The sequence below is a fragment of the Paraburkholderia fungorum genome (assembly GCF_046027215.1).
GTDB lineage: Bacteria > Pseudomonadota > Gammaproteobacteria > Burkholderiales > Burkholderiaceae > Paraburkholderia > Paraburkholderia fungorum_D.
In genome coordinates, this window is record NZ_JAQQEN010000002.1 from 3,279,133 (window position 1) to 3,336,803 (window position 57,671).

A 57,671-nucleotide genomic window follows, 5' to 3' on the forward strand; every position below is an offset into this window, starting at 1 on the left:
TTCCGGCGCAAAGCCGAGTTCGGCGTAGATCACGGCAGTCGCGCCGTCGATATTCATCGGCACCGGTTTGTTCTTGCGCTGCATGAGCAGCGCTTCAATGCCGCGTGCGATCGCGGCGTAGCGTCCGCTAATGTTCTCTTGCCGGACGCTGTCGTCTACAAGCGCAAGCAACCGGACGGCGCGCGGGTCGACCGGATGAAAGCGATGCCCGAAGCCGGGCAGATACTTGCCGTGTGCCGCGGTAAACGCATCCACGCCTTGCTCGACGGCATCATCCAGCGCAGCACCCGCCTGCATGCGTTCGGCGATCGAATCGTACAGTTCGACGGCCTGCTGACCAGCGCCGCCATGCACGTCATCCAGCGCGTTGATCGCGGACGCCATCGCGCCATTCAGCGGCAGGCCGCAGCTGGTCGCCATCCGCGAAATCGCAATCGATGGCGCATGCGGCCCATGATCCACCGACGCCACGAGCGCCGCCTCGAATAGGCGTGCTTGTGCGGCATCAGGCAGTTCGCCGCGCAGCATCAGCCAGATCATCTGCGGAAAACTCACGTTGCCGATCAGTTCCTGAATCGGGAAACCGCGCACCTTGATCGACCCCGGATGGATGTCGATGATCGAGGTGCTCCAGTAGTCGGCGGCGAGCCTGGCGGCATCGAATGCTTGCGTCATGTTCAAATCACTCCTTCGGCGCGTAGTTGGCCGATTTGCGCATCGTCGTAACCGAGCGACGCCAGTTGTTCGTGTGTATGTGCCGACAATTCAGGCGCGGGCGTCGCGGGTGCGGTGTCGCCATCGGACAGACGAAATCCCGCACGCGTCACGCGTTGCCGCTCCGCGCCGCTATTGCCGGCAAATTCGCGGATGAATTCGCGCGATGCCAGATGCGGATGCGCGAGAATCTCCGGCACCGACATCACGCGCCCGGCTGGTACACCCGCTTCGAAGAACTTCGCTTCCCAGTTCGCGGCGCTATCGCTGGCCAGCGCGGCTTCGATTTCCGCTTTCAGCGCCGCGCGATTCACTTTGCGCGCGTTGCGCTCGGCAAAACGCGGGTCGTCGAGCAGATCGGGCCGGCCGATCAGGCGGCACAGACTCACGAACTGCTTGCTCTCGTTCGCTGCGATGTTCAATGGCCCGTCGCCGGTTCTGAAGGTGCCGGAAGGCGCGGCGGTGAAGTTCTCGTTGCCCATCGGCACAGGCGTGACACCGGCGTTCAGGTAGTTCGACACCACCCAGCCCATGGTCGAGAGGGTGGCTTCGAGCATCGAGACGTCGAGCATGCGGCCGTGTCCACTTGCGCGCGCGTCGAGCAGGGCGGCGCAAATCCCGAATGCGGCCGTCAGACCGCCTACCGTGTCCGACACCGGATAGCCGACTCGCAACGGCGCGCTATCGGCGTCGCCGGTCACGCTCATCACGCCCGAGATGCCCTGAATGATCTGGTCGTAGGCAGGGCGCTTCGAGAACTCGCCGTCCATGCCGAAGCCCGAGATCGCGCAGTACACGAGCGTCGGATTGACCTCGCGTAACGCGTCGAAATCGAGGCCGAGCCGCGTCATCACGCCGGGCCGGAAATTTTCGACCAGCACGTCGGCCGTTTTCACGAGGTCGCGCAAAATGGCCTTGCCGCGCGGGTCTTTCAGATTGAGCGTGATGGATTGCTTGCCCGCATTCACCGCGACGAACGAAGCCCCCATGTTGCGCGCGGACGCTTCCTTGTCGGCGCCCAGGCGTCGCGCCAGATCGCCGCCTTCAGGGTGCTCGACCTTGATCACTTCCGCGCCGAGCAACGCGAGTTGATACGCGCAGAACGGCCCCGCCAACACATTCGATAAGTCCAGTACGCGCACTCCAGCCAGGGGCAGTGTCATCTTTGAAGCCTCTTTCAATGCGAAATTTCGTCGAGATTGCGATTGTTGGTGCGCGGCCCGAAGATACCGATCGCGCCCATCACCATGACCATCGACGCGGTGATCAACGCGAACACCCCCGTCACTTCGAAGTGGCGCAGCGCGAACGCGATCATGAAGCCGGAAAACATGGCGGACAGACGCGACATCGAATAGACGAAGCCGACTGCGCGAGCCCGCAAGCGCGTGGGAAACAGTTCGGTCTGGTAGGCGTGATAGCCGACCGAGAGCAGCGTGCCGCACAGCGTGATCAGCACGCCGAGCGTCATCAGCATCGCGGGCGAGGTTTGTGTTGCGAACAGACTGCCGAACACGGCAATGCCGAGTGCCGACAGTACGATCAGCGTCTTACGTTCGATGCGGTCGGCGATCGCCATACCGATCAGCGGTCCGAACGGATTCGAGACTGCAATGACGAACGAATACAGCAGGCTATGCGTGATCGTGATGCCTTTGGAGACCAGCAGCGTCGGCACCCATGATGCGAAACCATAAAAGCCGATCGCCTGAAAAAAATTGAACACGAGCATCGTGATGGCGCGTTTGCGGTACGGCGGTTGCCAGATTTCGCGGAAGGCAGCCTTGGTGGTCGCCGGTTCGACGGCCGGCACGGGCTCGGGCAAGGGCTTGCCGTATTGCGCGGCGACTTTGGCTTCGAGGGCCTGCATCACCTGTTCCGCTTCCGCGGCGCGGCCTTGCTGGGCAAGCCAGCGTGGGCTTTCCGGCACGCGCCGGCGAATGGCCCACACCACCAGCGCGCCGAGCGCGCCGATGATCACGACCCACCGCCAGCCATCCAGGCCGAACGGCGTACGCGGCACGAGCCACCACGCGAACAGCGCAACCGTCGGCACAGCGGTGTACTGCACCAGATGGACAAAGGCGAACGCACGGCCACGCAGATGTTTGGGCACGAGCTCGCTGACATAGGTATCGATCGTCACCAGTTCGACGCCCACGCCAATGCCCGCAATCAGCCGCCACAGGTTGATCGCGGGTGCGGTGCTTTGCAGCGCCATTACCAGCGTGGCGGCCGAGTACCACAGCAGCGACACGGTAAACACGGTCTTGCGGCCATACCGGTCCGCCATGCCCGCCAGAAAGAAGGTGCCGATGAAGAGCCCGGCAAACGACGCCGCCACGAATGCGCCGAGGCCGGATACACCGAAGAACGACGCGGTGGTCGTCGCATAGAGCCCGCTTTTGACGAGGCCGGGACCCACATAGGCGGTGAAAAACAGATCGTAGAACTCGAACCAGCCGCCGATCGACAGCAGGAATACCAACATCCACACGGCGCGGGTTGGCGGCAAACGGTCGATGCGCGCATTGATGCCGGGCGTGAGCTCTTGCGCACCGGTGCTTGAATCGGACGGTGCGCCTCGCGCATCGATCGGCAGGCTTGCCATGGAATCCTCCTTCGAGTGTCTCGTCTGTATCGTTCTGTCTAACAGAATGACGTTCTGTTTAATGAGTGTGCCGAGAGTAGTCCGGATGGCTAACGTGAGAAATCAGGGCTTTTACCTAGAAAGACGGGGGAAGGACGCGGCGGCTGCAGCACAGCCGAATCGTGGCGGATCGCCTCTCAGCGATGCGGCGCTCCGTCAGGCCGCCATGCGCTGCAACATCTCGAGCAGGGTGTCGAAGGAAAGCGGCTTACGTGCGTACTCGATCCTGGGATTCGGCTGTACCGGGATATCAGCAGCCGCGCTGCACAGGATGATCGGAATCGCCCGCAGATCCGGATCGGCGAACAGCGCGGCGCACAGTTGCAGCCCGGACATGATCGGCATCATGCAGTCGGAGACAATGATGTCGGGCCGGGTCTTGCGAATCTGTTCGAGCGCAGCCGCTCCGTTCGACGCCGTCAGCACGGTATAGCCGTGCCGCTCCAGCAACAGCCGCCAGACCGTGAGAATGTCGAACTCGTCGTCCACGACCAGGATGGTTTTCATGTGGCTACGTGCTGCGTCGCGGAGCCAGCGTGGCCGACAGGCCCTGCTCCGAATGCACGCTCGGGCTATCCGGGCTCTCGATCGCGTCGAGGCCCTGGGCGGAAATGACAAGTTCGCGCAGCGACGTGTCGTGCGCGCTTTCGCGCTGCTTGACGACGGAGATCATGCGTTTCAGACCGGCTGCCGTTTCAGCGTAGCGCAGCAGTACGAGGTTTTCGGTCAGCGCGGAGACGCGTACGCTCCGGGCCTGATCGGGGACGGCGTAAAGCGGCAGTTCCTCGGTGATCAGCGTGGTGACGCACGCTTCGCGAAGCTGATGCAGCATCGCATTCAGGAACAAACCGAAGCGCTCAGGCCGCAATGCCGAGTCGCGGAAACCCTCCAGCCCGTCGATCACGATCCGCGTCGCGCCGGTCTTTTTCACCGTGGCGAGCGCAACGGCCGCGAGTTCGTCGATCGCCAGTTCGATGGCCGGCTGCCACTGGATCGTGAGGCGGCCGTCCTCGTAGGCTTCGGTGAGCGCGATCGAAACGCCTTCGGCCTTGCCGATCAGCCGCTGCGGCCCTTCGTAGAAGCCCAGGTACACACAGCGTTCGCCGCGCGCCACGCCGGCTGCGAGGAACTGCAAGCCGAGCAGGGTTTTTCCGACACCCGATGGTCCGATCAGCGTGGTCGTGGAGCCTTGCGCAAAGCCGCCGCCGAGCAGGCCGTCAAGATGCGGCAGGCCGAAGCCGAGGCGCGTTTTCAGATCGACCGGGCCCGGTTGCGGCACGCACTGCGCTTCGAGGCGCGGGAACATCAGGAGACCGCTTTCAGCGATACGGAAGAAGTGCCTACCCATCAGATGATTGCGCGCGCGCATCTTGTGGACTTCAATTTCGCGTGCGCGGCGCATGCCGTCGCTGTAACGGTTCAGCTCGATCAGGCCATCGACCAGCGTGTGCTCGGGGTGCGGTTCGTTGCCGGAGAGCGGCGCGAGCAGCAAGGTGGTGCAATGCATGGCCGCGACCAGCGCGTTCAGTTCGTGGATGAACTTCGATAACGACAGTTCGGTTTCGCTGAATTCGCGCGCGCTGCGAAACCCGTCGATGATCATCAGGCTCGGCCGGTAGTCGTAAATGCTCGACGCAATCAGCTTGAGGAATCCATCGAGCCCGCCCTGCATCAACTCGTGATAGCCCGATACGAACAGCATCTGCTGCGAGACGGCGGTTTCGTCGAAGAAGTCCAGACCCCTGAGGTGGCCCAGCAGCTTGTCGTGCGATTCGGCGATCAAGGTCATGTACAACACCTTTTCGCCCTGACTTACACGATGAAATCCAATCTGGCTGGAAAGAATCGTCTTGCCCGCACCGGCCATGCCTTCCAGCAGATAGACCCCGCCGCGGACCAGACCGCCCCCCAGGATCTCGTCGAGGCCGGGGACACCGGTTTCCACGTTGGACCGATGGGGTGTCTGGGAATCGTGGATGGTCATTGTTCACGTGTCATTCAGAGTGCGGAGAAGCGATGCTCGCGTATGGTTTGTCGACTACTCAAACTTACCGTATCAGCAATCCGTGTTCCCGCTCGATTGTGGGCGTGGCGCGCGTTGGCTTTGAATGCTGGGGATTCTAGCTGGCCCTGGTGCACTTGGCTAACAACGCGTGCATAGGCGATGGCGTGGTTTGCTCCTCCGGCATTGGGATTCACCTTCTGGTTGGAGGAGCGGCTGTATTGCGGGCAAGCGTCGTGGCGATTTACGCTGCCAGCTGCTCCTTGTGGAGAGCGACCACATCGGCCTCATCCTTCAGCGCTTTCCTCACCGCTGGCCGTGCCTCGATGCGCCCGATATAGGCCAGCAGGTTCTTCAGATGATCGATCTTGACGCCCGAGCGCTCGTGCCAGAGCGTTGCCCACACGTAGGCGTCGGCAACTGTGAACTGTTCCCCCGTGAGATAGGCGCGGCCGTCAGCCAGGCGCGCGTCGAGAACACCGTAGGCCGTCAGCAGCTTGTTGGTCGTGAACGCGATGCCTTCCGCGGTCATCAGCTTGCGCATCAGCGGAATATGCTTCTGCGCAATTTCAGTTGCGATGAAGGTCAACAACTGGTCCATCCGGACACGTTCAAGCGTGCCGTGCGAGGGAATCAGGCCTGACCCGGGATGCTGGTCGGCGAGATACGACGTGATGACGGTGGTTTCCGTCAAACGGTCCTTCTGCTCATTATCGAGTTCGAGCACCGGTACGTAGAGAAGCGAGTTGACGTCAGTGAAGCGGGAACCGTCCGACGTGGACTTTCCAAAAACGTCGAAGTGAACGAGTTCCGGAGACAAACCCAGTTCGTTGGCGATGGCCTGAACGGCCAGGGAGCAGGTTGCCTGAGCGATATAGAGCTTCATTTGACGAGTCTTTCCGATGAGAGGAGTAAGCGGTGAAACCGGATGGGATCGGGTGCGTTTCGGTGCACCGTTGAGATGAAGTATGGCGAGAATGCCGATCGCGATAAACCGCGGCTCGGGCGTCACTCTGTCGATTTCAAAGCGACAGTTGGAGTCGTGAATATCCGGGCTCGTGCCTGCAGAGAACTGGCACACAGCGAATACCAGGAGCGGCGATTTCAGTCCTGAACTGCGCAGAGGCGCGAATGGATGTTTCGAAACGAATTGTCGCTTGCGTGGCGACGCTCTGACCACTACAGCGTTGTTTATCTGGAGTTGAACACTATCGAGAATGACGCGCTTCGCTGTCTAACTATCCCCGATAGGGTCACCCATGAATACTGCAACATCACACGGTACGGACCGTAACAAGCTGCTGATTCTTGCAGCCGTTTGCCTGTCCGCGCTTGTGCTTCCTCTCGCTTTTTCGGGCGGCGCTGTCGCCACTCCCGCAATCGGCCGTGACCTGGGCGGAACTCCCGCGATGCTCACGTGGGTCACTAACGCCTTCATGCTGAGCTTCGGCAGCCTGTTGATGGCCGCCGGGGCGCTCGCCGACCAGTTTGGCCGCAAGCGCCTGTTTGTCCTCGGTCTCGGCGGCTTCATCATCACGTCGTTTGTGATGAGCTTCGCCCCATCGACACTATGGCTGGATATCCTGCGCGGGGTACAAGGCATCGCCGCGGCGGCCTCGCTCGCGAGCGGCGGCGCTTCGCTTGCCCAGGAATTCGACGGTCATGCGCGTACCCGTGCATTCAGCATGCTGGGCACGAGCTTCGGCATTGGTCTCGCGTTTGGTCCGCTGATGGCCGGTGCGCTCATCGAGAATTTTGGCTGGCGCTCGATTTTCCTCGTCATCGCGTTGATCGGCGTCATTGCCTTCATCTTCGGTGTTCCGCGCATGCGAGAAACACGTGACCCGGGCGCTACAGGTCTCGACTATCCGGGCACCATCACTTTCACCTCCACGCTCGGGCTTTTCACGTTCGGTGTGATTCAGGCGCCGGAGAGCGGTTGGGGAAGCCCGCTGGTCGTGACGCTGCTTGTCCTGTCGGCCGTGATGCTGGTCGCGTTCGTGACGGTCGAGACGCGCGTGAAGCGTCCGATGCTCGAACTGAGCCTGTTCCGCTACCCGCGATTTGTTGGCGTGCAGATTCTGCCGATCGGCACCTGCTACTGCTACATCGTGCTCATCGTGATGCTGCCGCTGCGATTTATCGGTGCGGAGGGCTTGAGCGAAATGGACGCAGGTCTACTGATGATTGCACTGTCCGCGCCGATGCTGGTCGTGCCGATGGTGGTCGCATCGTTCACGCGCGTGGTATCGCCAGGTGTGCTCTCGGGTATCGGCTTCCTGATTGCGGCTGCGGGCCTGTACTGGTTGAGTCTGGTGGACTTCAGCGCGTCGCGGGCAGCGCCTGTCATGCCGATGCTGGTGATCGGGATTGGCGCCGGCATGCCCTGGGGCCTGATGGATGGCCTCTCGGTCAGCGTGATGCCGAAAGAGCGCGCCGGGATGGCCTCGGGTATCTTCAGTACGACGCGCGTTGCGGGTGAAGGCATTGCGCTGGCTATCGCCACCGCCATCCTCGCCGCCCTTGCGCATACCAGCCTTGAGCGCATCGTGCCGGAAGCCACCGCGCAGGTGAGTGCACGGGTGGCTGAAGCCGCACAACGGGTGACGGCTGGCGACATGGTGCACGCGGCGGCCGCGCTGCCAGAGGTCAGCCGCCACGCCATATCCATGAGCTACGCAAGTGCGTTCACCAGTCTGCTGCATGTGCTGATTGTCATCACGCTGCTGGCAGCACTGGCGACGTTCGCTTTCCTCAGCAAGACGCCGGCGCAAGATGATGAACCGGGTGCGCAAGCAGATGGGAAAAGCGTTATCGACGCGACGGTGAGCGCGTAAAGCGTCCAGCATCGTGTGAGTCAAGGCGCCGGCTCCACAACGGGGCCGGTTGAACGGACGATAATGGCTGCCGCCTCAGCGTGTACCGGCCGCACGTCCAGTCGCCGTACCGTCCGTGTGCCGAATGCGCAAGGGCGGTATGCCGATCACGGGCAACTGGTACAGTTTGCCGGGTTCCAACTTTGCAGAACGGACACAGCGATGAATGAGCGCGCGGACGCACCGATGAGTGAAATTGCGGTTTTTGTCGCTGTCGCACAGAGCGGCAGTTTCACCCGCGCGGCAGAGGACATCGGTAGCAGCAAATCGAACGTCGGCAAGGCCGTTCAGCGTCTTGAGACGCGGCTCGGCACGCGGCTCTTCCAGCGCACGACGCGCGCCGTCCGGCTCACCGAAGATGGCGAGACCTATCTGCTGGCCGCGCAGAAGGCGCTGGAGGGCTTGCAGGAGGCCGAGCAGCAACTGGCTTCCAGACGCTCGGAGCCCGTCGGGCGAGTCAGGATCGATTTGCCTGCGGGGTTTGGCCGCCTCCTGCTTCCGAGCTTCGTTCATCTGCGCGAGAAGTACCCCAGGCTCACACTCGAGATGGCGCTAACTGACCGGATGTCCGACCCGATCGGCGAGGGTTGGGATGTTGTCGTGCGCATTGGCGCATTGCCCGAAGACAGCGAACTTACCGTTCGCAAGCTATGTGACTTGCGGCTCGGCCTCTACGCTTCCCCCGATTACCTCGAGCGCAAAGGAGAAATAAAAACGCTTGCAGACCTCGCGCTTCATGACGCCATTGTGTTCCGCGGTCCCGGCGGCCGGCTTCGGTCCTGGACCGTGCGCGACGGCGCCGCGGTGCGCGAAATCGCGCCTTCGCCGGTATTGGTACTTGCCGATGGTCAGGCGCTCGTCGAAGCGGCAGTGGCTGGATTTGGCGTCACCCAGGTTCTCGACCGGGTTGCCTTGCCGTATGTGTGCGCCGGAAGACTCGTCCATCTCGTTCCGGATGCGGATGTGGACGGCCCTCCGGTGCACGCCATCATTTCGCTCGGGCAGAAGATGGCGGCCAAAACTCGCGCGGTCGTCAATCACCTCGCCGAGGTGCTTCAGCAGACCGTCCGCTGAATCCATCAGGCTCGTCGCGGTTCTTATCGAATGCGACCGTGAAGTCTTGCGACTCCGAATGACACGCGCCCATCCGATGCGCTGGATGGGAGCATGGCCTGGCGCGGAAACGCTCCGGTCGCTTCATGGCAAAAATTCCTTACATGGCGATCTCCTCAATCCTGCAACGCCGGTTCGGCGACCTTGGGCGAGGGCTTCACGGTTGTGCCGTGCGAACCGCTCGAGCCATCGTCGAGGCCAGGGTCGTCAGGGCCATGAACATGTGGATGCTTGCCGTGCCTGTTTTTCAACTGCTTGCCGCCGGCCAGCTTGCGCAACAGCACGTAGAACACCGGGGTCAGCAGCAGCCCGAAAAGCGTCACACCGAGCATGCCGAAGAACACTGCGATACCCATTGCACGACGCATTTCCGAACCTGCGCCCGTGGAAATTACCAGAGGAATCACACCCATGATGAAAGCAATCGACGTCATCAGAATTGGGCGCAACCGCAGCCGGCACGCTTCGATAGCAGCCTGAACAATCGTGCGACCCTGCATTTCCAGTTCCCGAGCGAATTCGACGATCAGAATCGCGTTCTTCGCGGATAGCCCCACCAGCACCATCAGGCCGATCTGCGTGAAGATGTTGTTGTCGCCCTGCGTGAGCCACACGCCAAAGAGCGCGGACAGAATGCTCATTGGCACGATCAGCAGAATGGCGAGCGGCAGTGTCAGGCTTTCATACATGGCAGCCAGCACGAGGAACACGAGCAGCACGCTGATCGGGAATACCCACATCGCCGCGTTGCCAGTCAAAATCTGCTGGTACGTGAGATCGGTCCATTCAAACTTGATGCCGCGCGGCAGTGTTGCCGCAGCAATACGCTCGACTGCCGCCATCGCCTGACCGGACGAATAGCCGGGTGCCGGACCACCATTGATGTCAGCAGCAAGGAAGCCGTTGTAGCGAATCACGGTTTCCGGACCGAACGTGGGCGTAACCTTGACGAGCGACGACAGCGGAACCATTTCGCCCGCGGCATTGCGCGTCTTCAACGCCAGAATGCTCTCCGCCGAGGTGCGGAACGGAGCGTCGGCCTGGGCACGAACCTGATACACCCGGCCGAACTTGTTGAAGTCGTTCACATACAGCGAGCCGAGGTAAATCTGCATCGTGTCGAACACATCGGTCACGGAGACGCCGAGTTGCTTCGCCTTCTCCCGGTCCAGTTCGACATTCAGTTGCGGGACGTTGATCTGGTAGCTGGAGAACGATGGCCCGAGTTCCGGTGCCTTGGCTGCCGCGGTGAGGAATGCCTGAACGGCCTTGTTCAGCGCCTCGTAACCCAGTGCACCACGGTCCTCGATCTGCAGCTTGAAGCCGCCAATCGTGCCCAGACCCGAAACCGGAGGCGGCGGGAACGTGGCAATCATCGCGTCCTTGATGCCGCCGTATTCCTTGTTCAGGTTGCCGACGATGGCCGCGGCGGACTCATCCTTGCTGCGATGCTTCGACGGGCTCATCACCGGGAACACCAGGCCGCTGCTCGACGAGTTCATCAGGCCGGTCACGTTCAGACCCGGAAACTCCGGCGTGTGCTCGACGCCAGGCTGGTTGCGGGCAATGATGCCCATCTCGTGGACGACTTTGGCCGTGCGGTCGAGCGATGCGCCTGCCGGCAACTGCAGAATGCTGACGAGATAGTCCTTGTCCTGCGCAGGAACAAAGCCGCCTGGCACGATCTTGCCCAGCAGCATCGTGCCCGCGAGCAGGACGCCGTACACGGCCATCATCGCGAACTTGCGGTTGATCACGCCGCTGACACCGCGGCCATAAGCCTCGGAGCTGCGATTGAACACCTTGTTGAAGAGGTTGAAGAACGGCCCGAGGATGCGGTCCATGATGCGCGTGAGCCAGTCCTTCGGCGCGTGGTGGTCCTTGAGCAGGAGCGCTGCCAGCGCGGGCGAGAGCGTCAATGAGTTGAAAGCGGAGATGACCGTCGAAATGGCGATGGTCATGGCGAACTGCTTATAGAACTGGCCCGTCAAACCCGACATGAACGCGAGCGGCACGAACACGGCGACGAGCGTCAGCGCAATCGCGACAATCGGCCCGCTCACTTCGCGCATGGCTTCATACGATGCTTCGAGCGGAGACAATCCCGCAGCGATATTCCGCTCCACGTTCTCGACCACCACAATCGCATCGTCGACCACAATCCCGATAGCGAGCACCATGCCGAAGAGCGACAGCGCGTTGATCGAGAAGCCAAACGCCAGCATCAGCGAGAACGTGCCGACAATCGATACCGGCACGGCCAGCAACGGAATCAGAGACGCACGCCACGTTTGCAGGAAGATGATGACCACGATAACGACGAGAGCAATCGCCTCGAAGAGCGTGTGGACCACCGCGTCGATACTTTCTCGCACGAACTGTGTGGGGTCATAGACGATTTTCGCTTCGACGCCATCCGGCATGTCCTTTTGCAGTTCAGCCGTAATGCGGCGCACATCCGTCGAAATCTGCAGCGAGTTTGCGTTCGGCTGCTGGAAGATGATGAGCTGGACTGCCGGCTTGCCATCGAGAGCGGCGCGCAGCGCATATTCCGCCGCGCCCATTTCGACGCGCGCGACATCACTGAGGTGCGTGACCGCACCATCCGGCGACGTCTTCAGAATGATCCTGCGGAACTCTTCCTCGGTCTTCAGACGACCCTGTGCATTGACGCTGAGTTGCAGCGGCACATTGGTCGTCATCGGCGAACCACCGACGATACCGGCTGCCACCTGAACGTTCTGCTCGCGAATCGCCTTGATGACGTCGGTCGCCGTCATGTTCTGACTGGCCACCTTGGTCGGGTCGAGCCAGACACGCATCGAGTAGTCGCCGCCGCCCCACATCACGACTTCACCGACGCCTGGCACCTGCGCGAGGCGATCCTTGATATTGATGAGCGCGTAGTTGCGCAGGTAGGTCAGGTCGTAGCGACCGTTTGGCGAGCCGAGGTTCACGCCCATGGTCAGCGTCGGCGAGGACTTGACCGTGGTGACCCCCAGACGTTGCACGTCTTCCGGCAAACGCGGCATGGCCTGGGACACACGGTTCTGCACGAGCTGCTGAGCCTTGTCCGGGTCAGTGCCGAGCTTGAACGTGACCGTGGTTGTCATGGCGCCGTCGCTGTTTGCCTGCGACTGCATGTACAACATGCTTTCCACGCCGTTAATCTGCTCCTCGATAGGCGAAGCAACCGTCTCGGCGATCACCTTCGGGTTCGCCCCCGGATACTGCGCGCGCACGACTACCGAAGGCGGCACGACCTCCGGATACTCAGCGGTGGGCAACTTTGTCAGCGCGATGAAGCCGGCTAGCAAAATCACCACCGACAGCACGCCCGCAAAGATGGGTCTGTCGATGAAATACTTTGAGATGTTCATGATGAGCTTCTCTGTTGTCCTTTACTGCGGTCTTCGCTGTGTCGGCCATGTTGACCGCCCTGGCACGCACGGTGTCGTTCGGGCGTGCGCGGCGGCATTTGTCAACCCCGCGCGCCATACTCCCGAGTTCGACGCCAGTGTGGACGCGCTGACGTTTCAGATAAACCCGCGTTCAGGAGACGCTTTGGCGATTCGGAAGCGACAATCCGGCGCCTGCTAGTGGCGTTCCGCCGTATACAATTCGGCTGCGCCTGATTTCTGCCCAATACTGACCAGATCCCATCCATGCCGAATCCGACCCGGGCCTTTCTTCTCGGCCCGCTCCTGAAAGGCGTTTCACGCTCCTTTTATCTCACCCTGCGCGTGCTGCCCGTCGGGATGCGCGACCCCATTGGACTTGCCTACCTGTTGGCGCGCGCGGCCGATACGATCGCCGACACGTCGCTGATCTCGCCGGAGCAACGCCTGGCGATGCTGCTGTCGCTGCGCGAGCAGGTCAACGGCGCCACGGACGACGGCGCGCTGGTCCGGCGTCTGGCCGCTGAAGTGGCCGGGCAGCAGATGCAGTCGGATGAAAAGCGCCTGCTCGAATCGCTCGGGCCGGCACTCGAGGTGCTGTCGCAACTGAGCGAGTTCGACCGCAAGGCCGTGCGCGAGATCGTGTCGACGCTGACCGAGGGCATGGAATTCGACCTTCGAACCTTCCCCGATGAACGTTCGGGCCAACTCGCCGCCTTGCGCGAATACGAAGAACTGGACCGCTATACCTACCTGGTGGCGGGCTGTGTCGGCGAATTCTGGACCACGATGACGTACGCGCACATGCCCGGCACGCTGAAGGAGTTGCCCGGCGTGATGCAACGGCGCGGCGTGCGCTTTGGCAAGGCGCTGCAGATGACCAACGTGCTGCGCGATTGCGGCAAGGATTTGCGGATCGGCCGCTGTTACCTCCCGCAGACCATGCTGGATCGATACGGCTTAAGCGCGCAGGACCTTCTGGTGCCGGCCAATTCCGTGCGTGCGCGACCGCTGATGGTTGAACTGCTGCACAAGACACTCGACCATTTCCACGAGGCGCTGGATTACACGCTGGCGATCCCGTCGTTGTCGGTGCGCCTGCGGCTGGCCTGTTTGTGGCCGATTCTCATTGGCCTGGAAACGTTGCTGCTGCTGGCGGATAACGACGCCTGGCTCGACCCCGACAAGGTCTCCAAAGTACGGCGCAACGAGGTGTACCGGATCATCGCGTCGTCGTTACTGCTGGTGCCTTCGAATGGGCTCGTGCGTCATGCGGTTGAAAAACGCATTCGGCAGATCGAAATCCGGCTCGGTGTGTAGTCACATGGCGATTTGATCAGGATTCCGATGGAATGGTGAGCCGGCGATTGAATCGCTTCTCCGGTTTGCGCGGCTTCTGCGCATCCGATCCGACGCGCAAGCGGCTGCGTCAAAGAAGCTGAAACACGGCGCGGCGGGTCGCGCCATGCAGATTTGTATTGCATCGTCTGATTGCCATTAATCGGGAAACCCCTAGCATCCTGCGGCCATGGTTCGCGTTAGGCTCTTCAAAAGAGGAGACGAACCGTGAGACAGGCGTTCTATATTGCCGTGGTGTTGCTGCTTGGCTATCTGATGGCGGATAGGGCGATGATGCGCGCACAAGCAGGAGAGTTGGGGACAATAACGTGCCAGAAAGGCGCGGAACTGGTCAAACTGGAGGCCTTGAAAAAAGGCTTTGGAGAAGCCGGATCCAGCAGCCAGGGGGAAAACTTCCTGTCGAGTTGTCTCGTCACAGGGCACGGCCAGGTCGGCGATCTGATTGCTCGCGACTAACACCCGTGAGCTGACTCGGGCCAAGTCGCCCACGTACGCGACCAAAAAAGCGCCCAGACCGCGAGGGTCCGGGCGAAGTCATCGAAGCCGATGACGGAGGTATCGAATACACAACTGGCCCGCGATCGGAGCTGCTCGATCGCGGGCCAGTTCGTTTGAATCAAAGCGTGCGACTGTTTTGCGCTCCCGGCCACCGGTCAACGCAACCGGTATAGCGCCGGCGGTCCGCTGCGCTGAACAGCTTAGTTGCCGAAATAAATCGACTTCGTACCCTTGGCCGGAGCGACGTAGCCCGATTGCGACGAGCCGCTGCCCACACCGCCGTAAGCGCTGGCTGCCGATTGCGTAGTGCCGTTCTGTGCGTTGACGCGGGCTTGTGCGGCCTGAATGTCAGCCGGGTAATACGGGTCCGCGCGGTTCGGCTGGTAGCCGGCCTTTTCGAGTTGCACCAGTTCGGCGCGCACCTGTGCGCGGGTCACGGGCTGGTTGGACTGCGCAAATGAAGCAACAGGAGCGGCCAATACCGCGGCAACAACAACAGCTTGAATGAGCGATTTCATGATGAACTACCTCCAGTTCTGTCTTTAGCGTTGCTACGAGCGTTCTTGTTCGTAGCCAGTGATTCCATTGTAGTTTTGCGATCGAGCCGGAGTAACCGTAGTTTCAGGTAAGCTTTGTTGCGAAATTTGAGACAAATGCGCGGCGTGCTCTGAGAGCGGTGCCCAGCGGGCCTTAGTACCATCGAGATGGGCGGCCGACTAAGGCCGACTCAAGCAGACCCACCCAGCCCCAGCCCACCTGACAACGGACAATGCACGCCACGAGCGGGTATCTCGTGGCGTGCATCGTCCGGCCCGCTGACGCTCGATCAGCTACCCGAAAAGATCGGGCCCTGTGCGCCAGGAACGAACGGCTGGAATACCTCGGTCGGCGACGCGACTGGCGCGGCCGCAGCGCGAGGTGTGGAGGACCCGGCCGGTTCCCGCAGCGTGACCGCGCTATCCGCCGTGATGGGCACGCTGGGCTTGGCAAGCAACTCGGTCTTTCTCATCGATCCCACCGAAGTGCCGAAGTAGTAGCCGATGATGCTGATCCACGCCGTACCGAGCGCGCCCACGATCACGTTCACCAGGTCCTTGTTAGTACCGGGCAAGGGCTGGAACGCCATCAGCAGCAGAATCCCGAAGAATCCCGCCGTGACCGCCATGGCCAGCACTTTGGGGACCCAGTCCTTATTGGCCACACCCATTGCCCGCGCGCCGGCCCGGTCGTCTGCCGCGATGCGGGCCATGTCGGTTTCGTGCGCCAGACTGGCCTGAGCGGCAGTAACCACCAGTTGTTGCAGTTGCAGGGAGTTGGCGCTCTCGGCCTGCCTGATTTTATCGAGGGCAGCAGGATCGTTCAGCGCGGTCTCGACCACGGACGGATCGCTCGGTGTTCCGAGTGCATGCGAAATGATCGCTGCGGCGGCCGTCACGCCGAGTCCCACGGGTCCACCTATGAGACCGGCGAGAAGCGGGGCGGTGCTGCCAATGTTTGACGCTACTTTTGACCAGTCCATCATGCTGCTCCCAGGAGAAGGTTTGCGGCCATTCTTTCGGTCCATCCACGGCTGAATGTGGACCACGTATGCAGGTTGCGCAGATAGCGCAGACGATAGGCGGCGAAGCGCATCACAAACTTCATGGGATCCGCGCTGCGGACGGCGTCCAGTGTGTCCGATCCGAATTTGCCGTCTTCTTTCGCACCGGCGGCTTTTTGCATCCACAACACCACCAGGCCGCCGTTATAGTTCGCGTCGAATATCTGAAAGGCCACACGCGGATCGAGTTCGTCGAGGCGCAAGGGGTCCCAGTATCTTTGCTTGGCGATCTGCCTGGCGGTTTCCAGCGGCAGGTCCTTCATGGCGCCCGTATATCCATGACTGTGCGCCACGCGTGCCGTCACGCCCCACATCGTCTCGCCACCAGGATCGTTCGGATTGAAGGAATACCCGCCTTCATTTCCGATCAGAGCCTTGAACGCGTCTTCGAAGTTGTCCATCGACCATCTCCTCTTCAACTGTGAGTACGACTACTGCAACATTAGATGTGTCCGGGCTAGCCCATCGACATCACGGTCCATCCGGCATTGCGTTGTGATGCATGAAACTGAAGTGCTGCGGGCGGATTCGAAACGGGTTTGACTTTTGCATCGGCACCCGTTGTGTCAGGGCCATTCGCGTCCTGAAACGTTCTGGCGAGACGGGCGATGTGGCTTTCCCGTGCTGACAAGGTGCCGGCGTCGAGTTGCGATGCCTGTGCATATTTGCGCGAGGCGCCGAGCAGATCGCCCTTGTGATCCAGCGCGCGGCCCAACTCGGCGTATGAGGGTGCCAGGTCGGGGCGCAGAGCCACGGCGCGTGAAAGCTTGTCGATCGCTTCGTCGTAGCGGCCAACCGTGACGAGCGCTTCGCCCCAGTCGTGCAGATTGTCGACGCTGTCCGGCTTCATCCTGTCGGCCTTGCTGAAGGCATCGAGTGCTTCGGGGTAGCGGTGCGCATGCAGCAGCACGTCGCCAAGAAGACGCAGGTTCTCGGCCGTCTTCGATTTCTCGTTTGCGCCGGCGCGCAGTGCTTCGAGCGCGTCGTCGATCCGGTGCTGCTGTTCGAGTGCAATTCCGAGGCTGGCGCGCAGCACCGCCGAATGTTTGTACACGGTGAGCGCCTCGCGGGTTTGCTGCTCGGCTTCTTTGGAAAGCCCCTGACTGGCGAGCAACCACGCCTTGCCGGCGAGCGCCCATTCCCCTTGCTCGGAGGCCGGCAGTGCGAGTACCTCGTCGTAGATCGCGACAATCTCGCTGTAGTTACATTGCGCCAGTGAACATTTGGTCTTCTGGACTTGCGAGTAGAGATGGCTCGCGAGTATGTTCGGCTCGGCGAGGCGCATCGCCATGACAGCGATATCGTGCACGAACCGCTCCAGATCGCGGCCCTCGAACGGCACGGTGTTTTCGCGGGAGTTGAACGGACCGCCTTCGATCTGCACGTGGGCGATATAGGAATCCGCGCTGTCGTTCACCTTCGTAATGCCCACGTGAACGGCGATGTCCGTGCGGTTGACGACGCCTTTGAGAAAACGCACCGTCGACGCATAGGACATCTCCTGGCCGGGGATCTGAATGTCCGGTTGCGCGTCATTGTCCGTCATCGTGTCGTGTGGGATCGACTCGGCGTCCTGGCCGATTTCCCGCATCGAGGACATGATCCGCTGCGCGAGGAAGTTGGAGGTATAGCCGCGCTCTACTAGCGATTGCGGGGTTTCGACCGGCGGCACCAGAAGCTGGCGCGTGAGAACCCCACGTACGACGAGACAGAAGAACCCGATGGTAAGGACCGCGAATACCCAGGGCAGCACATAGGGCCACAATTGCTTCGGACCGCGCCCGATCCATCCTGCAGTGCGCAGTCCTGCCGGGACGAATCCTTGGGTATGGCCGCGGCCATGACTGTGCTGGCTTGGGCCGCTGCGCGGGGAGAATGGCCGGCTTCGCCAACTCATGTTTCGACGCTGACCCTGGAGACTCGACATGACGCACCTCAATTCGACGGACGTTGGTAACTGCACGACTGGGTGCCGGCAGTTATGCATCGTCTGTGCCATGGGGCGCTGTGCCTTATCCGGCGGGCGTGTCGGTCCTATGCGGCGATAGCGGAAGGGCAGAAGTGTCGTGCGACGGCCAACGGATATCGATCAGATGTTTGGCGTAAGGCGACAGAAAGGGGGGAAGCGCTCGCGGATGGCGCCATGCCGTGCAAAGCGGGAGGTCTGGCGAGTAGACGCGGCATTCGCTTCGTACTGTGAGCCGCGCTCGCCATCAGTCTGAGAAGGAGACGGTGATGGCAGCGGGAAATTAAAATATCAGGTCAGCGCTTCAGGCTGGATAAACAAAAAAGGGCACACGTGGCGCCCTTTCTCTTCCTGCGATGGTCACGCTGGCGGGCTGCTGGTCCGCACGAGAAGCGGGTGTGCGATGGAAGGCGGCTATTCAGCCGATCCAGTCAAACCGAGCGTGCGCGAAAAGATCGCCACAATGGCCCGAACCCGCTCGACCGCGCGATTAAAACGCCGCCGTATAAATAGCCAGCGCATCCACCTCAGTCACCGGCCGCGGATTATTCACCAGCAACCGCGTTTGCAGCATGGCGTCGCTCGCCATACGTTCCAGGCCACTGCGCTCGATACCGACATCGCGCAGCCGGGCGGGAATCGCTGTTGCCGCAATCATTTGCTCCAGCCTTTCGATTAGCGCCTGGGTCCTGCTTTCGGCGCTGCCCGTAAGACCCGGCACGATCACATCAGCGAGTTCCGCATAGAGATTCGCCGCTGCCTCAGCGTTGAATCGCAGCACATGTGGCAACACCAGCGCATTCGAAAGCCCGTGCGGGACGTGATAAATGCCACCGATCGGATACGCGAGCGCATGCACGGCGGCCACCGGCGAATTGGCAAATGCCTGACCGGCGAATGTCGCGCCGAGCAACATCGCTTCACGCGCAGCACGGTTCTGACCGTTTTCGCACGCGGGCAGCAGATTGCGCGCAAGCAGTTCGAGCGCTTTCACGGCCAGCATGTCGGACACCGGGTTCTTCAGATGCGCGGACGTGTACGCCTCGATGGCATGAACCATGGCGTCGACGCCGGTCGCCGCGGTTGCGGCAACCGGCAGCCCAAGCGTGAGTTCCGCATCGAGAATCGCCAGGTCGGCGATCAATTGCGGCGCGACCACACCCATTTTCTTCGCCTCGCCCACCGTCACGATCGACACGGCCGTGACCTCGGAGCCGGTTCCCGCCGTGGTCGGCATCTGCACGAGCGGCAGGCGCGATACCGTGACCTTGTTCACGCCGTACATCTCGCTGAGCGCCTGCTGCTGTTGCGGAGCCAGCACGGCGATCAGCTTCGCCACGTCCATCGACGAGCCACCGCCGAGTCCCACCACGATCTCCGCACCGGCAATCCGCGCACGCGAGGTAGCCTCGAGCACGATGTGTTCGGGCGGATCGGCGATGACGTCGTCGATGAGGGTGATGTCCCAGCCATGTGCCGCGAGATCGGCCAACGCCGGATCGAGCAGCCCACTCTTTTTCAGGAAGCCATCGGTCACCACGCACATGCGCGTGAGCGACGCAAACTGTGCACGCAACAATGCGCCCAGCCGGCGCGCGGCGCCGAACTCGACGATCATCGTCGGCACGGTTTGAAAGCGGAACGCGTTCATCATGCTGCGTCCTCCGGAACCATATAGGTGGTGACTTCGCGTTTATCGAGCAGGGGAATGATCGTGCCGAAACCGAGGCGCCGGAAGTGTTCGGTTTCGCGATGCTCGGCGAGCCCGTCAGCATGGCTGTACTTTTCCAGAATCACGAAGTGGTCGGCATTGACAGGCGAGCGGAAGAACTCGTAGTAGAGATTCTTGGGCTCCGTGCGGGTCGCCGCAGCGAGTTCGGTGAGCGACTTCACAATTGCATCGCCGTTGCCGGGTTTGGCGAAATAATGCGCGATCACCTGCAGGTAAGCTTTGGCCATCAATTACTCCAACAAGATGGTGACTTCAACGTTCGGGGTTCGGATTCCACAATGGGCTTTCGCTGATGGAAACTGCGAGAGCATCAGCGCCGGCATCATTTGTACCAGATTCGGGAACCCACCCGCCATTCGGCACAGCCCTTGTTCCGCGAAGGCCTGGCGCGACTGCCGGGTCATCACCACCGCGTGCAGTTTGCGCCGCTCGGCAGTCACAATGATCGTGACGTCCCCCGTGCTTCTCACGAACCGAAAATGATCTGGATACCTAAGGTCCAGCATGGCCGACCCAACATGGATGCCGGTCATGCCTGCGACCATGGATATACCAAGCGGAATAATGATCATACAAATCTATCGAGATAGTAAGGTTATATCAATTCTTAATTGAGAATGATTCGCGTTTACGTTAGATTGGCGCTCTGTCCTTGAGAAAAACGGAGCGAATCTATGGCCGAGGTGCTCATCCGGCGGGAGCCTTCAACTGCGATACCAATGTCAGTTCTCAGCGCCGGCGTCGAGTGCCCTCCGGCTCCGCAGCGAGCGCGCGGCGATGCCGGTCCGGTCGACTGGGAGAACGGCACGTTGCTCGACGTGCTGATCGCCAACCGGCCCATGCTGGTCAACCTGGCGCGCGGCTTTGTCGGCTGCGCGGGCCTCGCGGAAGACGTGGTGCATGACGTCTTCATCAAGCTGGTCGACTTCCCGGATCAGGATGCCGTGCGGCAACCGGTCGCCTATGTGACCCGCATGGTCCGCAATGCGTCGATCGACGCATTCCGCCGCCAGAGTCTGGAAAGCACCTATCACGCTGACGAGGACGACGGCCTGCATGTGCCCTCGCCGGAGCCGTCGCCCGAAGCAGCGCTGCTCGTGCGCGACACGCTGCGCCATGTCTACAACGCGCTCGAACAATTGCCGCCGCGCAGCCGTGCGGCGTTCGAAATGGTGCGCCTGCGCGAGGAAACGCTGCAAAGCACGGCACGCGCGCTCGACGTTTCGCAAACGCTGGTGCATTTCATGGTGCGCGATGCCGAAAAGCATTGCGTCGATTGCCTCGATGCCTGCCATCGTGGCGAAGCCGGCCCGGCATTCTGCAGCGGCCGGGCGCGTCGGCGGTAAAAAAAGCCGCGCGCCAAACGTCAATTGAGTTGAAGCGAATAGAAGCGCGATAGCAGTCCAATGCTGCTATCGCCGCCGCCTGGGAACCCTGCAAACATGCATTTCCTGAGGCATCCTGATCATTCATCGACCGAGCCAATCATCATGACGCACGCCCAGCATGCCTCCAGCGCCGCAGCAACCGAAGCCGACGACCTGGTGTACACGGTCGTCATCAACGACGAAGAGCAGTACTCGATCTGGCCGACGTTTCGCGCCGTGCCTGCCGGCTGGCGTGAAGTGGGCGTGAGCGGTCCGAAGGCCGCGTGCCTCGCGCATATCGACACGGTATGGACCGACATGCGTCCGGCGAGCCTGCGCCGTCATATGGACGACGCCGCCGCGAAGGCGCGCGCATCGTAATCGGACAGGCCCGCATAGCCGCCGAACAGGCGCCTGGCGACGCCGCTTCTGTAAAAGGATTTCGCATGACCATGCTTACGATGCCGCTCCCCACGCTCGCCGATTTATCCATCGAGCCGGGGTTGCCCACTGTCGTCTCGCCGCGGGCGGGCGCGGCGATTTCACTGGAAGAGGCCGCGCCGCTGCTGCACGCGATCGCCGACGATACGCTCGAGCGCGCCGGCGGCGTGTTGCTCACCGGCTTTCGCGTCGCCTCGATTGATATGTTCCAGAGCTTTGCCGGATCGTTCGGCCATCCGCTGATCGGTTACGAGTTCGCTTCGACACCGCGCAGCCAGGTGGAAGGCGCGGTTTACACGTCGACCGAATATCCGCCGCATCGCTCGATTCCGCTGCACAACGAGCAGTCGTACACGCGCGAGTGGCCGCTACGCATCTGGTTTCACTGCGCGCTCGCCGCGCGTTCGGGTGGCGCGACGCCGATCGCCGACAGCCGCGCGATCTACCGTGCGCTCGACCCGTCACTGGTCGCGCGCTTTACGAAGCGTGAATTGCTCTACGTGCGCAACTTCGGACAAGGCCTCGATCTGCCGTGGGAACAGGCCTTCGGTGCGGACGATCCGCGGGTGGTCGAGCGCATTTGCCGCACACGTGGCATCGAATGCGAATGGCGCGATAGTGAAGACGGCGAGTTGCTCCTGCGCACCCGCGAGCGCTGCCAGGCGACCGCGCGCCATCCGCGCACGGGCGCGCTGGTCTGGTTCAATCAGGCGAATCTGTTCCACCTGTCCTCACTCGACGAAGACATGCAGGACGCGCTGATCGATTCGGTCGGCCTCGAAAACGTGCCGCGCAACGTGTATTACGGCGACGGCGAGCCGCTCGAAGCCGATGCGCTCGCCGAAATCCGCGCCGTGCTCGAGCAGCAGCGCATTGTGTTTCCCTGGTTGACGGGCGACGTGCTGATGCTCGACAACATGCTGACGGCGCATGCACGCGATCCATTCGAAGGAACGCGCAAGGTGGTCGTCGCCATGGCGCAGAGCTACCGCGAAGGTGAACAGCGGACGGCCGGGCAATGACGAAAACGCAGGGCGCGGCACTCGCGGCGCATTCGCTGACGGTCGGCTACCGCGATCATGTTGTGCTTCACGGTCTCAATCTCACGATCGCAGCGGGGCGCGTTACGGCTTTGTGCGGACCGAACGGTTGCGGAAAAAGCACGCTGTTGCGCGCGCTCGCCGGTTTGCAGCCGGTGCTTTACGGCAGCGTGGAAGTGAACGGCGCACCGCTCGCTTCATATCGTCGCCGCGCTTTGGCGCGCACGCTGACGATGCTCGCGCAATTCAACCAGATTCCCTCTGGCCTGACGGTGCGCGAACTGGTTGCGTATGGCCGCTATGCCTATGGCGGCTGGCTGCGCGGGCTTTCGCGCGCCGACCACGCGGCCATCGACGAAGCCCTCGCCACCAGCGGCCTCGCCGACGACGCCGCGCGCGATGTCGCCGCGCTCTCGGGCGGGGAACGCCAGCGGGCATGGATCGCCATGGCGCTCGCACAGCAGGCGCCGATCGTGTTGCTCGACGAGCCGACCACGTATCTCGACATTCACCATCAACTGGACATTCTGCGTGAGCTGCGGCGGCTGAATCGCGAACGCGGCCTGACGATCGTCTGGGTGCTGCACGAGCTGAACCAGGCCGCCGCGTATAGCGACGAAATCGTGCTGATGCGCGCGGGCCGGATCGTCGCGCACGGTTCGCCCGATGCCATGCTCGACCCGCGTCACCTGAACGACACCTTCAGCGTGCCGATGATCAAGATCACCCATCCGCAGACCGGCGCACCGATGTGCGTACCGGCCTACGAAGGCGACGCCATGCACCTCACCGGCAGCGCTTTCGATGAGCCCGTCCGCAAGGACATCGCAGCATGACGACGCTTGCCGCGCGCAAACGCCTGCGTCGTCGCGACCCTGTCATCGAGAGCTGGCGCGCGCCCGTGAAAAGCCGGGCGGCAACGATTGGCGCCGCACTGGTGGCGTTGATCCTGATCGTGACCGCGCTGCGCCTCGCGCCCGGTCTGCGCGCGTGGCTCAGCGCGCCCGCCGGCAGCGACGCCGCGCAGCTTGCCGGCATTCTGCTGTTCGATCTGAGCGCGCCGCGGATTCTGGCGGCGCTGGTCGTGGGCGGCTGCCTTGCTGTAGCCGGCACGTTGTTCCAGTCGCTCACGCGCAACCCGCTGGCGTCGCCGGATCTGCTCGGCATTACCGGCGGCGCGCAACTCGGCTTGCTCGCCGCGATGCTGGTGCCGTCGCTGGCGGGCGTCGCTTCGGTGCCGCTGCTGTTCGTGTGCGGTCTTGCTGCTGCCGCGTGCGTGGCCGCCGCGGCAGGCGGCTGGCGCGCGACGCCGTTGCGGCTCGTGCTGGCCGGCAGCGTCTGCATGCTGCTGTTCTCCGCGCTGACCACACTGATTCTCGCGTTCTTCGAGCAGAGCATTGTTGGCGTGTCGTTGTGGGCGAGCGGCAGCCTCTATCAACCGGGCGCGGCGGGTCTGAAAATCGCCGCCGGCTGGCTCGTGTTGCCGCTCGCCGCGTTGCCGTTCGTGATCCGTCCACTCGACCCGCTCGCACTCGGCGACGACGCTGCGGCCGCTGCTGGTGTGCGTGTCGACGCGACACGTCTTGCCGCGATGGTGGTGGCGGTGGGCTTCGCGAGCGTTGCGGTCAGCGTGGCGGGGCCGCTCTCGTATGTCGGCCTGATTGCGCCGAATCTGTTGCGTCAGGCGCGTAGCGCGAAGGCCTCGCGGCTCGCCGTGCTCGTGCCGCTGTCTGCGTTGGTGGGCGGCGCATTGGTGCTCGTCACCGATAGCGCCGTGCAGGCGCTCGATCTCGACGCGACGCTCTCGACAGGTGTCGCGATCGCGTTTGTCGGGACACCGCTGATGCTGGCGATGATCCGCGGCGGCGCGGCGTGGTCGGGCGCATTGCACACCGGTCAGGACCGTCCGGCCGTGCGGGCGGGCTCGCGTTTCGTGCGGCTACTCGATGGCTGGCCGTGGCCGCCGACCGCGGCGGTATTGCTGATGCTGGGCATCGTTATCGTGGGTGCCGGTGCGTCGTTTGGCCCGACTACGATCGGTGTGCATCGCTGGCTCGCAGCGTTCGAGCAACGCGACGACCTCGCGCGCATACTGCTCGACTTGCGTCTGCCGCGTCTGTTTTGCGCATTGCTGGCGGGCGCGTTGCTCGCCGCCAGCGGGGTGCTGATGCAGAGCATCGTGCGCAATCCGCTTGCCGGCCCCGAAGTCCTAGGCGTGACGCAAGGCGCGGGGCTGGCTACGCTCGCCGCGCTCGTCATCTGGCCGCTCGCGGCCCATTCGACGCTGGCCGTGGCATCGCTCGCGGGTGGCGGCGTGACCCTGGCGCTGACGTTGTTGCTCAATCGCCGCCACCGTTATGCGCCGCTCGCGGTGGCGCTGACAGGCATCGTGATCGGCACGCTCTGGACCACGCTGTCCCAATGGCTCATCACGCAGCAAAGCGTGCAGCCCGCGCGCTTCGTGGTGTGGCTGGTCGGTGGCACGTATGGGCGCAGTTGGGGCGAAGTGATGACGCTCGTGCCATGGTGCGCGGTGGCGCTGCCGGTGTGTGCGCTGCTCGCGCGGCCGCTCGATCTGCTCGCCTTGGGCGACGACCAGGCCGCCGCGCTCGGTTTGCCGATCGGCGTGTTGCGTCCGCTGGTGCTGACCGTGGCGACGCTTGCCGCGTGCGCGGCGGTGGCCGCTGTCGGGCCGGTGGGTTTCATCGGCTTGATGGCGCCGCATCTGGCGTCGATGCTCGGCGCGCGTGCCCATCGGACGCGCCTCTGGTTGGCCGCTGCATGCGGCGCGCTGGTGCTGGTGGTCGCTGATATTGCGGCACGCACGCTGCTCGCGCCGCGTGAAATTCCCGCGGGCGTGCTGACCGCGCTGATCGGCGCGCCGTATCTGCTTGCGCTGCTGATCGTGGAGGCTCGGCGCGAGAAGCGGGGCAAGCGGTGACGGCGCAACAGGCGCACGCAGCGGCGCCAGCAACCGGCCGCGACACGCACGCACCGTGCTTCGCGGCTTTCGCGCCGGAGGCGATCGCGCACTATCTGGAGCATGTGTGGCTCGGCACGCCGAAGGTGCGCGACGAGCCGGCGCTAGCCGATGACGGGACCGGCCTGCCAACCGTGATCCCCGTGGCGGAACTGAGCCGCCATCGCAGCGAATTGATCGATGCGATGTTCGCGCTATACGGCGGCGAACGCGAAACGCACGCGAGGGCGCTGTTGTCGCAATGGAGCAAGTACTACTTCGGCTTCGCGGCCGCCGCTGGTTTTGTGGCAGCGGCACTGTTGCGACGCCCGCTCGCGATGTCGCCGGAAACGACCCATGTCGTCTTGCGCGATGGCTTACCGGTCGCCCTCTATTTCCCCGAAGACGCGTTGCAGCCCGCCGAAACCGATCCGGCACGGCGCTATGCACCGCTCGTCGATCATCTGAACGCGGTGATCGAATCGCTCTGCGCGATGACGAAAATCGCTCCGCGTGTGCTGTGGAGCAATGCGGGCAATCTGCTCGACCATGTGTTCGAACAATGCGCGCCGCGATTCGATGCCACCGCAGACGCCGCGTGGCTGTTCGGGCCGCTCGGCGCGGATGGCGAAGCCAATCCGCTGCGCATGCCGCTGCGCGATTCGCAGCCGCGTTCCGCAAGCCTGTCGAACCCCTTCCGCGCACGGCGCGTCTGCTGTGTACGTTATGAAATTCCTGGAGAGACGCAACTGTGTGGACGCTGCCCCTTGCTATTGACGATGAGCGACGCGGAAATCGCGTTGCAGGACGCAGGTTGACGGGCCGCGCGAAGACACCCATGCGCCTGAATCGGCTTTGCATGGCCGCCGCTGTGGCGAGCGCATTGCTCTGCGGCACTCAGGCATATGCGCAGGGTAACGCTGCAGCATCGCAAGCGTCGCCGCAAACCGGCTCGAGCTGCACGTCGCTCGCCAGCAATCCCATCGTTTCGCAGGCGAGTCCCGCGCTGCCCGCGCGTCCCATGCGCATCGTCGTGCTCGAATTCATGTTCGCCGAAGACCTGGCGGCGCTGGGCGTGACGCCGGTCGGCATGGCCGATCCCGAGTACTACCCCGTGTGGATCGGTTACGACAATGCGCGTCTCGGCTCGGTGCCGGATATCGGCACGCGCCAGGAGCCGAGTCTCGAAGCCATTGCAGCGGCAAAGCCCGATCTGATCCTCGGCGTCGGTCTGCGCCACGCGCCGATCTTTGCCGCGCTTGAACGGATCGGGCCAACGGTGCTGTTCAAATACGGTCCGAATTTCGCCGAGGATGGCGCCCGCGTCACGCAACTCGACTGGGGCCGTAAGATTCTGCGCACCATTGGCTGCCTGACGGGGCGCGAGAATGAGGCGCGCGAGGTCGAGGCCAGGGTCGACGCGGGTTTTGCACGCGATGCGCAACGCCTCGCGCAAGCGGGCCGCACAGGCGAGCAGATTGCGTGGCTGCAGGAGTTGGGATTGCCCGACCGTTACTGGTCCTTTACCGGCAATAGCACGGCTGCGGGTGTCGCGCGCGCGCTTGGACTCGATCTGTGGCCCGGCGAGCCGACACGCGAAGGCACGGCTTACGTGAGTTCAGAAGATCTGTTGAAGAAGCCGGCTCTCACCGTGCTGTTCGTCAGCGCGACGGAACCCGGCGTGCCGCTCGCCACCAAACTCGATTCGCCGATCTGGCGTTTCGTGCCGGCGCGCACAGCGGGACGGGTGGGCCTCGTGGAGCGAAACATCTGGGGTTTTGGCGGGCCGATGTCCGCGCTGCGGATGGCCGATACGATGACTCAGACGCTGCTTTCGCTGCCGGCTCCGGCCGTCGTCAGAAAGTAAAGCTGGAGCACTGGCAGCGCACGCGGAGCGTTCAGACAACGCGCCGCGTGCGCTTCACTCACTTTATCCCGCTATGCCGTTGGCTACCACCGGATTGTCCACAGCCTGCGCGACGCCATAGGTCTCGCTGACGATACTGCCGTTATCCAGCTTCAACACCCGGTCCGCGAGATGGAAGTAGCGGTCGTCGTGGCTGATCACCAGCACCGTCTTGCCGCGCGAACGCAACTCCGGCAACAGTTGCTCGTAGAACACGGCCTTGAACTGCGGGTCCTGATCCGCGGCCCATTCGTCGAACAGATAAAACGGTCGGTCTTCCAGATACGCGACGACCAGCGCGAGACGCTTGCGCTGGCCAGTGGAGAGGGCGCGCGTCGAGAATGCGCCGTTCACCACCTGTACCTTGTGATCCAGCGCGAGCTTCGCGACCAGCGCATTGGCGCGGGCATCGGCTTGCGCGCGCGACTGGGCATTCGGATCGACGATCCCGAGCAGCGCGTCGAACAGATGGAAATCGTTGAACACGGCGGTAAAGCGTTGACGGTACGCCGCGCGCTCCGCGAAGCCGATCGGCTTGCCGTCCAGTTCGATCGTGCCGTCTTCCGGTTCGTACAGACCGGTCAGCACTTTCGCGAGCGTGGTCTTGCCGCTGCCGTTGCCGCCGACGATAAACACCAGCTCGCCCGGCCTGAAGCTGAGATTGACCGGCCCGACGCGGAACATCCGTTCGTCGCGTTCATGGAAATACGAGTGCGTGACGTCGCGCAGCGTGAGCGTCCTGTACGGCGCGTGCGAGGCATTTTCATCCGGCGGCGGCGCGGTGCGCAGCGCGCCGAATTCGCTCATGACTTTCTCGATGCGGTCGAGCGAGACGCGGGCCGCGTTCAGCGTCGGCACGTTGTTGAGCAAACCGTCCAGCGGCAGCAGCATGAACAGGAACACCACCACATAGCCCGATGCCGACGGCGCGTCGGCATGCACCCCAAGCGCGGGCCAGAACGCCGCCACGCCCAGGAAGACATAGAACAGGAACACGATCCAGCCCACGCCGACCGCGTAGGCGCTGAATGCCTGACGCCGGTGGTCGCGCACTTCGTCGATGGCCGAGCCGAGCTGGCCGTCGACGAACTGACGCGAGCGCGCCTGATGCAGCTTCAGTTCCTTCGCGCCGGTGAACAGCGCGCCGAGATAGCCGAACAGTTTGTCCTGCGAACGGCCGGCGGCTTCGAGCGAGGCAATGGCCCGCTTGTCGCCCGCGTGATAGCCGAACGAGCCAACCAGAATCGCGGCCACCGCGAGCAGGCACACCGGCCACGATAGCCACGCCAGATAGCCCAGGCAGCCGAACACGATCGAGCCGTGCATCACCAGATTCGGCAAGGCGAAGAACAGCATCGAGACGTTGGTGGCGTCGTCGGTGAGCACCGACTGTACCGGCGCCGCGCCGATCCGTTCGACGTCGCGCAACTCGGCCTCGGCCACCCGGCGTGCGACGTGTTCGCGTAGTTGCGCCATCGTGTCCTGCGAAAGGCGTGCGAACAGCACGCCGGTGATGACGCGAGTGACAAGCGCGATCACCGCGCATAACGCGAAACGCATGGCGAGCGACATGTCGGCGGCACCCGGTTGCGACAACGCGCGGCTAAGTGTCGCGACGAGCAGCACGCTCGCGATGCCGTTCAGCACGCAGGCGGTGAGCGCGATCGCGAAGGCGCCGCGTGAGCGCCTGAGCAGTGCCACGATCAGGCGCATGGCCGGTTTGCCCGGGCCACCAGGGCCGTTCGGCGTGGGCGAGGTGGATGAGGGTGTGGGCGAAGGGGGCGCGTCGTAGCGCTCGTTGGAAGCGGTCATCGGCAATGGGTCGCAGTGGGTCGCAAATGGATCGGTGAAATGCAGCGAATGAGTGCGGCAAGTCGGCGGAGCAAAAACGTACTCCTCGCCTGATAGACGAATGGGCGTGGCAAACATTTACCACCGGCTTTACCAATGGATTTGCCGTTGGAATAACGGTCAACCACGACCCTCTGCAAGAAAAGATGCAGTCCGAACAAAACAAGGTTGACGGTAAAGATTTGCGCTCGCGGTTCGTCACACCAATGAAGCGGCCCATTGCGGCCTGCGACTTGGCCCATGCGGCCAGTTCTAACGGATTTCATGCCCATGACGAGCTTCCCGATTGCGTTGCACCACCGAATCCACGCTTTGGCGCGCATCGATCCCGATGCGCCCGCGCTTGCGTCGTTCACGCCGCACACGGTGCGGCTCACGCGTGGCGAACTGGATCGCCGCGCGGCGCGTCTGGCGGCCCAGCTAAGGCGTGCGGGTGTCACGACGGAAGTGCGCGTCGGCGTATGCGTCGCGCGTTCGTGCGATCTGTTTGTCGCATTGCTCGCAGTCCTGAAGGCGGGTGGCGTGTTCGTCGCGCTCGATCCGCGTCATCCGGCCGCACGCCTCGATTGGATCGCGCAGGATGCGGGGCTTGCGCACGGCATTGTCGATAGTTCAGCAGATGCGGCGATGCGTAAGCGTTTCGCTCAATGTGTCGACGTCGAAAGCGCTGCGTTGACGGATGACGTCGCAACGCGTTTCGACGATGACGATGAACCCGTGCATCCGCGCGCGGCCGCCTACATGATCTACACGTCCGGTTCGACCGGTACGCCGAAGGCGGTGGCAGTCGAGCACGGCCCGCTCGCCGCGCATGGCGACGCGCTCGCCGAATCCTTGCCGATCGACGCTACCGATCGCGTGCTGCATTTTGCCTCAGTGAATTTCGATGTCTCGATTGAAGCGTGGCTGGTGCCGCTCGCGGTCGGCGGCAGTGTGGTGATCAGCGACCCGCCGCCATTCCCACCGGAAGCCACACACGCATTCATGTTGCGCGAAGGCGTGACCAATACCACGCTGCCGCCCGCTTATTTGCGCGAGTTCGCGAACGTTTGCGAGCGCCTTGGCGTGCCGTCAACGCTTCGCACGCTGCTGTTCGGGGGCGAGGCGATGTCGCAGGACAGCTTCGACGAGATTCGCCGCGTGTTCCCGTCGATCCGCCTCGTCAATGGTTATGGCCCGACCGAGGCGGTGATTTCTCCGATGCTGTGGCCGGTCAATCCGGGCACGACACCGGCGCTTGAAGAGGGCAATGGCTACGCGTCGCTACCCATCGGCTGGCCGATCGGACGCCGCGTCGCGCATATCGAAGGCATCGCGCAGCGAGGCGAGGCCGGCGAACTGTTGCTCGGCGGCGTGTGTCTCGCGCGTGGCTATCATGGCCGCGCGGCGCTCACCGCCGAACGTTTCCTGCCGGACCCGGGCGGCGAGCCAGGCGAGCGGATCTATCGCACGGGCGACCTCGCGCGCGAACGTGTGGACGGCTCGTTCGACTATCTGGGCCGTATCGACGATCAGGTGCAGGTGCGTGGCGTGCGGGTGGAGCCGGGCGAGATCGCGGCTTGTCTGTTGACGCATGCCGCAATCGCCGATGCAGGCGTGCTGGCCGAAACGGCTGACGGCAGGACGCAACTGATCGCCTGTATCGTGCTGAAAGAAGCACTCGACGACGCGGCGCTGCAGGCGCACCTCGCCGCACATTTGCCGCAGGCGTGGCAGCCGCATCGCTTCGCGCGCTTCGAGCGTCTGCCTTATACGCTGAACGGCAAGCTCGATCGCGCTGCATTGCGTGACGCCGTAGCGGCGCTGCCGGTCGTGGCAAGCGCTGGTTATGCGGCGCCGCAAACCGCTACGGAAGAACGTCTCGCGGGCCTCTGGCAAAAACTGCTGAACGATCCGGCGCCGATCGGCCGCGCTGAGCGCTTCTTTGCACGCGGTGGCGATTCGCTCGCGGCGATGCAATTGCAGGCGGCGATCCGCGTCGAATGGCGCGTGAATCTCAGGCTCGATGCGTTGTTCGACGACCAGCCGCTCGAGACGCTCGCCGCATTGATCGATCGCAGCGAGACTGAAACGTTGATTGATGGGCACCGGATTACAGTGGTGCGGCCCGTCGATGCCCCGTTCGTTGACCGTGCGGCCTCGTTCGCCCAGCAGCGCTTCTGGGTGCTCGCGCAAACGCAGGATGCAGGGTCCGCGTATCACGTCGCCGTGCAATGGGACGTGCAGGGCGCACTCGACGTCGGCACGCTGCAACGCGCGCTCGATTGCCTGATCGAGCGTCAGGAGGCCTGGCGCACCACGCTTGTCGAAACCGACGACGGCATCGTGATGCAACGCGTCCACGCCGCATTGCCGGTGCGGATCGCCGACATCAGCCTGCACACCAGCAGCGAGGCCGTGCGCGCCGCGCAGCTCGCCGAGCTGACCGGGCATCATGTCAGTGAGGCATTCGAGCTATCGACTGGCCCGCTGTTGCGCGCCACGCTCATCACGCTCACCAACAACACGCAGCGCTTCCTGCTGACGGCACATCATTCGATCAGCGACGGCTGGAGCTCGCGCTGCGCCTTCGACGAACTGAAAACGGCCTACGCCGCATTCGCTACCGGACGTGCGCCGCAATTGCCCGCATTGCCGGTCCAATACGCCGACTATGCGCAATGGCAACGCGACTGGCTCGCGGCCGGCGAGGGCGAGCGGCAACTGACCTATTGGCGCGCCGCATTGCGCGATGCGCCGGAACCGCTCGCATTGCCGCTCGACCGGCCGCGCTCGCCACAGCGCGACCATCGCGGCGGCCGTCTTGCGTTGCGCCTTCCCGCAGCGCTTTCCGAAGCCGTGCGCGACACGGCGCGGCGTGCGCAGGCGTCCACTTTCACTGTGCTGCTGGCAGCCTTCGACGCCTGGCTCCATCGCCTGACCGGCGCGACTGACATCGTGGTGGCAGCGCCAATCGCGCATCGGCAGCGCGCGGACACCGCGCCGCTGGTCGGTCTGTTTCTCAACACGCTCGCGTTGCGCGCCCACGTCGCGCCGGACCAGTCGTTCGCCGCGTTGCTCGACGGCGTGCGCCGCTCGGCATTCGATGCCTTCGCGCATCAGGACGTGCCGTTCGATCAGGTGCTCGACGCCGCGAAGCCGCCGGTGCGGCGCGGTGAGGAATGGCTCAAGGTCAAGTTCGCGCAGCAGTTCGATCTGGAGTTGACGGCGGAACTACCGGGCGCTTCGGTGCGGATGTCACCCGGTCTCGATCTCGCGGCGCGTTTCGATTTCGCACTCGATTTCACCGATGACCCGCGCGGCATCGAACTGGTTGCCGCCTATGCACTCGACGGCATCGATGAAGCGACCGCGCAAGCATGGCTTCATAGTTACGCGACGCTGGTGGCGGACGCGGTGCGCGATCCACAACGCGCGATCGCCGAACTGGACTGCGCGGATAGCGTGGACTATCGCTCGGCGCGGCAAGGTCGCGCGCTTCACTCCGCAGCTGGGAACGTGCTTGCGCTGTTCGCCCGACAGGCGAGCGAAGCACCGCATCGCATCGCGCTCGCGGACGCCGATACGCAGATCACCTTTGCTGAACTCGATCACGCCTCGGACCGCATCGCGCTCGCCTTGCAGCAACGGAATGTGGGCGCGGAGCAGCCTGTTGCGGTGTGTATCGAACGTTCGGCGCGCTTTGCCGTGGCGCTGCTCGGCGTGATGAAGTCGGGCGCCTACGTGGTGCCGCTCGATCCGGCGGCGCCGCAGGAACGGCTGGCCGCTGCGGTCGGCGCCTGCAACGCGCAATGGGTGCTGACGGCTTTTGATGGATCCGCAACGGGCGCCATCGGCAATGCGCAAACGCTCGATCTCGACACGCTCACGCAGTCCGTATCTATAGCGGGTATAAGCGGGCCACGCACCACGCCGTCGGTTTCGCCCGACCAGGCCGCGTATCTGATCTTCACATCCGGCTCGACTGGCACACCGAAGGGTGTCGCGATCTCGCATCGTGCATTGGCGGACTACGTCGAAGGCATGCTGGACGAACTCGCCTTCGCTGCCGACGCCTCGATGGCGATGGTGTCCACCGTCGCCGCCGACCTCGGGCATACGACGCTGTTCGGCGCGCTCTGCTCGGGCCGCACCTTGCATCTGCTGCCCGCGCAATGTGCATTCGATCCCGATCGCTTCGCCCACGAGATGCGCACGCGCCGTGTCGGCGTGCTGAAGATCGTCCCGAGCCATCTGCATGCGCTGCTCGACGCCCAACAGCCAGCCGACGTGCTGCCCGCGCATGCGTTGGTGACGGGCGGTGAAACGCTGCCGTGGTCGCTGGTCGAACGGATCGCGGCGCTCAAGCCCGCGTGCCGCGTCATCAATCACTACGGCCCGACTGAAGCGACGGTCGGCGCGCTGACTTGCGACACGTCCGCAGCGGCGCAGGCGGCATGCCGCACTGACAGTGCGCAAGCCGTGCCGCTCGGCCTGCCGTTGCCGAACGCCTATGCATGCGTACTCGACAAGCACGGCGCGAGCGTGCCGCGTGGCGGGATCGGCGAACTGTATCTCGGTGGTCCAGGCGTCGCGCGTGGCTACCTGAACCGCGCGGCCGCGACCGCCGAACGCTTCGTACCGCATCCGTTCGCAGCGGGTGAGCGTCTCTACCGCACGGGCGACCGCGTGCGTCTGCGGGCCGATCGCCGGCTGGATTTCCTTGGACGTCTGGACGATCAGGTCAAAATCCGCGGCTATCGCGTCGAACCGGGCGAGGTGAGCACGGCATTGCGCGCGCTGGATGGCGTGACGCAGGCTGAAACGCTCGCGGTGGAACATGAAGGGCGCTTGCGTCTGGCGTCGTTCGTGGCGCTGTCCGGCGGATCGCGTCTTGACGAACCCGCGTTGCGCGCCGCGTTGACCGCGCGTTTGCCGGAGTACATGGTGCCGGCCGTATTGTTGCTGGTGGCTGCATTGCCGGTCACTGCAAACGGCAAGGTCGATCGTGCCGCGTTGCGCGCGCTGGCTGCCGCGCCGTCGCCGTCGGTCACGCAAGGGGATGCGCCGCAAGGCGCGACCGAAGAGGCGCTCGCGGCGGTCTGGAAAGAGGTGCTCAAAGCGGAGCACGTGGGCCGCGACGACAACTTCTTCGAACTCGGCGGCGACTCGATTCTCGTGCTGCAGGTGATCGCGCGTTCACGCAAGCGCGGCGTGCGCTTCACGCCGAAGCAGTTGTTCGACGCGCCGACCCTCGCGCAACTTGCGCGCGTGGCAACCGCGGTGGAGGCAGCGGCGCCGGCCACGTCGAAACTGCCGCCAATGGCGAGGAGTGCTGAGCATGCCGCGATTCTCACGCCTGCCCAGCTGCGCTTTTTCGCGCTGGATATTCCACAGCGTGGTCACTGGAATCAGTCGATCGAACTCGAGACGCCGGCGCCGTTCGACTTCGATGCGTTTGCCCGGGCGTTCGACACACTGCTCACGCATCACGAAATTTTTCGCCACCGCTTCGCGCAAAGCGGCCCCCAGGGTGAATGGCAGTTGACGCTCGCCGCGCGCGCGTTCGAGACGCTGCCGCTCGCGGCCGCTTCCGCACGCGACGAAGCCGACGCGCTGGCGCAATTCGACGCCCTGCAAAGCACGCTCGATCTGACACACGGCCCGCTCGTCTGCGCGCTGGCCGCGATGCTGCCCGACGGCACGACGCGGCTCTATCTGGCGATCCATCACATCGTCGTCGATGGCGTATCGTGGCGTGTGCTGCTGGACGATCTCGACGCCGCGTACCGTGCCGCGTGCGAGCGTCGCAGCGTGCGTCTTACGTCGACGGGAATCACTGCGCAGGACTGGGCGGCGCGGCTCGCTCGTGCTGCAACCGATACAGCCAACTCGCCGTTCGCCGCCGAAGTGCCCTATTGGGCCGCGCTCGCCACGCCATACGACGATCTTCCGCTCGACCGCCCCAAGGCTCACGCAACCAATGCCGACGCGCACACGGTCATCCAGACCATCGACGCCGACCTGACGCGCGCCGCGTTGACGGAAGCGAACGCTGCCTACCGCACGCAGATGATCGAACTGCTGGTCGCGGCGCTGGCGCTGTCGCTGGATAAGCAGACTTGCCGCATCGAACTCGAAGGTCATGGCCGCGAGGCATTGTTCGAGGATGCCGACGTGAGCCGTACGCCTGGCTGGCTGACGAGCCACTATCCGGTGGAATTCGTCGTCGGCAGCACGTCGGCGGCCACACTCGCTACGGTCAAGGACAGCTTGCGTGCGGTGCCGAACAAAGGGCTCGGCTTCGGCGTGCTGCGCCATTACGGCGACCCGGCGACGCGCGCGGCACTGGCCGCCGTGCCGCGTCCGCGTGTCACTTTCAATTACCTGGGTCAGTTCGATGCGCCGCGCGACGCCGCGCTCAGGCCGCGTTTCGGCGGCGCGGGCCGCGAGCGCGATCCGGCAGGTCCGATCGGCAACGCACTCGCCATTCACGCCTATATCGACGGCGACGCCACGCGAACGCTCAAAGTCCATTGGGTATACGGCGCGACGCAATTCGGGCGCGCGACGATCGAAGCGCTCGCGCAGCGTTTCGAAACCGCACTCGCCGAATTGACGGCTGCATGCACCGCGCGCCTCGCGCAACGCGGCGCTGGCGCCACACCCGGCGACTATCCGCTCGCGCGCGCGGGCGGCCTGACGCTTGCCGCGCTGGAGCGCGTGCCGCTCGATCTGCGTACCGTCGACGATATCTACCCGTTGTCGCCGATGCAGCACGGCATTCTGTTTCACTCGCTGTTCGCGCCCGAGCAGTCGACCTATGTGAATCAACTGGTCGCGACGTTGATCGAACCCGACGTCGAGCGTTTGCGTGCCGCGTTTGAAGCAGCCGTGCCGCGTCACGATATCTTGCGCACGAGTTTCACACCGGACGAAGCGACGCCGATGCAGATCGTGCATCGTCAGGCGCGTATGCCGGTCGAGGTGCTCGATTGGCGCGATCAGGGCGAGGGCGTGCTGAATACCTTCGAGACCTGGCTTAGCGCCGACCGCGCGCGCGGTTTCGATCTGACCGCGCCGCCATTGATGCGCGTGGCGCTGATTCGCGTCACGGATGACGCATGGCGTCTTGTCTGGACGCGCCACCATCTGCTGCTCGACGGCTGGAGCACGGCGCGTTTCTTCGCCGATATGTTGCGCGACTATATCGAGCCACCGCGTCCGCAACCGTTCGCGGCGCCCGCGAAAACCCGTTACCGCGATTTCATCGCATGGCTCGGCGCACGCGACGCAGAAGCAGAGCAAGCCTTCTGGATGCAACGTCTTGCGCGTCTCGACGAACCGACGCTCGTTGCCGGGCGCGACACGCAAGCCCCGCTCGTGGCCGGCCATCTCACGCGTCGTGAAAGCCTTGACGCCGCAACGACCGCGCGCCTGGGCGAAACGGCGCGCCGTCTGAAGGTGACCGTCAACACGATGGTGCAGGGCGCATGGGCGCTGGCACTGCAACGCATGACGAATCACACGTCCGTCGCATTCGGTGCGACTGTGGCGGGCCGGCCCGATGCGTTGCCTGATGCTGACACCGTGCTGGGCCTTTTCATCAACACGCTGCCGGTCATCACGGCGCCGTTGCCGCAACGTTCGGCGTCGGCGTGGCTTCAGGAATTGCAGCGCGACAATGCCGCCGCGGCGGAACACGCGCATACGCCGCTCTATGAAATCCAGCAGTGGGCGGGGCAAGGTGGCGGCGCGCTGTTCGACTCGCTGGTGGTGTTCGAAAACTATCCCGTCGACGAAGCGTGGCAAGGACGTGACGCGCGCGCGTTGAAACTGCGCGACCTGCGCAATATCGAAGCGACTGACTTCGCGCTTACGCTGGTGATCGAAGCCGGCGCGACGCTCACGATCGACTATGGCTACGACACCGCGCGGGTGGATGAAGCACGCGTCGTGGCGTTGCATCGTGCGTTTGCCGCGTGCCTCGATGGTTTGATCGCCGATCCACATGCGCCGCTCGGGACGATCTCGATCGCGAGCGTCGACGACCTCGTCACGCTGGCGCGCGCCAACGCGACCGCGCAAGTGTGGCCGTCAGCACAGCAACAGCCGCTGCATCGTCAGTTCGAACAGGCGGCGCTCGCGTCGCCGGATGCGATCGCGCTGGAGTTCACCGATCCGCAGGGACGCACGCAGCAGATGACCTACCGCGCGCTCGACGCGAACGCCGAGCGCGTCGCCGCCGCGCTCAACGCAGCGGGCGTGCAGGCCGATACGGCGGTGGCGTTGTGTGTCGAGCGGTCGTTCGACATGGTGGTGGCGCTGATCGGCATCCTGAAAGCGGGCGCGGCGTATCTGCCGATCGATCCCGACTATCCGGCCGAGCGCATCGGCTATCTGCTCAACGACGCCAGGCCGGCGGTCGTGCTGACGCAAGCGCATCTGCGCGACCGCGTGGTGGCGGCAGTGGAGAACAGCAACGTCAGGATTCTGACGGTCGACGAACTGCTCGTCACGGACGCCACGCTCGCCGCGCCCGTGCCGGTCGCGCCCGATCAACTGGCCTATCTGATCTACACCTCCGGTTCGACCGGCAAGCCGAAGGGCGCGGGCAACTCGCATCGCGCGCTCGCGAACCGGATTGCGTGGATGCAGGACGCGTATCGCCTGAGCGTCGACGACGTCGTGTTGCACAAGACGCCGTTTGGCTTCGACGTGTCGGTGTGGGAATTCGTCTGGCCGCTCGCCATCGGAGCGAAGCTCGCGATCGCGGCGCCTGGCGATCATCGCGATCCGGCGCGTCTGGTGGCCGCCATCGAAACGCACCGCGTCACGACGCTGCATTTCGTGCCGTCGATGCTCGCGGCCTTCGTCGCGCATCTGGAGGATTTCAAGGCCGCCGCTCGCTGCACGAGCATCGAGCGCATCGTCGCAAGCGGGGAGGCGCTCGCACCTGAACTGGTGGCGCGCGTCGCGCAGCATCTGCCCCAGGCACGGCTTTACAACCTGTACGGCCCGACCGAAGCCGCCATCGACGTGTCGCATTGGACCTGCGACGCCCGCGATGCGGGTGCTGCGTCCGTGCCGATTGGCCAGCCGATTGCAAACCTGCAACTGCATGTACTCGATGCGGCGTTGCAGCCGCTGCCGCAAGGCGCTGTCGGCGAACTGTATCTGGGCGGCGTGGGTCTGGCGCGCGGCTATCTCGGCCGCGCGGCGTTGACCGCGGAGCGCTTCGTTCCCAATCCGTTCGTGGAAGGTGCACGGCTGTATCGAACCGGTGACCTGGCGCGTCGTCGCCCTGACGGCGCACTCGAGTATCTCGGCCGTATGGACACGCAGGTGAAGCTGCGCGGCCAGCGCATCGAGCCCGGCGAGATCGAAGCCTTGTTGCGTGCCGCGCCAGGTGTGCACGACGCGGTGGTGATCGTGCGCGACGAGCAGTTGATCGGCTACGTCGCGCGCGGTAGCGGCGGCGCGATCGACACGTCCGCGCTGCTTGACGGCTTGCGTGCGCAATTGCCGTCGTACATGGTGCCCGCGCAACTGATCGGGATGGACGCGTTGCCCGTCACGCCGAACGGCAAGTGCGACCGTCATGCGTTGCCGGCGCCCGTTCGCGGGCTCGCAAACGAACCCGCCGCCACGTTGTTGGAGACGGACACCGAGCGCGAACTGGCCGCCATCTGGAAACGCGTGCTGCGTCTGGACGCGATTGGCCGCGACGACGACTTCTTCGCGCTCGGCGGTCACTCGCTACTCGCCACGCAGGCGAACGCGCAGGCCAATCTTCATTGGACGTTGATCCTGCCGCTGCGCACCTTGTTCGACGAACGCACGTTGCAACGTTGTGCTGCGGCGATCGATCGCGCGCGGGCCGAACGCGACGCCGACACCGGACCGGACACCGCCAGCGCGATCGACGCGCTCCTCGGTGAGTTCGAACTCCAATAACGCTCCAGCCGACCCGACCAGAGACAACCCAGTATGAGCATCGCCAAACCGGACCTGCTTTCTCTCGCCGCACGTTTCGCGCTATTGCCCGACGCGCAACGCAAGGCCTTCCTCGCGAAACTCGACACGGCCGGCATCGATTTTCGTGTGCTGCCGATTCCGCCGCGCGCCGAGCGCACCGCAAGCGTGCCCGCGTCGTTCGCGCAAACGCGGTTGTGGCTGCACGCCCGCATGATCGACGAGCCGGCGGCGTATCACGTCACCGAACGTTTGCGTCTCGATGGCGCGCTCAATGCGAATGCGTTGCGCCTGTCGTGCGATGCGCTGATCGCGCGTCACGAGGCATTGCGCACGACCTTTGCTGAAAGCGCTGACGGCGTATTGCAGGCCGTGCACGCGCCGTCGCGCTGCCCGTGGCATGCCAGCGACGTGAGCACGCTGCCGGCGAGCGAGCGCGAAGCCCGCGCGGCCGCGATCGCGCAGGCCGATGAAGCACAACGCTTCGATCTGTCGCAGGGGCCGTTGATGCGCGCGCATCTGATCCAGATCGACGCGACGACGCACTGGCTCGCGCTGACGACGCATCACATCGTCTCGGACGGCTGGTCGGCGGACGTGATGCTCGCGGAACTGGCGTCGTTCTATCACGCGTACGCAAAGAGCGACGCGGTGTCGCTGGCGCCGCTGCCGATCCAGTACGCGGATTACGCGCTGTGGCAGCGCCGCTGGCTCGATGCCGGCGAGCGTGAGCGTCAGCTCGAATTCTGGCGGGCCCGGCTGGATGCGAGCCGCGACGTACTGATGTTCCCAGGCGCCGCGCCGCGGCCGGCGCAACGCAGCGCGCGTGGTGCGCGGCATCGCTTTGTAATCGAGCCGTCGCAGGTTCAGCAACTCAAGGCGCTCGCCAATGCACAGCGCGCGACGCCGTTTGCCGTGCTGCTTGCCGTACTCAATGCGCTGCTGGCGCGCGCGTCGGGTGAAACGCAGATTCAGATCGGCGTGCCCGCCGCGAATCGCGAGCGCAGTGAGGTGGCCGGCCTCGTCGGCTTCTTCGTGAACACGCTCACGTTGGCCACACCGGTACCGGCGACGCAGTCGTTTGCGGCGCTGATCGGCGCGACCCAGCAAACCCTCATCGACGCTCAATCGCATCAGGATGTGCCGTTCGAGCAGGTCGTCGAGGCGCTCGGCGTGGTGCGCAGCGCGAGCCACCATCCGCTGTTTCAGGTAATGGCCGCCTACGGCGCGCGGCGCCGCTTGCCGTCGCTCGCTGAAGTGCGCATGACGGAGTTGCCGTCGGGCGCGCCGTTTGCCAAATTCGATCTGACGCTCAGTTTCGAGGAACGCGACGACGGTTCGATCGACGCCTACTTTATCTACGCGCTCGATCTCTTCGACCGCGATGCGGTGGAGCGTCTCGCCGCGCGGTTCATCGAATTGCTGGCCAACGCAACTGCTGCCCCCGCCACGGCGCTTGGCGATCTGCAATGGCTGCCCGAGGCCGAACGCGCTCAACTCGACGCATGGAACAGCACGCCGCTCAACCATGCCGCAGCGTTCAGGCCCGTTCATCAGCGCGTGGCCGACCATGCCCGAGCGCGGCCCGATGCCCGTGGCGTCGCCGATGCCGAACGTTCGCTCTCGCGTGGCGAACTGGACGCACGCGCGACGCGGCTCGCGCAACGGCTCGTCGCAGCAGGGGTGAACGCTGAAATGCGTGTGGGGGTGGCGTTGAGTCGCTCGGTTGATCTGCTGGTCGGATTGATTGCCGCGCTCAAATCGGGCGGCGCGTTCGTGCCGCTCGATCCGAGCCATCCACGCGAGCGTCTCGCGCAGATTCTCGACGACGCGCAGATTACCCACGTCATCACCGAACGTGCGAGCCTCGTCGCGCTGCCGGTGTCGGATCGCTTGCGCCTGTGGCTGATCGACGAACAAATCGAGCGTGACGATCCGCCGACGGCTCAGGTCGCGCTGCCCGCTGTGTCGCCGCATCAGGCGGCCTATGTGATCTACACCTCCGGCTCAACCGGCAAACCGAAGGGCGTCGTGGTCGATCACGGCTCGTTCGCGCTGCATTGCGCGGCGATTGCCGAGCGCTACGGCGCGGGCGAAAAAGACGTGTTCCTGCTGTTCCAGTCGGTCAATTTCGACGGCGCGCATGAAGGCTGGTTCTCGCAATACATGTCCGGCGCCGCGGTGGCGATCACCGCGGACACCCTCTGGCCGCCCGCGCAAACCTGCCGGATGATGGTCCGCGAAGGCGTGACGATGACCTACGTGCCGCCCGGTTGCGCGACCCAGCTCGCCGAATGGGCGCTGGCACATGGTGCACCGCCGAGCCTGCGATCCCTGACGGTGGGTGGCGAAGCCACCTCGCGGGAAGCCTTCGCGCTGATGCGCCGGGCGTTTCCGAACGCGCGCATCGTCAACGGTTACGGCCCGACCGAGACCGTCATCACGCCGATGCTGTGGATGTTCTATCCGGGCGACGATCCCGCCAGGCTCGCGGACAGCGCTTATCTGCCGATCGGCACGCTGGTGGGCGCGCGCAGCGCGCATGTGCTCGACACGCGTCTGAATCCGCTGCCGGTCGGCGTGATTGGCGAGCTGTATCTGGGCGGCGAGGGCGTGGGCGTCGCGCGCGGCTATCTCGACCGGCCCGCGCTGACGGCCGAGCGCTTCGTGCCCGATCCGTTCGGCGCGCCGGGCGCGCGGCTCTATCGCACGGGCGACCTCGTCAAGCGGCGCGCGGATGGCGTGTTCGACTTCATCGGTCGCGTCGATCATCAGGTGAAGCTGCGCGGCTTGCGGATCGAGCTCGGGGAGATCGAGGCGCAGCTCGCCGCGCATGACGACGTGCGCGAAGCCGTGGCGGTCGTGCATGGCAAGGGCGCACAAGCGGCGCTGGTGGCGTATGTCGAGTTGAGTGCCGAAGCGCGCGAGCGCACTGTGCGCGCGGACGCCGCCGAACTCGACGCGCATCTGCGTCACACGCTGCCCGATTACATGGTGCCCGCGCATATCGTCGTGCTCGATGCCTTGCCGCGCAATGCGAACAGCAAGGTGGACCGCGCGGCGTTGCCGGAGCCGCAGCGTGTCGCACGAGCCTATCAGGCGCCCGCAGCCGGCCTGGAAACGGCGCTCGCACAGATCTTTCGGGAAGTGCTGGGCGTGGAGCGCGTCGGCCGCGGCGATCATTTCTTCGAACTCGGCGGCCATTCGCTCGCGGCGGTCCGCGTGGCGACGCGCGTAGCCGAGCGGCTCGCACGCGACGTGCCGGTGCGTACGCTCTTCGAGGCGCCGACGCTCGCGCAGTACGCGCAGCGCGTGATGACTTCAGCGCGCAGCGAGATGGTGGCCGGGAGCGGTCATGACGCAGCGGGCAATGCAGCGAGTCCAGACATGCACGCCGATGCGCAAGGTGTGTGGCCGCTGTCGTCCGCGCAATTGAGTTTGTGGTTTCTGTGGCGCGCGCAACCGGATAGCGCGGCCTACAACATTCCTGTCGCGTTGCGCTTGCGCGGTCCGCTCGATGTCGATGCACTCGGCGAAGCGTTTGCTCAGGCCGCGGCGCGCCATCCGGCATTGCGCACGCGGCTGGTCGAGCGGCACGGCCAGTTGCCGGGCCAGCGCGTCGCGGCGAGCGAGTGTTTCGAACTGCCGGTGGTCGATTTAACGCTCGGCTCCGATGCCGCGGTACGCGAGGCCGCCGCCGTGGCGCTCACCGATGAAGACGCTTTGAGGCCATTCCATCTACTGGACGATGCGCCGCTCTGGCGAGTGCGGCTTGCGCGGCTCGACGAGCAGGATCACGTGTTGTCGCTGGTCGTGCATCACATCGTGTCGGATGGACAATCGATCGATCTGTGGCTGGAGGACGTTCGCGCGATGTATGTGGCGATCGTTCGAGGCGCGGCGCCCGTGGGCTCAGCCGCGTCGCCTCTGCATGGCACACCGGTTCTGCCGGTTGCCGCACCGCGCGCCCGGCTGTCGTTCTGGCGCGAGGCACTCGCCGACGCTTCCGCGCAAATCCTGCCGCCACCGCCGTCGGGACGCTGCGCCACGCCGCTCTGGAGCGCCGGGCGTCTCGCGTTCGAATTCGAACCGGCGCTGGTGCAGCGGGCGCGCGCGATGGCGCTCGAAGTCCACGCCACGCTGCCGATGTTGCTGCACGCCGCGTTGAACATCGCGTTTTATGGCGCGACTGGCGCGACGGATCAACCGGTAGGAGTTCTGGCTTCGACACGCGAGCTGACTGGAGAGACCGCGCGCCGCGCGCTCGGCCTCTTTATCAATGCCGTTGTCGTGCGCACGCGGCTCGCGACCACGGACTCGCCCGCCACGGTGCTGGCCCATGTGCGTGATGCGGCGCTGGCCGCCTACGCCCACGCTGACACACCGTTCGCTGAGGTGGTGGCGGCATTGCGCGCGCCACGCAACCCGCCTGGCAATCCGCTCTTCTCGGTGATGTTCAACTACCTCCGCCCGGCCGGGACCGCCGCGCGCGACTGGGCCGGTCTCACGCTCGACGATTTCAACGACGTGCGCCATCGGGTCGTGTTCGAACTGGAACTCGACGTGGTCGAGCATCCGGACGGACGTGTCACCGGCGCATTTTCTTACGCGGAGGAACTGGTCGATGGCGGATTCGTTCAGGCGCTGACGGCCGACTATCTGGACCTGGTGCAACAGATGGTCGATGCGCCGCATGAGCCGCTTGGCGCATCGCCCGCGCGCTTTGCGTCAGGGAAGCAAGGCATTGCCGTCCAGCCGGCTCCCGCCGCACCCGAGGGCGAGTCCAGGCGCCTCGCTCAGTCGCTCGAACGCGTTTGGGGCGAGCTCTTCGAAGGCAACACGCCCGCGCATCACGACGACCTGTTCGAGGCCGGCGCGACGTCGTTCGACGTCGTTCGCTTCGTCGACGCGGCGCAGGCCGCCGGTTATGCGCTCTCGATTGCCGACGTATTCGCCGCGCCGAACTTCGCGGACCTGGCCGCACGGCTCGTTGCGCCGCATGCATCGACGGTAGCCGAGGTCCGCCATGCCGGTTGAAGTCCCGGCAGTTCACGACACTTTTTTCTCCGGCCAGCGCATCCGGCGCGCCGGTTCACACCGCTAAGGACCTGAGACATGCACAGAGATACCGTATTTAATCTGATCGGCGTCGGCTTTGGGCCGTCGAATCTGGCGCTTGCCGTGCGCCTTGCGGAAGAGACCGGCGTTGCCGACCTCGCGCATTGCTTCATCGAACGTCAGCCGGAATTCGGCTGGCATCGCGGCATGCTGCTCGACGACTGCCGGATGCAGATTTCCTTCCTCAAGGATCTGGTCACGCTGCGCGATCCGAAAAGCCGCTTCACGTTCATCAACTATCTGTTCGAACGCGGACGTCTGGCGGAATTCGTGAATCTGAAGAGCTTCTATCCGACCCGGGTCGAGTTCCACGATTACCTCAGCTGGGTCGCTGCGTCATTCGACGAGCGCGTGCATTACGGGCAGACGGTGACCGGCATCGAACCGGTCAAGGCGCCGGGCAACGCGAACGCAATCGAGGCGCTGCGGGTGTTCTCGCGCGACGCCGACGGCCGCGAATGGCAGCGCGTGACCCGCGCGCTCTCCGTGGGAATCGGCGGCGGTGCGCAGGTGCCGGAGGCCTTCGCCGCGCTCGGCACGCACAACATCGTGCATTCGTCGAAGTATCTGACGTCGATCGACCGGGTGGTCGGCCCGTCGCAGAACGGTCCGCGCAAACGCGTGGCGGTGATCGGCGCGGGGCAGAGCGCCGCCGAAGTGTTTATCGATCTGACGCGCCGCTATCCGCATGTGGACGCGAGTCTCGTGATCCGTTCGAGCGCCCTCAAACCGGCCGACGACAGCCCGTTCGTCAACGAGATCTTCAGCCCGGCTTTTACCGACGTGGTCTATGCACAGCCGAAAGACAGCCGCCGTTCGCTGATCGAGCGCTTTCGCGACACCAACTATGCGGTGGTCGATCGTCCGCTGATCGAGCAGATCTACGAGATGCTCTATTTGCAGGACGTCTCGGCAGACCCACGGCATCGCCTGCTGGCGAACACCGCGATCGAGACGGCGGTCCGTACGGCGAGTGGCCAGATCGAGCTGACGCTGCGCGACCGTCTGAGCGGCCACGCCCGCGCCGAACCGTTCGATGCGCTGGTACTCGCGACGGGTTATCGCCGCGACACGCATTTCGAGTTGCTTGAAGGGCTCGCACCGCATCTGGGCGACGCGCTGGCACAAGGCAATGTCGAACGCGATTACCGGCTCAACACGCCGGCGAACTTCAAACCGCGCATCTACCTGCAAGGCTGCTGTGAAGACAGCCACGGCCTGTCCGACACCTTGCTGTCGGTTCTCGCGCTGCGCTCCGACGAAATCGTCAGGTCGCTCGCTCAACACACCTCGCCAGACTGGTCGACCAGCCGGCCAAACCACACACAAGAAAACGGCGGGGGTAGGGGACGCATGGCCTTCGCTCTTTAATCAAGACGCGGCCATCTGGCGGTATGACAACCTGGAGAATCGAGAGATGGAGTGGGCAATAGGCACGCGTCGGCGTGCGATCTCAGCCGCGGCAAGCGTGGCGTTTTACGCGGCGGCGGGTTATGCGGAGGCACAGCAGGTAGTGCAACCTGCGGCACAGCAGGCAGGCGGCGCACAGCAGCAAACAACCGCCCCGCAGCAGGACGCAACGCCGGCCAGTACGCTGCCATCGATCAGCGTCAAGGCGGCAGCGGAAAGCGAAGCGACGGTGGGCCTCGTAGCGCGTCGCAGCAGCACCGGCACCAAGACCGATACTCCGCTCGACGAAATCCCGCAGACGATCAACGTCGTCACGGCGGCGCAGATCGAAGAGACTGGTGCGACCAGCGTCAACGAGGCATTGCGTTACGTCCCCGGCTTTTCGACGTACGGCGCGGATGTGCGTTCCGACTGGTATTCGGTGCTGCGCGGCTTCACGCCCACCGTATTCGTGGATGGCCTGCAGGTGCCCAACACACTCAATCTCGCGAGCTGGCGTGTCGATCCGTACATGATCGACAGCATCACCGTGCTGCGCGGTCCGACCTCGGTGCTGTACGGGCAGGGCGATCCGGGCGCGATCATCGACATCCAGAGCAAGCTCGCGAATGGCGAGCGGATCCGCGAGGTCGAAATGCAACTGGGCGATTACGCGCGCAAGCAACTGGCTTTCGATGTGGGCGACAAGATCGACAAGGACGGTACGCTGTCATATCGCTTCCAGGGCGTGGGACGGGACGGCAACTCGCAGACCGGGCCGAATCCGGAGCAGCGCGTGGCGCTTGCGCCTTCGGTCAGGTGGCAGCCGAACGCCAAAACCTCGCTGACTGTCGCGGCGACTTACCTGCAGGATTGGGGCGACGCGTCGAACAACTTCCTGCCCGCGCAGGGCACGATCCTGCCCAATCCGAACGGCAAGATTTCGCCGGATCTCTACACGGGCGATCCCGGGTTTTCGCACTACCGCAAGAAGCAATGGTCGGCGGGTTATCAGTTCGAATACAAGTTCGATCCGGTCTGGACCTTCCGGCAGAACACGCGCTTGATGCATTTGTCCCTCGATCAGGGGCAGGTGTTCGGCGGCGGCCTCGATCCGGCTGATCCAACCCAGGCGTCGCTACTGCGGTACGTCGGTCTCTATCAGATGAATTACAGCCGCTTCGATGTGGACAACCAGGCGCTGGCCAGCTTCCGCACCGGTCCGCTCGACCACACCGTGCTGCTTGGCTTCGAATATAACCGGCAATCGACCACCGATAGCGAGGCGATGGCGACCGGTCCGAGTCTGAACATGTACAACCCGGTGTATACGCCGATCACCAACGCAATTTTCGACGGTCCCACGGCGTTCCCGCGCACCAATATCAAGTCGACGCTCAACTCGTTCGGCGTGTACGCGCAGGACCAGGTCAAATGGCAGCGCTGGGTGTTGACACTCGGCGGCCGCGAGGACTGGAGCAACACCAGCCAGAACGACATTGCAGGCGGCACCAATCTGCAGCAGGACGATCATGCTTTCTCGGGTCGTGTCGGGCTCGTTTATCTCGGCGACTACGGCCTTTCGCCGTATATCAGCTATTCGACCTCGTTCAATCCGCTCGTGGGCGTGAAGATCGCGGGCGGCGGCATTGCCCAGCCGACCAAGGGCCGTCAGATCGAAGCGGGTTTGCGCTGGCAACCGGCCGGCAAGAATCTCATGCTGAACGCAGCGGTTTATCAAATTAACCAGACCAACGTCGTCACGCCTGATCTCGCGCTGAACCCAACCGGCAGCATCTCCGCGCAGACCGGTGAAGTGCGCTCGCGCGGCATCGAGTTGAGCGGGGTCGGCAATGTCACGCGCAATTTCTCGGTGATCGCCGCGTACGTGTATCAGGACGTGAAGAACATCAAGGCTGGCGACGTTACGCTCGACAAATGGCCTGTGGATATTCCACGGCCGCGCCAGATGGCTTCGCTGTGGGGCGACTGGACGTGGCACGCTGGGCCGCTCGCGGGTCTGGGCCTTGCCGCGGGCATCCGTTATCAAAGCGGCTCGGCGGGTGCTGCGGACAATTCGCTCTACGTGCCGAGTTACACCGTGTACGACGCTGCGGTCCACTACGAGATGCGCAACTGGCGCTTCGCCGTCAATGCGCAAAACATTTTCAATCGCCGCTTCGTGAGCGGTTGCCAGTCGGTGAACATCTGCTTCTACGGTAATCCGCGCACGGTGATCGCGACGGCGAAATACGATTGGTAAGCACCGGTTCGGGTGGCCAGGTTTGCATCGAGGCCGCCGCCTGAATACTGCTCCTGCTGTTCCGGCCTCCCTCTATCAACACTGAATCGAACTGACTATGCCGAAGAAAAAACTCGTCTACATCTGGTCCTTGAGAAACGCGGCCGCCGACAACGCCGGGCAGGATATCGCGTACAAGGGTGGCACGCGTTATATGAAGTCGGTGCTTGAATCACTGGTCGAAGCGCTCAACGAAACCGGGCTTGGCGATCTGTATTCGCTGGAAAAAGTGATCTACGACGACGACGCGGGTTCCGCGATAGACCGCGAGAAGCTGAAGGAATATGGATTCTCGTACGAGCCGGGCAAACGCTGGTTCTATCTGCCGAATCTGCGCGTGCAGGGCAAGGCCGTCAACGATCTGTTACTGGCGATTCCGTCGACCTATCGGCGTGAGCCGCTTGGCGCGGTGGAGCGTGTGGCGGGCAAGAGCCGCTTTGAGAAGCACTTGCTCGATACGCTGATTGAGCTGAAGGCTGATCTTGTTGTGCTGGATGGACTGCTGATTATTCTTGACGAGCTGGTCCGGCCGGGGGCGATGTTCGATAGCAAGATCGTCAACATTCATCCGGGTGTAACGCGGAGTGAGTCGCCGTATGAGCGGCGTGGTGCTTATGCGACGCTTGATGCGCTGTATGGCGCGCGCGGGCAGAAGGTGGTGAACTGGAAGACGATGGAGACTATCGGGGTTGAGCCGGTTTTTCTAACCGGGGCGTCGTTTCATTATGTTGATAACGGCATCGATTCGGGGGAAGTGATTCATGACGTGTTGAACACCGAGATCGATAAGGACGATACGATTCTTGAATTGCGGTGGAATAATTTTAATCGTAGCTTGTTCCCTGCAATGCAAGAAGGACTTGCCATGATGGCGGGGCACAATGTGAAGGTTGAAGTTTGATTTTTTTTTGCCTTTGGCGGCGGCATGTCCTTGTGCCTGCGGCGTTGGCCTTTCCTTGCATTCTTATTGGTCTATTAGCGTCGCCCCTGTGCGGGGCAGGCACCTACTTTTCTTTGCCGGCCGCAAAGAAAAGTAGGCAAAAGAAAGCGGCTCACACCGCCAACATTTAAGTGGGTCTCCTGGCTTGGAGGGGCTGGTGGTCCGATTAACGGATCACACCTCGGTCCGCAACCGCCTGTGACACAGCCGTCATCCGCTCCCACTCCGCACTACGTGCGTCGCGGTTGGGTCCACCACGGAAACCAGGCGCTTCGTTTGTGCGCGGTGGGGGCCATCGGCTTCGCCTCGGCGAGGCGCCGAAAAACACTGGTGGTTTTGTGAAGTACCGCATCGGCGCGCGCAGCGCCGCCGGAAGCATGACGGCCTGGTCACTCAGGCGGGAGGGTGCGCGGGCCCAGTCTCTACGGGGCCACGAGCCCCTCCAAGCCAGGGGAGCCGCTTAAGAATTGGCGGTGTGAGCCGCTTTCTTTTGCCTACTTTTCTTTGCGGCCGCGCCCCGAAGGAAGTCCACTTGGTGGGCAAAGAAAAGTAGGTGCCCCCCCGCACAGGGGGAACGCTAATAAACCAATAAGAATGCAAGGAAAGGCCAACGCCGCAGGCACAAGAAAATGCCGCCGCCAAAGGCAAAAACAGATCAAGAAAGGGCCACCACCGCAGGTAAACCAACACCCATCACAGCCAACGGCAAAAACCCCCCGCGCATCAGCGCATCAAAACAGCATAGTAGCGCTAGCCACAGCAGTCCGCGTCGGCGAAGGCGACACAAACGAACCCCATGCAGTGGTCCAGTACCTTCGGTTGAACAGATTATTAACCCCAGCCCGAAGGGTCACATCCTTCCCGGCAATCTTCGCCTCATACCGCCCGCTCAAATCGAAGGTGGTATAAGCAGGCACGAACTGCGAGTTAGCCGCATCCACCGCCTGATTACCCACATACTTCCCACCAAACGCCAGTGTCAGCGGGCGCAAATACGACGGGTTGTATTCGACACGCCCCGTGAAGGTAAACCGCGGCGCCCCAAACACACGCTTGCCTTCAATCGACGGATCATCGATATCGACCGCCTTTGTGTCGAGCCACATCACGCCACCCATCACGCGCCATTCGCTGGTCAACGCGAGCCAGCCACTTGCATCGATACCGGTAAAACGCTTGGTGCCGTCCTGCACGAATATGTTGGCGGTGTTCGTATAGTTGTAACCCTGGTCGACGCGGAACAACGCAAGATTGGCGCCCCACTTGCTATGGTCCGACTTGAAGCCGATTTCATACTGCTTGCTCCTCAGCGGGCCAAACGTAGCCGGATAGTTCAGGTTGGTGTTCGACGCCGCGCCGCCCTGTTCCAGCGATTGGACATAGCTTGCGTACACCGTCGAGTAAGGGTCGGTCTTGTACATCAGCGCGAACGTCGGCGTCACCGGATCCGCGCTGTATTGCGTCGACACCGCACCCGTCGTGTCATAAACGTTCTGGCGATACTGCGTATAACGCACGCCAACCAGCGCGGACAGGCGCGACGTGAACTGCACCGTGTCGCTTGCGTACACGGCGGCCTGCGTGGTGCGCTGCTGACGGTACAGGTCGGAGCCGATGCTGACTTCGTCGTTGGTCAGCAAGGTGGTGGCGTACAGGTTGCCATTGCCGAGGAAGAAGCCCTCGTTCCAACCCTGGCTGTTGCTGTATTCACTCGTTTGCGACTGGAAGCCCGCGCCCACCACCACGTCGTGCGTGATGCTGCCCGTGTTGAACTTGCCCTGCACCATCGCGTCGACGTTCTGATAGAAGTAACGCGTCATCGCCGCATAGAGGGTGTTCGAGTAGTTGCCGGCGTCATCGGACACGAACAGGAAGCTGTCCGAGTTGGTGCGGTTCTCCTTGGCGAAGCGGTACTTCAGGCTCGCATGCCAGTTTTCGGAGAGGCGGTAATCGAGGCCCGTGCCGAACGAGGCCATTTCGGTCTGGTAGTAATTCTGCGGTTGCGTCAACGCGTGGGTGACGGTGCTCGCGTCGGGAATGCCGAGGCCGCCGCCGAACATCAGGCCAAATAGCGTGCCGTTGGTTTTGCGCTTCTGGTAGAACGCGTCGGCGCTCCACGTCAGGTCCGGCGTAATGCGGAAGTCGAACGCGAGCGACGCCACCTGGCGGCGCACATGACCGTGATCCTCGGCGGTGTTGCCGTCTTCGTTGACGAGATTCAGGCGATAGCCGAAACGATTGTCATTGCCAAAACGGCCGCCCAGATCGACGGCCTCGGTGAACACGCCGGCCGACTGGTAGCCGACCGTGACGCTGCGGTACGGCGTGTCGGTGGGTCTTTTCAACACGTAGTTGACGATGCCGCCCGGCGCGCCGAAGCCGTACATGAAGCCGGACAGGCCCTTGAGCAATTCGACCTGCTCGAACGGTTCGAGCGGGAGGTCGGTATCCCACGACGGGAAGGTCTGGCCGTCCACCTTGATGCTGTTCAGCGTGTCGATCGGCATGCCGCGCACGGTGAACATGGAGTTTTCGCTGATCGCGTTGTTGCTGGTGACCGACACGGCCGGATCGTACTTGAACAGATCGTTGGAGGTCGTCGCGAACAGATCCTTACCTTCTTCGCTCGTCACGACATGGGTCGAGAACGGCGTGTCCACCTGCTTGCGCGAACCCAGCGCGCCTGCGCTGACGGTGTCGGCCTGCGCCACGGTGGTGTCTTTCGACGCCGAGACGCTCACGGCCGGCAAGGTGGCGGCAGCCTCGCTTGCCGCGGCCTGCGCCCATCCGGTGGTTGACAGAGTGGAAAGCGTCAGACCGACGCTGGCGAAAAGCCCCGCGTTAAGGAGCGGGCGATGACGGCGTTGGCCGCGCACAAGCGCCGGTCGGCCGGCGACAAATAAAGTCTGCATGTTGTTTGAATTGGGCGCGATGGCACCGCCACGCACCAGATGTGCGCAGGCCAGCGTCGTTCGAGCGAATGGTTGTTAAACGGACGGTGAAAATCAAAGCTTACAGATGATAATGCATCTGATTCGCATTAACAAATCTATTTTAGTTGGGTGAGTCATCTATAAGACATCTATCCAAAGACATAGGTGAATCGCCTGTAAGCCTTATCTGGCGGGGCTCGACCCTGTTCGGGACGGCGCTGGCATATGTTTGTTCGGCAGCGAGTAGGCGAAAACGCGCCTATACTCTCGGTCGGGCCGTAAAAAGTGGTGCCGCGTATCGCGCTGCATTTACGTTGCTACATTGCAACTCGTCGGCTCAGCGCTACCAACGCTCTGTCCCTCATTCACCAAGCAAAGCCTTAAACATGTCCACATCGCCCAAGATCATCTACACCCTGACCGACGAAGCGCCTGCTCTGGCGACGTACTCGCTGCTCCCGATCGTCAAGGCTTTCACGCGCTCGTCCAACGTGCTGGTTGAAACGCGCGATATCTCGCTTGCTGGCCGGATCATCGCTGCATTTCCGGATTATCTGACCGCGGAACAGAAGGGTTCCGACGATCTGGCGGAACTGGGTGGACTCACAACGCGTCCGGAAGCGAACATCGTCAAGCTGCCGAACATCAGCGCTTCGGTGCCGCAACTGAAGGCCGCGATCACGGAACTGCGCGACCAGGGCTACAAGCTGCCGGCCTATCCGGACGTCGCCACAACCGACACGGAAAAAGATGTCAAGGCTCGCTACGACAAGATCAAGGGCAGCGCGGTGAACCCGGTGCTGCGCGAAGGTAATTCGGACCGCCGCGCGCCGTTGTCGGTGAAGAACTACGCTCGCAAGCACCCGCACAAGATGGGCGCATGGAGTGCGGACTCGAAGTCGCACGTGGCGCACATGAGCGGCGGCGATTTCTACGGCAGCGAAAAATCCGCGCGGATCGCCGCGGCGGGCAGCGTGAAGATCGAACTGACGGCCGCTGACGGCTCGAAGACGGTCCTGAAGGAAAAGACGGCCGTGCAGGCGGGCGAGATCATCGACGCTTCGGTGCTCTCCAAGAATGCGCTGCGCAGCTTCATTGAAGCCGAAATCGCCGACGCGAAAAGCAAGGGCGTGCTGTTCTCGGTGCACCTGAAAGCCACCATGATGAAGGTGTCGGATCCGATCATCTTCGGTCACGTGGTGTCGGTGTTCTACAAAGACGTGCTGACGAAGCACGCTGACGCGCTGGCGCAAGTGGGCTTCAACCCGAACAACGGCATCGGCGATCTGTACGCGCGTCTGAAGGACCTGCCTGAGCAAACGCGTGAAGCAATCGAAGCGGACATCAAGGCGCAATACGAGCAACGCCCGCAACTGGCCATGGTCAACTCGGACAAGGGCATCACCAGCCTGCACGTGCCGAGCGACGTGATCGTCGATGCCTCGATGCCGGCCATGATTCGCGAGTCGGGCAAGATGTGGGGCGCGGACGGCGCGCTGCACGACGCCAAGGCCGTGATTCCGGACCGCTGCTACGCCGATGTCTACCAGGCCGTGATTGAAGACTGCAAGAAACACGGCGCGTTCGACCCGGTCACGATGGGCACGGTGCCCAACGTCGGTCTGATGGCGCAAGCCGCTGAAGAATACGGTTCACACGACAAGACGTTCCAGATCCCGGCAAACGGCGTAGTTCGCGTGACCGACGCAGCCGGTACGGTGCTGATCGAGCAGGCGGTTGAAGCCGGCGACATCTGGCGCATGTGCCAGACCAAGGACGCGCCGGTTCAGGATTGGGTCAAGCTCGCGGTCAACCGCGCACGCGCCACCAGCACGCCGGCGATTTTCTGGCTGGACGCGGCACGCGCGCACGACGCGCAGATCATCAAGAAGGTCGGGCAATACCTGAAGGACCACGACACCAGCGGTCTGGATATCCGCGTCATGACGCCGGTCGATGCAACGAAGTTCTCGATCGAACGCATCCGCGCCGGCAAGGACACAATCTCGGTCACCGGCAACGTGCTGCGCGACTACCTCACCGACCTGTTCCCGATCATGGAACTGGGCACCAGCGCGAAGATGCTGTCGATCGTCCCGCTGATGGCAGGTGGCGGCATGTTCGAAACCGGCGCCGGCGGTTCGGCACCGAAGCACGTTCAGCAACTCGTTGAAGAAGGCTTCCTGCGTTGGGATTCGCTGGGTGAATTCCTGGCGCTGGCCGCGTCGCTCGAACATCTGAGCAATGCGTATCACAACCCGAAGGCGCAGGTTCTGGCGAAAACGCTGGATCAGGCAACCGGCAAATTCCTCGACAACGACAAGTCACCGGCGCGCAAGGTTGGCGGTATCGACAACCGCGGCAGCCATTTCTACCTGGCGATGTACTGGGCGGAAGCACTGGCCGCGCAAACCGAAGACGCGGCGCTGCAGACGCAGTTCGCGGGCGTGGCAAAGGCGATGATCGACAACGAAGCGAAGATTCTCGAAGAACTGGCTGCGGCGCAAGGCAAGCCGGTCGAGATCGGCGGCTACTATCGTCCGAGCGTCGAGCTGACGAGCAAGGCCATGCGCCCGAGCGCGACGTTGAACAAGATCGTGGACGCTGTCGCGTAAAGCACTGAAGCAGTAAGCGGTAAACATGACGATGGCGCTCTTCAGGAGCGCCATCGTCGCTTGTACCTGCACGTGGGCGGCCATACTTGCCCTCAAACGTGAACGATTTCCCAGTCGCTGAGTTTTTCGGGAATTTCGAGCGTCGAGGTGTCGACTTCGGACAGCTGCGGGCAGGTCAGGCCGCGCGCGAGGTCGTCAGCCGCCTGTTGCGGGCTGGAAAACTCACCGAGCGTTTCGTTGCCATAGGTTGCTTCCCAACCATCCTGTCCCGGCAAAATGTAGAACGCTCCCTGGGTCGAGCCAAAGCGAAAGCCTTTCATTTTTAGTCTCCCAATTGCCATTTAAAAACCGCAGTGCCGTGACGGCTTCCCGCGTGGGCGTGGGACAGTCTCAAACCGCGTTTCATCCCGTCCAACTCAGCCCGACTGCATGAAGCGCCGACTCATGTAAAAGAGTCTACGTCAGCGAACCGCGGCGCAAGCGCTCGTTGGATGGTTCTTCTCATTAAAAAATATTCATATAAAACAAACAGATACGAGTTTAATTTCACGATATGCAACGTGGGGCGACATTGCGAAATGACGAATTTGTGCCACGCACCACGATTTTTTACAGGGCAACGGTTCATGCCACATCGTGAAATATCGGCGATTGGGCGAGAAGGGGCCGCTCCACGTTCAAAGCGAAGCGCGGCTACGCCTGGCGTGCAGGTAGGATCAGGAAAGAACGCTGCGCAGAAAAGCGAGCATGACAGTGTTGAATCGCTCGGGCCGTTGCAGCGGGGCGAAATGGCTTACGCCCGGTAGCAGGATCAACCGCGCGCGAGGAATGCTGCGGGCAAGATAGTCGGCGTGTTCCGGCTTGATGAATTCGTCGTGCTCGCTTTGCACGATCGCCACCGGCACGCGAACGCCGGCTAGATCGTGAATGGAATAGTGGGGCTGGGTTCGCATCATCTGGCTGACCGCGCCGACGAACTCGTCAAACTCCTTGGGCGTAGCGGACAGTTGCGCGTAGTCCCGCGCATGCCTTGCAAAGCAGCGATCGATCACCGGCGTCGGCACAAATGGCTTCGTGCCGCTCGGGTCCATGTTGCAGCCGAAGAAAAACACGCCCGCCACGCGCTTGGGGGTTTGGCTCGCCAGCACCAATGCGACGCAGGCGCCGTCGCTCCAGCCCACCAGCGCCGCGCGCTCGAGTTGCAACGTATCCATCACGGCCAGGACGTCGGAGGCCATCAACTCGTACATATAGGGGCGCGCATCGCGGGTGCTGCGGCCGTGGCCACGGCTGTCGATCACCACCACGTAATGCCCCGCGCCGACCAGTGCGGGCACCTGATAACCCCAGTTGCCGCTATGGCCGAGACCGCCGTGCAGCAGAATCACCGGCGAGCCGGCCCCGTAAGTTGCGTACCAGATCCGGGCGCCCTCATGCTCGACATGGCCCTGGTGGGTCGCGGCGGGCAGAGGGGCCGCGCCGTGCGCTTCGAAATGCTCGAGGGTGTCGTCGTGGAATTCCATGGTGGCCTCGATCGTGGTGAGCTCGACTGCCTCACGATCCGCTAGATTGCCAGCGCCGCCACCAGGAAATCAACCCACCTACGGATTGTCGCGCCCGGAGTTGCTCAATGAGGCGTCTGACCGAGCCCATGCTGCGCCCGCGTGTTGCCGCTGGTCACCGAGCTCGCGGCTCGTTTCCCCGGCGCCGGAAACACGAGCAGCATCAACACGACACCCGCCAGCAACACCACCGCCAGTCCGATCAGGCCGTATTGCGCGCTGCCGGTCTGCGTCTTCACCCAGCCGACGAACGCCGGACTCACGAAGCCGCCGGTGCCGCCCAAGCTCGTGATCATCGCGATGCCGCCCGCCGCCGAGGAACGCGGCAGGAAGGTCTGAGGAATCGTCCAGAACACGACGAAGGACCCGTACGAGGCCGCCGCGGCCAACGCTAGCAGGCCGACGCCGAGCGCGACGTTGTGGCCGGCAGCCGGCAGCAGCGCAAACGCCAGCGCAGTCACGCAGGCACTCGCCGCGATGTGCCAGCGCCGCTCCATGGTCCGGTCGGAACTCGCGCCCACAATATAGGTTCCGAGCGCCGCCGCGATGAAGACCAGCGCGGACAGCAGCCCCACGTCCAGCACGTTGGCGACGCCCAGGTCGCGGATCACGGTGGGCGCCCAGAAGCCGATTGCGTTGAACGGCATCATCACCGCGAAGTAGACGAGCGCCGCGAAATACACGCGCGGATTGGCAAGCGCGCCACGCAGTCCGTCGAGATGACCGGTTTCCTTGGCCTTTTCGTCGGCGGCGAGTTCGCGGGAGACCAGCGCTTTTTCGCGCGCGTCGAGCCAGCTCACGTCGTCCGGCGTGTCGCCGAGCGTGAGGAACGCAACCAGACCGAGCGTCACGGCGGGCACGCCTTCCAGAAGGAACAGCCATTGCCAGCCGGGCAAGCCGCCGACACCCGCGAGCCGCGTCATGATGAAGCCCGACATCGGGCCGCCGATGATGCCCGCCACGGCCGTCGCCATCATCAGGAATGCGGTGACGCGGGCGCGCCGCGCGCCCGGAAACCAGCAGCTCAGGTAAAAGATGATGCCGGGAAAGAAGCCGGCTTCGGTCACGCCGAGCAGGAAGCGCATCGCATAGAACTGCGTCGGCGTGCGCACGAACATCATCAGGCTCGACACGACTCCCCATGCGAACATGATGCGCAGCAGCGTACGGCGTGCGCCGACACGCTGCATCCACAGATTGCTTGGGACTTCGAAAAGTACGTAGCCGATGAAGAACAGCCCCGCGCCCAGGCCGTAAGTGGCCTCGGAGAAGCCGAGGTCGTGCATGAACTGCAACTTGGCGAAGCTGATGTTGACGCGGTCGATGTAGCTGATGACGTAGCAAAGAAACAGCAACGGAATCAGCCGGAAAAAGATCTTGCGATAC

At 63.5% G+C, this 57,671-nt stretch carries 36 protein-coding genes (2 of these 36 only partly in view); 17 read left to right on the forward strand and 19 right to left on the reverse strand.

The window, feature by feature from the left end:
• From PQR27_RS35160 to PQR27_RS35185, 6 genes are all read right to left on the reverse strand, one after another.
• Positions 1–675, reverse strand: partial view of a citryl-CoA lyase gene (locus tag PQR27_RS35160; protein WP_408528133.1) — the 5' portion only. It extends 150 nt beyond the left edge of the window; only the first 675 of its 825 coding nucleotides appear in the window; the start codon lies at positions 673–675; its stop codon lies beyond the left edge, outside the window.
• Positions 676–677: 2 nt separating this feature from the next.
• On the reverse strand, positions 678–1,877 hold the full coding sequence (locus tag PQR27_RS35165; protein WP_408528134.1) for a CaiB/BaiF CoA transferase family protein: 1,200 nt from the start codon (positions 1,875–1,877) through the stop codon (positions 678–680).
• A gap of 14 nt (positions 1,878–1,891) precedes the next feature.
• Positions 1,892–3,325, reverse strand: coding sequence for an MFS transporter (locus PQR27_RS35170; RefSeq protein ID WP_408528135.1), 1,434 nt, complete (start codon positions 3,323–3,325; stop codon positions 1,892–1,894).
• Between the two features lie 195 nt (positions 3,326–3,520).
• Positions 3,521–3,871, reverse strand: a complete 351-nt coding sequence (locus PQR27_RS35175) for a response regulator (protein ID WP_408528136.1) — start codon at positions 3,869–3,871, stop codon at positions 3,521–3,523.
• Between the two features lie 4 nt (positions 3,872–3,875).
• Positions 3,876–5,348, reverse strand: coding sequence for an ATPase domain-containing protein (locus tag PQR27_RS35180; RefSeq protein ID WP_408528137.1), 1,473 nt, complete (start codon positions 5,346–5,348; stop codon positions 3,876–3,878).
• Between the two features lie 262 nt (positions 5,349–5,610).
• Positions 5,611–6,252, reverse strand: a complete 642-nt coding sequence (locus PQR27_RS35185; RefSeq protein WP_408528138.1) for a glutathione S-transferase family protein — start codon at positions 6,250–6,252, stop codon at positions 5,611–5,613.
• Positions 6,253–6,625: 373 nt separating this feature from the next.
• Here PQR27_RS35185 and PQR27_RS35190 point away from each other — a divergent pair, with 373 nt between their 5' ends.
• Positions 6,626–8,203, forward strand: coding sequence for an MFS transporter (locus PQR27_RS35190; RefSeq protein ID WP_408528139.1), 1,578 nt, complete (start codon positions 6,626–6,628; stop codon positions 8,201–8,203).
• A 201-nt stretch (positions 8,204–8,404) separates the two neighbouring features.
• Positions 8,405–9,316, forward strand: a complete 912-nt coding sequence (locus PQR27_RS35195; RefSeq protein WP_408528140.1) for a LysR family transcriptional regulator — start codon at positions 8,405–8,407, stop codon at positions 9,314–9,316.
• 155 nt (positions 9,317–9,471) lie between these two features.
• Here the strand turns inward: PQR27_RS35195 and PQR27_RS35200 are convergent, their stop codons facing one another.
• On the reverse strand, positions 9,472–12,735 hold the full coding sequence (locus PQR27_RS35200) for an efflux RND transporter permease subunit (protein WP_408528141.1): 3,264 nt from the start codon (positions 12,733–12,735) through the stop codon (positions 9,472–9,474).
• A 285-nt stretch (positions 12,736–13,020) separates the two neighbouring features.
• Here PQR27_RS35200 and PQR27_RS35205 point away from each other — a divergent pair, with 285 nt between their 5' ends.
• Together PQR27_RS35205 and PQR27_RS35210 are read left to right on the forward strand one after the other, a co-directional pair.
• Positions 13,021–14,073 carry a phytoene/squalene synthase family protein gene (locus tag PQR27_RS35205; protein WP_408528142.1) on the forward strand — a complete coding sequence of 351 codons (1,053 nt, stop codon included), beginning with the start codon at positions 13,021–13,023 and terminating at the stop codon, positions 14,071–14,073.
• A gap of 246 nt (positions 14,074–14,319) precedes the next feature.
• On the forward strand, positions 14,320–14,568 hold the full coding sequence (locus PQR27_RS35210) for a hypothetical protein (protein ID WP_408528143.1): 249 nt from the start codon (positions 14,320–14,322) through the stop codon (positions 14,566–14,568).
• Positions 14,569–14,810: 242 nt separating this feature from the next.
• Here the strand turns inward: PQR27_RS35210 and PQR27_RS35215 are convergent, their stop codons facing one another.
• The 7 genes from PQR27_RS35215 to PQR27_RS35245 form a co-directional block, all read right to left on the reverse strand.
• The gene (locus PQR27_RS35215; RefSeq protein WP_408528144.1) at positions 14,811–15,128 is read right to left on the reverse strand and encodes a DUF4148 domain-containing protein; all 318 of its coding nucleotides are present in this window, start codon (positions 15,126–15,128) and stop codon (positions 14,811–14,813) included.
• A 308-nt stretch (positions 15,129–15,436) separates the two neighbouring features.
• Positions 15,437–16,129, reverse strand: a complete 693-nt coding sequence (locus tag PQR27_RS35220) for a hypothetical protein (RefSeq protein WP_408528406.1) — start codon at positions 16,127–16,129, stop codon at positions 15,437–15,439.
• On the reverse strand, positions 16,129–16,611 hold the full coding sequence (locus PQR27_RS35225) for a glycoside hydrolase family 108 protein (RefSeq protein WP_408528145.1): 483 nt from the start codon (positions 16,609–16,611) through the stop codon (positions 16,129–16,131). The genes PQR27_RS35220 and PQR27_RS35225 overlap by 1 nt, the downstream gene beginning before the upstream one ends.
• A 56-nt stretch (positions 16,612–16,667) precedes the next feature.
• Positions 16,668–18,137 carry a tetratricopeptide repeat protein gene (locus PQR27_RS35230; protein WP_408528146.1) on the reverse strand — a complete coding sequence of 490 codons (1,470 nt, stop codon included), beginning with the start codon at positions 18,135–18,137 and terminating at the stop codon, positions 16,668–16,670.
• Positions 18,138–18,666: 529 nt separating this feature from the next.
• Positions 18,667–19,827 (reverse strand): iron-containing alcohol dehydrogenase, encoded by a 1,161-nt coding sequence (locus PQR27_RS35235; protein WP_408528407.1) that lies wholly within the window; start codon positions 19,825–19,827, stop codon positions 18,667–18,669.
• Positions 19,827–20,135, reverse strand: coding sequence for a putative quinol monooxygenase (locus PQR27_RS35240; RefSeq protein ID WP_408528147.1), 309 nt, complete (start codon positions 20,133–20,135; stop codon positions 19,827–19,829). Before PQR27_RS35240 ends, PQR27_RS35235 begins: the two co-directional genes overlap by 1 nt.
• Before the next feature lie 3 nt (positions 20,136–20,138).
• Positions 20,139–20,480: a hypothetical protein gene (locus PQR27_RS35245; RefSeq protein WP_408528148.1), complete on the reverse strand. Its 342-nt coding sequence runs from the start codon at positions 20,478–20,480 to the stop codon at positions 20,139–20,141.
• Between the two features lie 102 nt (positions 20,481–20,582).
• Between PQR27_RS35245 and PQR27_RS35250 the strand changes: the two genes are divergently transcribed.
• The 7 genes from PQR27_RS35250 to PQR27_RS35280 all read left to right on the forward strand — a co-directional run bounded on the left by PQR27_RS35250 (position 20,583) and on the right by PQR27_RS35280 (position 27,582).
• A complete protein-coding gene (locus PQR27_RS35250) occupies positions 20,583–21,254 on the forward strand; it encodes an RNA polymerase factor sigma-70 (protein WP_408528149.1) in 672 nt (223 codons plus the stop codon).
• A gap of 144 nt (positions 21,255–21,398) precedes the next feature.
• Positions 21,399–21,656: an MbtH family protein gene (locus PQR27_RS35255; RefSeq protein ID WP_408528150.1), complete on the forward strand. Its 258-nt coding sequence runs from the start codon at positions 21,399–21,401 to the stop codon at positions 21,654–21,656.
• A gap of 65 nt (positions 21,657–21,721) precedes the next feature.
• Entirely contained in the window at positions 21,722–22,738 is a 1,017-nt protein-coding gene (locus PQR27_RS35260) for a TauD/TfdA family dioxygenase (protein ID WP_408528151.1), read from the forward strand.
• Positions 22,735–23,592: an ABC transporter ATP-binding protein gene (locus tag PQR27_RS35265; RefSeq protein WP_408528152.1), complete on the forward strand. Its 858-nt coding sequence runs from the start codon at positions 22,735–22,737 to the stop codon at positions 23,590–23,592. Before PQR27_RS35260 ends, PQR27_RS35265 begins: the two co-directional genes overlap by 4 nt.
• Positions 23,589–25,697, forward strand: a complete 2,109-nt coding sequence (gene fhuB / locus PQR27_RS35270; RefSeq protein ID WP_408528153.1) for a Fe(3+)-hydroxamate ABC transporter permease FhuB — start codon at positions 23,589–23,591, stop codon at positions 25,695–25,697. Before PQR27_RS35265 ends, fhuB begins: the two co-directional genes overlap by 4 nt.
• Before the next feature lie 83 nt (positions 25,698–25,780).
• Positions 25,781–26,533, forward strand: a complete 753-nt coding sequence (gene fhuF / locus PQR27_RS35275) for a siderophore-iron reductase FhuF (RefSeq protein ID WP_408528408.1) — start codon at positions 25,781–25,783, stop codon at positions 26,531–26,533.
• A 20-nt stretch (positions 26,534–26,553) separates the two neighbouring features.
• Positions 26,554–27,582, forward strand: a complete 1,029-nt coding sequence (locus PQR27_RS35280) for an ABC transporter substrate-binding protein (RefSeq protein ID WP_408528154.1) — start codon at positions 26,554–26,556, stop codon at positions 27,580–27,582.
• 63 nt (positions 27,583–27,645) lie between these two features.
• Here the strand turns inward: PQR27_RS35280 and PQR27_RS35285 are convergent, their stop codons facing one another.
• Complete coding sequence (locus PQR27_RS35285; protein ID WP_408528155.1) at positions 27,646–29,433, reverse strand: cyclic peptide export ABC transporter; 1,788 nt, start codon at positions 29,431–29,433, stop codon at positions 27,646–27,648.
• 309 nt (positions 29,434–29,742) lie between these two features.
• Between PQR27_RS35285 and PQR27_RS35290 the strand changes: the two genes are divergently transcribed.
• From PQR27_RS35290 to PQR27_RS35310, 5 genes are all read left to right on the forward strand, one after another.
• Positions 29,743–39,408, forward strand: coding sequence for a non-ribosomal peptide synthetase (locus PQR27_RS35290; protein WP_408528156.1), 9,666 nt, complete (start codon positions 29,743–29,745; stop codon positions 39,406–39,408).
• A 33-nt stretch (positions 39,409–39,441) separates the two neighbouring features.
• A complete protein-coding gene (locus tag PQR27_RS35295; protein ID WP_408528157.1) occupies positions 39,442–44,463 on the forward strand; it encodes a non-ribosomal peptide synthetase in 5,022 nt (1,673 codons plus the stop codon).
• Between the two features lie 78 nt (positions 44,464–44,541).
• Positions 44,542–45,915 (forward strand): lysine N(6)-hydroxylase/L-ornithine N(5)-oxygenase family protein, encoded by a 1,374-nt coding sequence (locus PQR27_RS35300; RefSeq protein ID WP_408528158.1) that lies wholly within the window; start codon positions 44,542–44,544, stop codon positions 45,913–45,915.
• Positions 45,916–45,961: 46 nt separating this feature from the next.
• Positions 45,962–48,196, forward strand: coding sequence for a TonB-dependent siderophore receptor (locus tag PQR27_RS35305; protein WP_408528159.1), 2,235 nt, complete (start codon positions 45,962–45,964; stop codon positions 48,194–48,196).
• 97 nt (positions 48,197–48,293) lie between these two features.
• Complete coding sequence (locus tag PQR27_RS35310) at positions 48,294–49,136, forward strand: formyltransferase family protein (protein ID WP_408528160.1); 843 nt, start codon at positions 48,294–48,296, stop codon at positions 49,134–49,136.
• A gap of 770 nt (positions 49,137–49,906) precedes the next feature.
• Here PQR27_RS35310 and PQR27_RS35315 read toward each other — a convergent pair.
• Positions 49,907–52,087 carry a TonB-dependent siderophore receptor gene (locus PQR27_RS35315; protein WP_408528161.1) on the reverse strand — a complete coding sequence of 727 codons (2,181 nt, stop codon included), beginning with the start codon at positions 52,085–52,087 and terminating at the stop codon, positions 49,907–49,909.
• A 407-nt stretch (positions 52,088–52,494) separates the two neighbouring features.
• Between PQR27_RS35315 and PQR27_RS35320 the strand changes: the two genes are divergently transcribed.
• Positions 52,495–54,723, forward strand: coding sequence for an NADP-dependent isocitrate dehydrogenase (locus PQR27_RS35320; protein WP_408528162.1), 2,229 nt, complete (start codon positions 52,495–52,497; stop codon positions 54,721–54,723).
• A gap of 92 nt (positions 54,724–54,815) precedes the next feature.
• On the opposite strand, the gene PQR27_RS35325 is transcribed toward PQR27_RS35320, so the two are convergent.
• The 3 genes from PQR27_RS35325 to PQR27_RS35335 form a co-directional block, all read right to left on the reverse strand.
• On the reverse strand, positions 54,816–55,043 hold the full coding sequence (locus PQR27_RS35325; RefSeq protein ID WP_408528163.1) for a hypothetical protein: 228 nt from the start codon (positions 55,041–55,043) through the stop codon (positions 54,816–54,818).
• Positions 55,044–55,439: 396 nt separating this feature from the next.
• Entirely contained in the window at positions 55,440–56,246 is an 807-nt protein-coding gene (locus PQR27_RS35330; RefSeq protein ID WP_408528164.1) for an alpha/beta fold hydrolase, read from the reverse strand.
• Between the two features lie 104 nt (positions 56,247–56,350).
• Positions 56,351–57,671 carry the 3' portion of an MFS transporter gene (locus PQR27_RS35335; RefSeq protein WP_408528165.1) on the reverse strand. The gene runs 68 nt beyond the window's last position, so 1,321 of the gene's 1,389 nt are visible here — the last part of the coding sequence; its start codon lies off the right edge, out of view — the gene reads right to left on this strand; the stop codon is at positions 56,351–56,353.

Bases quoted from the DNA above. Each gene is read 5' to 3' on its own strand.
- PQR27_RS35165 (WP_408528134.1), bottom strand. From the start codon at position 1,877: ATGACACTGCCCCTGGCTGGAGTGCGCGTACTGGACTTATCGAATGTG.
- PQR27_RS35170 (WP_408528135.1), bottom strand. From the start codon at position 3,325: ATGGCAAGCCTGCCGATCGATGCGCGAGGCGCACCGTCCGATTCAAGC.
- PQR27_RS35175 (WP_408528136.1), bottom strand. From the start codon at position 3,871: ATGAAAACCATCCTGGTCGTGGACGACGAGTTCGACATTCTCACGGTC.
- PQR27_RS35180 (WP_408528137.1), bottom strand. From the start codon at position 5,348: ATGACCATCCACGATTCCCAGACACCCCATCGGTCCAACGTGGAAACC.
- PQR27_RS35185 (WP_408528138.1), bottom strand. From the start codon at position 6,252: ATGAAGCTCTATATCGCTCAGGCAACCTGCTCCCTGGCCGTTCAGGCC.
- PQR27_RS35190 (WP_408528139.1), top strand. From the start codon at position 6,626: ATGAATACTGCAACATCACACGGTACGGACCGTAACAAGCTGCTGATT.
- PQR27_RS35195 (WP_408528140.1), top strand. From the start codon at position 8,405: ATGAATGAGCGCGCGGACGCACCGATGAGTGAAATTGCGGTTTTTGTC.
- PQR27_RS35200 (WP_408528141.1), bottom strand. From the start codon at position 12,735: ATGAACATCTCAAAGTATTTCATCGACAGACCCATCTTTGCGGGCGTG.
- PQR27_RS35205 (WP_408528142.1), top strand. From the start codon at position 13,021: ATGCCGAATCCGACCCGGGCCTTTCTTCTCGGCCCGCTCCTGAAAGGC.
- PQR27_RS35215 (WP_408528144.1), bottom strand. From the start codon at position 15,128: ATGAAATCGCTCATTCAAGCTGTTGTTGTTGCCGCGGTATTGGCCGCT.
- PQR27_RS35220 (WP_408528406.1), bottom strand. From the start codon at position 16,129: ATGGACTGGTCAAAAGTAGCGTCAAACATTGGCAGCACCGCCCCGCTT.
- PQR27_RS35225 (WP_408528145.1), bottom strand. From the start codon at position 16,611: ATGGACAACTTCGAAGACGCGTTCAAGGCTCTGATCGGAAATGAAGGC.
- PQR27_RS35230 (WP_408528146.1), bottom strand. From the start codon at position 18,137: ATGTCGAGTCTCCAGGGTCAGCGTCGAAACATGAGTTGGCGAAGCCGG.
- PQR27_RS35235 (WP_408528407.1), bottom strand. From the start codon at position 19,827: ATGAACGCGTTCCGCTTTCAAACCGTGCCGACGATGATCGTCGAGTTC.
- PQR27_RS35240 (WP_408528147.1), bottom strand. From the start codon at position 20,135: ATGGCCAAAGCTTACCTGCAGGTGATCGCGCATTATTTCGCCAAACCC.
- PQR27_RS35245 (WP_408528148.1), bottom strand. From the start codon at position 20,480: ATGATCATTATTCCGCTTGGTATATCCATGGTCGCAGGCATGACCGGC.
- PQR27_RS35250 (WP_408528149.1), top strand. From the start codon at position 20,583: ATGGCCGAGGTGCTCATCCGGCGGGAGCCTTCAACTGCGATACCAATG.
- PQR27_RS35255 (WP_408528150.1), top strand. From the start codon at position 21,399: ATGACGCACGCCCAGCATGCCTCCAGCGCCGCAGCAACCGAAGCCGAC.
- PQR27_RS35260 (WP_408528151.1), top strand. From the start codon at position 21,722: ATGACCATGCTTACGATGCCGCTCCCCACGCTCGCCGATTTATCCATC.
- PQR27_RS35265 (WP_408528152.1), top strand. From the start codon at position 22,735: ATGACGAAAACGCAGGGCGCGGCACTCGCGGCGCATTCGCTGACGGTC.
- fhuB (WP_408528153.1), top strand. From the start codon at position 23,589: ATGACGACGCTTGCCGCGCGCAAACGCCTGCGTCGTCGCGACCCTGTC.
- PQR27_RS35280 (WP_408528154.1), top strand. From the start codon at position 26,554: ATGCGCCTGAATCGGCTTTGCATGGCCGCCGCTGTGGCGAGCGCATTG.
- PQR27_RS35285 (WP_408528155.1), bottom strand. From the start codon at position 29,433: ATGACCGCTTCCAACGAGCGCTACGACGCGCCCCCTTCGCCCACACCC.
- PQR27_RS35290 (WP_408528156.1), top strand. From the start codon at position 29,743: ATGACGAGCTTCCCGATTGCGTTGCACCACCGAATCCACGCTTTGGCG.
- PQR27_RS35295 (WP_408528157.1), top strand. From the start codon at position 39,442: ATGAGCATCGCCAAACCGGACCTGCTTTCTCTCGCCGCACGTTTCGCG.
- PQR27_RS35300 (WP_408528158.1), top strand. From the start codon at position 44,542: ATGCACAGAGATACCGTATTTAATCTGATCGGCGTCGGCTTTGGGCCG.
- PQR27_RS35305 (WP_408528159.1), top strand. From the start codon at position 45,962: ATGGAGTGGGCAATAGGCACGCGTCGGCGTGCGATCTCAGCCGCGGCA.
- PQR27_RS35310 (WP_408528160.1), top strand. From the start codon at position 48,294: ATGCCGAAGAAAAAACTCGTCTACATCTGGTCCTTGAGAAACGCGGCC.
- PQR27_RS35315 (WP_408528161.1), bottom strand. From the start codon at position 52,087: ATGCAGACTTTATTTGTCGCCGGCCGACCGGCGCTTGTGCGCGGCCAA.
- PQR27_RS35320 (WP_408528162.1), top strand. From the start codon at position 52,495: ATGTCCACATCGCCCAAGATCATCTACACCCTGACCGACGAAGCGCCT.
- PQR27_RS35325 (WP_408528163.1), bottom strand. From the start codon at position 55,043: ATGAAAGGCTTTCGCTTTGGCTCGACCCAGGGAGCGTTCTACATTTTG.
- PQR27_RS35330 (WP_408528164.1), bottom strand. From the start codon at position 56,246: ATGGAATTCCACGACGACACCCTCGAGCATTTCGAAGCGCACGGCGCG.